The 57671-nt window shown below is 40.0% G+C and carries 52 protein-coding genes and 1 riboswitch (1 of these 53 running past the window's edge); of the genes, 25 read left to right on the plus strand and 27 right to left on the minus strand.

All coding sequences use genetic code 11. The annotated features are described in order from the left end of the window. Window positions 1-571: 571 nt before the first annotated feature. Window positions 572-1582 (plus strand): aspartate carbamoyltransferase, encoded by a 1011-nt coding sequence (locus ESZ39_RS09030; RefSeq protein ID WP_223270310.1) that lies wholly within the window; start codon window positions 572-574, stop codon window positions 1580-1582. Window positions 1583-1627: 45 nt separating this feature from the next. Beyond that, window positions 1628-2911, plus strand: coding sequence for a glutamate-1-semialdehyde 2,1-aminomutase (gene hemL, locus ESZ39_RS09035; RefSeq protein WP_146879589.1), 1284 nt, complete (start codon window positions 1628-1630; stop codon window positions 2909-2911). Between the two features lie 81 nt (window positions 2912-2992). Here the strand turns inward: hemL and ESZ39_RS09040 are convergent, their stop codons facing one another. The 9 genes from ESZ39_RS09040 to zapE form a co-directional block, all read right to left on the minus strand. Then, window positions 2993-3484 carry a ClpXP protease specificity-enhancing factor gene (locus ESZ39_RS09040; protein ID WP_223270311.1) on the minus strand — a complete coding sequence of 164 codons (492 nt, stop codon included), beginning with the start codon at window positions 3482-3484 and terminating at the stop codon, window positions 2993-2995. Between the two features lie 11 nt (window positions 3485-3495). Next, the gene (sspA, locus tag ESZ39_RS09045; protein WP_146879590.1) at window positions 3496-4137 is read right to left on the minus strand and encodes a stringent starvation protein SspA; all 642 of its coding nucleotides are present in this window, start codon (window positions 4135-4137) and stop codon (window positions 3496-3498) included. A gap of 96 nt (window positions 4138-4233) precedes the next feature. Next, window positions 4234-4932, minus strand: coding sequence for a cytochrome c1 (locus tag ESZ39_RS09050; protein WP_146879591.1), 699 nt, complete (start codon window positions 4930-4932; stop codon window positions 4234-4236). Next, entirely contained in the window at window positions 4929-6197 is a 1269-nt protein-coding gene (locus ESZ39_RS09055; RefSeq protein WP_146879592.1) for a cytochrome b, read from the minus strand. Before ESZ39_RS09055 ends, ESZ39_RS09050 begins: the two co-directional genes overlap by 4 nt. After that, complete coding sequence (petA, locus tag ESZ39_RS09060) at window positions 6197-6787, minus strand: ubiquinol-cytochrome c reductase iron-sulfur subunit (RefSeq protein WP_146879593.1); 591 nt, start codon at window positions 6785-6787, stop codon at window positions 6197-6199. The genes ESZ39_RS09055 and petA overlap by 1 nt, the downstream gene beginning before the upstream one ends. 1343 nt (window positions 6788-8130) lie before the next feature. Next, window positions 8131-8523: a 30S ribosomal protein S9 gene (rpsI, locus tag ESZ39_RS09065; protein WP_146879594.1), complete on the minus strand. Its 393-nt coding sequence runs from the start codon at window positions 8521-8523 to the stop codon at window positions 8131-8133. A 3-nt stretch (window positions 8524-8526) separates the two neighbouring features. After that, window positions 8527-8955, minus strand: a complete 429-nt coding sequence (gene rplM, locus ESZ39_RS09070; protein WP_146879595.1) for a 50S ribosomal protein L13 — start codon at window positions 8953-8955, stop codon at window positions 8527-8529. A gap of 232 nt (window positions 8956-9187) precedes the next feature. Next, window positions 9188-10159 carry a hypothetical protein gene (locus ESZ39_RS09075; protein ID WP_146879596.1) on the minus strand — a complete coding sequence of 324 codons (972 nt, stop codon included), beginning with the start codon at window positions 10157-10159 and terminating at the stop codon, window positions 9188-9190. 95 nt (window positions 10160-10254) lie between these two features. Beyond that, on the minus strand, window positions 10255-11370 hold the full coding sequence (gene zapE, locus ESZ39_RS09080; protein ID WP_146879597.1) for a cell division protein ZapE: 1116 nt from the start codon (window positions 11368-11370) through the stop codon (window positions 10255-10257). 178 nt (window positions 11371-11548) lie between these two features. On the opposite strand from zapE, the gene ESZ39_RS09085 reads away from it, so the two are divergent. The 3 genes from ESZ39_RS09085 to ESZ39_RS09095 all read left to right on the plus strand — a co-directional run bounded on the left by ESZ39_RS09085 (window position 11549) and on the right by ESZ39_RS09095 (window position 14595). Further along, window positions 11549-12013 carry a YhcB family protein gene (locus ESZ39_RS09085; RefSeq protein ID WP_146879598.1) on the plus strand — a complete coding sequence of 155 codons (465 nt, stop codon included), beginning with the start codon at window positions 11549-11551 and terminating at the stop codon, window positions 12011-12013. 118 nt (window positions 12014-12131) lie between these two features. After that, window positions 12132-13493 (plus strand): Do family serine endopeptidase, encoded by a 1362-nt coding sequence (locus ESZ39_RS09090; protein WP_146879599.1) that lies wholly within the window; start codon window positions 12132-12134, stop codon window positions 13491-13493. A gap of 412 nt (window positions 13494-13905) precedes the next feature. Further along, window positions 13906-14595, plus strand: coding sequence for a glucosaminidase domain-containing protein (locus tag ESZ39_RS09095; protein ID WP_146879600.1), 690 nt, complete (start codon window positions 13906-13908; stop codon window positions 14593-14595). 141 nt (window positions 14596-14736) lie between these two features. Here the strand turns inward: ESZ39_RS09095 and ESZ39_RS09100 are convergent, their stop codons facing one another. After that, window positions 14737-17403 carry an EAL domain-containing protein gene (locus tag ESZ39_RS09100; protein ID WP_146879601.1) on the minus strand — a complete coding sequence of 889 codons (2667 nt, stop codon included), beginning with the start codon at window positions 17401-17403 and terminating at the stop codon, window positions 14737-14739. 184 nt (window positions 17404-17587) lie between these two features. Next, window positions 17588-18310 carry a CHASE domain-containing protein gene (locus ESZ39_RS09105; protein WP_191321740.1) on the minus strand — a complete coding sequence of 241 codons (723 nt, stop codon included), beginning with the start codon at window positions 18308-18310 and terminating at the stop codon, window positions 17588-17590. Between the two features lie 947 nt (window positions 18311-19257). On the opposite strand from ESZ39_RS09105, the gene ESZ39_RS09110 reads away from it, so the two are divergent. Continuing rightward, complete coding sequence (locus tag ESZ39_RS09110; protein ID WP_223270312.1) at window positions 19258-20316, plus strand: trypsin-like peptidase domain-containing protein; 1059 nt, start codon at window positions 19258-19260, stop codon at window positions 20314-20316. An 83-nt stretch (window positions 20317-20399) separates the two neighbouring features. Here ESZ39_RS09110 and murA read toward each other — a convergent pair whose 3' ends face one another. The 7 genes from murA to mlaF all read right to left on the minus strand — a co-directional run bounded on the left by murA (window position 20400) and on the right by mlaF (window position 25088). Next, window positions 20400-21662: a UDP-N-acetylglucosamine 1-carboxyvinyltransferase gene (gene murA / locus ESZ39_RS09115; RefSeq protein ID WP_146879603.1), complete on the minus strand. Its 1263-nt coding sequence runs from the start codon at window positions 21660-21662 to the stop codon at window positions 20400-20402. A 27-nt stretch (window positions 21663-21689) separates the two neighbouring features. Then, window positions 21690-21947 (minus strand): BolA family protein, encoded by a 258-nt coding sequence (locus ESZ39_RS09120; protein ID WP_146879604.1) that lies wholly within the window; start codon window positions 21945-21947, stop codon window positions 21690-21692. A gap of 24 nt (window positions 21948-21971) precedes the next feature. Further along, window positions 21972-22268 carry a lipid asymmetry maintenance protein MlaB gene (locus tag ESZ39_RS09125; protein WP_146879605.1) on the minus strand — a complete coding sequence of 99 codons (297 nt, stop codon included), beginning with the start codon at window positions 22266-22268 and terminating at the stop codon, window positions 21972-21974. Window positions 22269-22330: 62 nt separating this feature from the next. Then, window positions 22331-22975 carry an ABC transporter substrate-binding protein gene (locus ESZ39_RS09130; protein WP_223270313.1) on the minus strand — a complete coding sequence of 215 codons (645 nt, stop codon included), beginning with the start codon at window positions 22973-22975 and terminating at the stop codon, window positions 22331-22333. Continuing rightward, window positions 22975-23445 (minus strand): outer membrane lipid asymmetry maintenance protein MlaD, encoded by a 471-nt coding sequence (gene mlaD / locus ESZ39_RS09135; RefSeq protein WP_146879606.1) that lies wholly within the window; start codon window positions 23443-23445, stop codon window positions 22975-22977. The genes ESZ39_RS09130 and mlaD overlap by 1 nt, the downstream gene beginning before the upstream one ends. 60 nt (window positions 23446-23505) lie before the next feature. Next, complete coding sequence (mlaE, locus tag ESZ39_RS09140) at window positions 23506-24282, minus strand: lipid asymmetry maintenance ABC transporter permease subunit MlaE (RefSeq protein WP_146879607.1); 777 nt, start codon at window positions 24280-24282, stop codon at window positions 23506-23508. Beyond that, complete coding sequence (gene mlaF, locus ESZ39_RS09145) at window positions 24279-25088, minus strand: phospholipid ABC transporter ATP-binding protein MlaF (RefSeq protein WP_146879638.1); 810 nt, start codon at window positions 25086-25088, stop codon at window positions 24279-24281. The genes mlaE and mlaF overlap by 4 nt, the downstream gene beginning before the upstream one ends. 366 nt (window positions 25089-25454) lie before the next feature. On the opposite strand from mlaF, the gene ESZ39_RS09150 reads away from it, so the two are divergent. The 12 genes from ESZ39_RS09150 to mgtE all read left to right on the plus strand — a co-directional run bounded on the left by ESZ39_RS09150 (window position 25455) and on the right by mgtE (window position 35161). Then, entirely contained in the window at window positions 25455-26435 is a 981-nt protein-coding gene (locus ESZ39_RS09150) for a calcium/sodium antiporter (protein ID WP_146879608.1), read from the plus strand. A gap of 16 nt (window positions 26436-26451) precedes the next feature. Next, window positions 26452-27417, plus strand: coding sequence for a KpsF/GutQ family sugar-phosphate isomerase (locus ESZ39_RS09155; protein WP_146879609.1), 966 nt, complete (start codon window positions 26452-26454; stop codon window positions 27415-27417). Next, the gene (gene kdsC / locus ESZ39_RS09160; RefSeq protein WP_411266870.1) at window positions 27414-27965 is read left to right on the plus strand and encodes a 3-deoxy-manno-octulosonate-8-phosphatase KdsC; all 552 of its coding nucleotides are present in this window, start codon (window positions 27414-27416) and stop codon (window positions 27963-27965) included. Before ESZ39_RS09155 ends, kdsC begins: the two co-directional genes overlap by 4 nt. Then, on the plus strand, window positions 27962-28528 hold the full coding sequence (gene lptC / locus ESZ39_RS09165; RefSeq protein ID WP_146879611.1) for an LPS export ABC transporter periplasmic protein LptC: 567 nt from the start codon (window positions 27962-27964) through the stop codon (window positions 28526-28528). The genes kdsC and lptC overlap by 4 nt, the downstream gene beginning before the upstream one ends. Before the next feature lie 31 nt (window positions 28529-28559). After that, window positions 28560-29039 (plus strand): lipopolysaccharide transport periplasmic protein LptA, encoded by a 480-nt coding sequence (gene lptA / locus ESZ39_RS09170; protein WP_191321741.1) that lies wholly within the window; start codon window positions 28560-28562, stop codon window positions 29037-29039. After that, the gene (gene lptB / locus ESZ39_RS09175; RefSeq protein WP_146879613.1) at window positions 29040-29771 is read left to right on the plus strand and encodes an LPS export ABC transporter ATP-binding protein; all 732 of its coding nucleotides are present in this window, start codon (window positions 29040-29042) and stop codon (window positions 29769-29771) included. 51 nt (window positions 29772-29822) lie between these two features. Then, window positions 29823-31331, plus strand: a complete 1509-nt coding sequence (locus ESZ39_RS09180; protein ID WP_146879614.1) for an RNA polymerase factor sigma-54 — start codon at window positions 29823-29825, stop codon at window positions 31329-31331. A 36-nt stretch (window positions 31332-31367) separates the two neighbouring features. Next, entirely contained in the window at window positions 31368-31655 is a 288-nt protein-coding gene (gene hpf, locus ESZ39_RS09185) for a ribosome hibernation promoting factor (RefSeq protein ID WP_146879615.1), read from the plus strand. Window positions 31656-31684: 29 nt separating this feature from the next. After that, window positions 31685-32143 carry a PTS IIA-like nitrogen regulatory protein PtsN gene (gene ptsN, locus ESZ39_RS09190; protein WP_146879616.1) on the plus strand — a complete coding sequence of 153 codons (459 nt, stop codon included), beginning with the start codon at window positions 31685-31687 and terminating at the stop codon, window positions 32141-32143. 6 nt (window positions 32144-32149) lie between these two features. After that, the gene (gene rapZ, locus ESZ39_RS09195; RefSeq protein WP_146879617.1) at window positions 32150-33004 is read left to right on the plus strand and encodes an RNase adapter RapZ; all 855 of its coding nucleotides are present in this window, start codon (window positions 32150-32152) and stop codon (window positions 33002-33004) included. A 5-nt stretch (window positions 33005-33009) separates the two neighbouring features. Further along, entirely contained in the window at window positions 33010-33288 is a 279-nt protein-coding gene (locus ESZ39_RS09200) for an HPr family phosphocarrier protein (RefSeq protein ID WP_146879618.1), read from the plus strand. A gap of 514 nt (window positions 33289-33802) precedes the next feature. Further along, window positions 33803-35161: a magnesium transporter gene (gene mgtE / locus ESZ39_RS09205; RefSeq protein WP_146879619.1), complete on the plus strand. Its 1359-nt coding sequence runs from the start codon at window positions 33803-33805 to the stop codon at window positions 35159-35161. Window positions 35162-35408: 247 nt separating this feature from the next. Here mgtE and pmbA read toward each other — a convergent pair whose 3' ends face one another. After that, window positions 35409-36764: a metalloprotease PmbA gene (gene pmbA, locus ESZ39_RS09210; RefSeq protein WP_146879620.1), complete on the minus strand. Its 1356-nt coding sequence runs from the start codon at window positions 36762-36764 to the stop codon at window positions 35409-35411. Between the two features lie 105 nt (window positions 36765-36869). Between pmbA and yjgA the strand changes: the two genes are divergently transcribed. Next, window positions 36870-37388 carry a ribosome biogenesis factor YjgA gene (yjgA, locus tag ESZ39_RS09215; RefSeq protein WP_146879621.1) on the plus strand — a complete coding sequence of 173 codons (519 nt, stop codon included), beginning with the start codon at window positions 36870-36872 and terminating at the stop codon, window positions 37386-37388. A gap of 95 nt (window positions 37389-37483) precedes the next feature. Here yjgA and ESZ39_RS09220 read toward each other — a convergent pair whose 3' ends face one another. Genes ESZ39_RS09220 through dapA form a run of 4 tightly spaced genes read right to left on the minus strand, consistent with a single transcriptional unit; the run spans window position 37484 to window position 41700 of the window. After that, a complete protein-coding gene (locus tag ESZ39_RS09220) occupies window positions 37484-38632 on the minus strand; it encodes a succinylglutamate desuccinylase/aspartoacylase family protein (protein ID WP_146879622.1) in 1149 nt (382 codons plus the stop codon). A gap of 39 nt (window positions 38633-38671) precedes the next feature. Continuing rightward, on the minus strand, window positions 38672-39934 hold the full coding sequence (locus tag ESZ39_RS09225) for a PLP-dependent decarboxylase (protein WP_223270314.1): 1263 nt from the start codon (window positions 39932-39934) through the stop codon (window positions 38672-38674). A gap of 9 nt (window positions 39935-39943) precedes the next feature. Then, entirely contained in the window at window positions 39944-40693 is a 750-nt protein-coding gene (locus tag ESZ39_RS09230) for a 2,3,4,5-tetrahydropyridine-2,6-dicarboxylate N-succinyltransferase (RefSeq protein ID WP_146879623.1), read from the minus strand. After that, the gene (dapA, locus tag ESZ39_RS09235; RefSeq protein WP_146879624.1) at window positions 40690-41700 is read right to left on the minus strand and encodes a 4-hydroxy-tetrahydrodipicolinate synthase; all 1011 of its coding nucleotides are present in this window, start codon (window positions 41698-41700) and stop codon (window positions 40690-40692) included. Before dapA ends, ESZ39_RS09230 begins: the two co-directional genes overlap by 4 nt. Window positions 41701-41780: 80 nt before the next feature. Further along, window positions 41781-42016, minus strand: a riboswitch (Lysine riboswitch). A gap of 675 nt (window positions 42017-42691) precedes the next feature. On the opposite strand from dapA, the gene ESZ39_RS09240 reads away from it, so the two are divergent. The 3 genes from ESZ39_RS09240 (at window position 42692) to arcA (ending at window position 46486) form a co-directional block, all read left to right on the plus strand. Continuing rightward, window positions 42692-43741, plus strand: coding sequence for a methyltransferase (locus ESZ39_RS09240; protein WP_146879625.1), 1050 nt, complete (start codon window positions 42692-42694; stop codon window positions 43739-43741). A 79-nt stretch (window positions 43742-43820) separates the two neighbouring features. Next, a complete protein-coding gene (locus ESZ39_RS09245; protein WP_146879626.1) occupies window positions 43821-45437 on the plus strand; it encodes a sensor histidine kinase in 1617 nt (538 codons plus the stop codon). 347 nt (window positions 45438-45784) lie between these two features. Next, window positions 45785-46486 (plus strand): two-component system response regulator ArcA, encoded by a 702-nt coding sequence (gene arcA, locus ESZ39_RS09250; RefSeq protein WP_146879627.1) that lies wholly within the window; start codon window positions 45785-45787, stop codon window positions 46484-46486. Between the two features lie 53 nt (window positions 46487-46539). Here arcA and ESZ39_RS09255 read toward each other — a convergent pair whose 3' ends face one another. Next, window positions 46540-46887: an Hpt domain-containing protein gene (locus ESZ39_RS09255; protein ID WP_146879628.1), complete on the minus strand. Its 348-nt coding sequence runs from the start codon at window positions 46885-46887 to the stop codon at window positions 46540-46542. A gap of 628 nt (window positions 46888-47515) precedes the next feature. On the opposite strand from ESZ39_RS09255, the gene folE2 reads away from it, so the two are divergent. Then, a complete protein-coding gene (folE2, locus tag ESZ39_RS09260) occupies window positions 47516-48442 on the plus strand; it encodes a GTP cyclohydrolase FolE2 (RefSeq protein ID WP_146879629.1) in 927 nt (308 codons plus the stop codon). A 264-nt stretch (window positions 48443-48706) separates the two neighbouring features. Here the strand turns inward: folE2 and ESZ39_RS09265 are convergent, their stop codons facing one another. Together ESZ39_RS09265 and ESZ39_RS09270 are read right to left on the minus strand one after the other, a co-directional pair. Continuing rightward, window positions 48707-50929 (minus strand): diguanylate cyclase, encoded by a 2223-nt coding sequence (locus ESZ39_RS09265; RefSeq protein WP_146879630.1) that lies wholly within the window; start codon window positions 50927-50929, stop codon window positions 48707-48709. 247 nt (window positions 50930-51176) lie between these two features. Beyond that, window positions 51177-53072 carry a beta-ketoacyl synthase gene (locus ESZ39_RS09270; protein WP_146879631.1) on the minus strand — a complete coding sequence of 632 codons (1896 nt, stop codon included), beginning with the start codon at window positions 53070-53072 and terminating at the stop codon, window positions 51177-51179. A 136-nt stretch (window positions 53073-53208) separates the two neighbouring features. On the opposite strand from ESZ39_RS09270, the gene ESZ39_RS09275 reads away from it, so the two are divergent. Next, window positions 53209-54228 (plus strand): GlxA family transcriptional regulator, encoded by a 1020-nt coding sequence (locus ESZ39_RS09275; RefSeq protein ID WP_146879632.1) that lies wholly within the window; start codon window positions 53209-53211, stop codon window positions 54226-54228. Between the two features lie 746 nt (window positions 54229-54974). Here ESZ39_RS09275 and ESZ39_RS09280 read toward each other — a convergent pair. Further along, window positions 54975-55286 (minus strand): ArsR/SmtB family transcription factor, encoded by a 312-nt coding sequence (locus tag ESZ39_RS09280; protein WP_191321742.1) that lies wholly within the window; start codon window positions 55284-55286, stop codon window positions 54975-54977. Between the two features lie 147 nt (window positions 55287-55433). On the opposite strand from ESZ39_RS09280, the gene ESZ39_RS09285 reads away from it, so the two are divergent. Beyond that, window positions 55434-57671, plus strand: partial view of an efflux RND transporter permease subunit gene (locus tag ESZ39_RS09285; RefSeq protein ID WP_223270315.1) — the 5' portion only. The gene runs 351 nt beyond the window's last position; 2238 of the gene's 2589 nt are visible here — the first part of the coding sequence; it begins with the start codon at window positions 55434-55436; its stop codon lies beyond the right edge, outside the window.

Here is a 57671-nt window from a genome sequence, read left to right on the forward strand (position 1 = left end):
GATCTTGTTGTGCGCAGGAAAAATAACTCAAGGTAAGGCGCTCGATTGAGCAATAGCTGGCTATTGGGATTGAGAGCAACACAGCCTTGAGCTATTTTAACTAGTACAAGTGAGCAATAACTTAATGTAATTGGTATTATACTTGCTGAAGCAGCAGGTGTTAATTAAGCCTTACTTTACGCTGTTAATTTAACAGTAAAAGTAAGGCTTACCCACAATACCAAGTCGCCATACCAGCGGTAATAACAAGTCATAATAACAAGCCATAAAACTTATTTACTCATTAAGCGTGGCCATTTGATGTTAGCGAGCAATAGCACCTCACCTTGTCACTACCGAGCTTGAATTACCGGCGCTGTGATCTTGTTTAATCACCTCAATACTTTAGCTAAACTACAGCCACTTTCTTAATTCAAATCTTGATAATACATTCTCAGCATGCAACTTTTATGCTATATTTCGCAACAATTTTTAGTTGTTGGCTCAACAGCAACGATCCACTATATGATGAAATTATCAAATCAGCTAGCCCAGTGCCTTGCTAAAGATTTCGATAATACAGGTATTATCCATGATGAAATTTGAAGGAAACCATATCTTATCTGTATCGCAGTTCGACAGAGAGAGTATTTCCCGTATTTTAGAGATTTCAACCTTGATGGCGCCCTATGCCATGCGAAAAAAGCGCTGCCATGTGCTTGAAGGGGCAATATTAAGTAATTTATTTTTTGAGCCCAGTACCCGCACTCGTGTTAGCTTTGGTACTGCCTTTAATTTGTTAGGTGGTTTTGTTAGAGAGACAGTTGGACAAGAGAACTCTTCGCTCTCAAAAGGCGAGTCATTATTTGACACTGCACGTGTTATTAGTGGTTACTCTGACGTTATTGCCATGCGCCATCCCACCATGCACTCGGTTGCTGATTTTGCTAAAGGCAGCAGTGTGCCAGTTATTAACGGTGGCGACGGTGCGAACGAACACCCAACACAAGCGCTGCTAGATTTATTTACCATTCAGTCAGAAATGGCGCGCTATGACATGGGCTTAGATGGCTTAAATATTGTCTTAATGGGCGACCTTAAACATGGTAGAACCGTACACTCCCTGTCTAAATTAATTAGCTTATATAACAATATCAAAATCACCATGATCGCCCCTAAAGCTTTGCAAATGCCGGATAGCATAGTGGCCACCTTGACTAATGCCGGACATCAAGTGGTGATTACTGATAAAATTGAAGGTAATTTGGCCTGCGATGTTATTTACCAAACCCGTATTCAACAAGAGCGCTTTGCCAGTACAGATGAAGCCGACTTGTATCGTGGTCACTTTAGTTTGAATCGAAAGATTTATCAGCAATATTGCCACGAACATACGGTAATTATGCACCCATTACCGCGCGACTCTCGCGCTGAAGCGAATGAACTCGACGTCGATTTAAATGACTTAGATAATTTAGCGATATTTCGCCAGGCTCAAAATGGTGTACTGGTACGTATGGCATTATTTGCCCTAAGCTTAGGGGTTGAAAACCAACTTAGCCATTATGAAAAGCCAGTAACCTGGCACACCAATAAATACTAATTTTAACCTCAATAGTTAGGTTACCTTAACAGCGAGTAGCATATTATGACCAAAAATTCTCAGCAATTATTTAATGAAGCCCAGGAAATTATCCCTGGTGGCGTAAATTCTCCAGTACGTGCTTTCAATGGCGTGGGCGGCACACCCTTGTTTATAAAAAAAGCCCAAGGTGCCTACATCTTTGATGTTGATGGTAAACAGTATGTCGATTATGTTGGTTCATGGGGACCGATGATTTTAGGCCATAATCACCCAGCAATTCTTGCCGCTGTGATTGAAACTGCCCAGAACGGACTGAGCTTTGGTGCGCCAACAGAACTTGAAATAACCATGGCTGAAAAAGTGCGTGAAATTGTTCCTTCAATGGAAAAGTTACGTATGGTCAGTTCAGGCACTGAAGCCACCATGAGCTCTATACGATTAGCGCGTGGCTTTACTGGCCGTGACAAAATATTAAAGTTTGAAGGTTGTTATCACGGCCATGCCGACTCTTTATTGGTCAAAGCTGGCTCAGGTATGCTAACCATGGGCGTACCAAGCTCACCTGGCATTCCTGAAGATGTTGCTAAGCACACGTTAACTGTTAGCTTTAATAACCTTGATGAAGTAAAAGAAATTTTCGCAGAAATGGGCGATGAAATTGCTTGTATCATTGTTGAACCCGTTGCTGGCAATATGAACTGTGTTCCGCCGGTCGAAGGTTTCTTGGAAGGATTACGCGCCATATGTGATCAATATAAAAGCCTGTTGATTTTTGACGAAGTCATGACTGGCTTTCGCATTGCTTTAGGTGGAGCCCAAGCGCACTACAATATTGTGCCTGATTTAACCACTTTAGGTAAAGTTATCGGTGGTGGTATGCCAGTAGGTGCTTTTGGTGGTAAAAAAGAAATCATGGATTACATTGCCCCTATTGGTCCTGTTTATCAAGCGGGCACATTATCAGGCAATCCTATTGCCATGGCAGCCGGTTTAGCGTCGTTAAACGAGCTTTCTAAAGGCGGTAAGCACGAACAACTAAGTGCTACAACAGAAAAGCTAGCAATGGGTTTAAAAGCCGCTGCAGAACGCAATGGTGTATCATTAGCCGTTAATTATGTTGGCGGTATGTTTGGCTTCTTTTTTACTGAGGAAGAAAATGTGACTTGCTTTGCTCATGCAACCGCATGTGATGGTGAAAGGTTTAAACGTTTCTTTCATCTAATGTTGGAAGAAGGTGTTTATCTTGCCCCTTCTTCATTTGAAGCTGGTTTCGTATCAACAGCCCATGGTGAAGCAGAAATTGAATTTACCTTAGCCGCGGCTGATCGTTGTTTCGCTCAACTGTAAGCAATTTCTTTAGTCACAGACAATAAAAAAGGTAAGCACTATGCTTACCTTTTTTAATGGTTAACGAAAAATCTATGCTGCTTAATCTTGCTTATTTTTAACTACAGACAGGCTAGGTTTTTTCGCTTTTGATACTGGAGTACTTTGCTGCTTAGCTGCCGCTTTGGGCGCTACTTTGCTATCGACTGCTTTTACAGACGATATTTTCACCGGTGATGGTGCGGGTGCTTCAGCACTATCATCTGGCTCAGGGTGCTCAATATCTAGCGATGTGCCAGCACCATTTTCTTTTGCATAAATAGCCGCAACAGCGCCATAAGGTATACTCATGTTTTCAAGCTTGCCACCAAAGCGTGCACTTAGCTCGATAGTTTCATCACCCAAGGCAATACTACCCACTGCTGATGGTGAAACATTTAACACGATTTGACCGTCATTAACATAAGACATCGGCACCATAACACCATAAACATTGACATCAACAACAATGTAAGGTGTTAAACCATTATCAAAAATCCAGTCATAAAAAGCCTTAACAATATAAGGCTTATTTGAGGTCATTTCACTTGTCATAACTTAGGTCTTTATACTGGTGCGCCAAAGCGTAGTTCACGCTCAGACTCAGTTAATGACGCTTGAAATGATTCACGTTCAAACACTCTTAACATATAAGTTTTTAATTCTTTTGAACCTTGACCATCAAGCTCAATACCCATAACAGGTAAGCGCCATAATAGCGGGGCCAAGTAACAATCAACCAAACTGAATTCTTCACTCATAAAGTAAGGCGCTTCATTCAAGATAGGCGCAACACTTAGCAAGCTTTCTTTCAATTCTTGACGAGCTTTTGCAGCTGCATCAGCAGGTCCACTGTAAATAACTTTAGCTAGACTGTACCAGTCTTGCTCAATACGGTGCATCATTAAACGGCTACGACCACGAGATACTGGGTAAACCGGCATAAGAGGTGGATGTGGGAAACGTTCATCCAAATATTCAATAATGATTGACGCTTCATAAAGTGCTAATTCACGATCAATTAACGTAGGCACTGTGCCATAAGGATTTAAATCCAGTAAATCCTCAGGTAAATCGGCTAAGTCAACTAAGTTAATGTCAACTCCGACACCTTTCTCTGCCAATACGATGCGGGTTTGATGACTATACATGTCATCTGCATGCGAATATAAAGTCATAACAGAGCGTTTGTTTGCGGCGATGGCCATAATGCCTCCAAAAAATTCTTATTTAAAAAACTAACAAAGGGGGCCAAAGCCCCCAGTAATATCTAAAGTTTACACTGTTTTACAAAACATTTGTAATTAGTGTACATCTCTCCAGTATTCTTTCTTCAGTAAATAGGCAAAGAACAACAAGATAAATAGGAAACCAATAACCCAATAACCTATACCTTGACGCTCAAGTTTATTTGGTTCACCGACATATTCCAAGAAGTTGGTTAAATCACGAATAAAGTTATCGTATTCTACTACTGTCATTGAACCGCCAGTGGCCTCAGAGAGGTTACCGTTCTCATCTATTGTACTAATACCCTGAAGGTTTTGTAGTACATGCGGCATACCAACCTCTTTAAAAACTTTATTGTTCACACCAAACGGGCGACTTTCATCAACATAAAAAGATCGCAAGTAGGTGTAAATCCAATCAGGGCTTCTATATCGTGCTTCAAGTGTTAAATCTGGTGGCGCACCACCAAACCACTTAGCCGCATCTTTAGCGGGCATAGTATTGGTAATATGATCACCCACTTTTTCACCAGTATACATATAATTTGCTAGGCCATCTTCATCAGAAATACCTAGATCAGCGAACGTACGGTTATAACGCTGATATTGCAACTGGTGACAAGCTAAACAATTATTAATAAAAGCTTCAAAACCACGTTTTAACGAAGCTTTATCACGTAAGTCATTATTAGCTTCATCTAATGGTATGCTAGGTCCAGCCGCCGTAGCGAGCATAGGTAGCATAACTAATACTGCTAAAATAAATTTCTTCATTCTCCTGTCACCCTATCCGGAACTGGCTTAGTTTTTTCATTTTTACTATAAATCCAGATAGCAACGAAAAAGCCAAAGTAACCAAAACTCGCCACAACACCAATCATATTATAAAGTGGTGACGCAGGTAAAGTACCCAAAACACCTAAGATGATAAAACAAATAGCGAACTGTACTAAGTTTACTGTATGAGCAGTACAACGGTAACGTATTGATTTAACCACGCCACGGTCACACCAAGGCAACATGAATAAGGCGATAATCGCACCAAACATACCCACAGCACCTAAAAGCTTATCAGGAATAATACGTAAAATGGTATAAAAAGGACCAAAGTACCATACAGGTGCTATATGTTCTGGCGTTTTCAGGCCATTAGCAGGCTGAAAGTTTGGCGCTTCTATAAAGTAACCACCACCTTCTGGCGCAAAGAACATAACCCCACAAAATATAATTAAGAAGATCACAATAGCGACCAAATCTTTTACGGTGTAATAGGGATGAAAAGGTATCGCATCAACGATGTCATACTTTTTAGTATACTGTTCATGAAAGGTAAATTGACTTAACTCTTCAGGAGCCACGCTGCCTTTAGGTTTTTTAATATTAGTGCCGTCAGGATTGTTTGAACCCACTTCATGTAGCGCTAAAATATGTAAGAAAACTAACACCACTAATACTAATGGTAAAGCAATAACGTGTAAGGCAAAGAAACGGTTTAGTGTTGCCCCGGATATCACGTAATCACCACGTATCCACAGCGTTAAATCATCACCGATGATCGGAATAGCACCAAAGATAGAGATAATAACTTGTGCGCCCCAGTACGACATATTACCCCAAGGTAATAAGTAGCCCATAAAAGCTTCAGCCATTAACACTAAGAAAATTAGCATACCAAACAACCACAATAATTCGCGAGGTTTTTGATAAGAGCCATACATCATGCCACGGAACATATGCATATAAATAACGACAAAAAATGCTGATGCACCCGTTGAGTGCATATAACGTAATAGCCAACCATAGTCGACATCACGCATAATATATTCTACAGAAGCAAAGGCACCGTCACCTGATGGTTCGTAGCTCATTGTTAACCATACGCCGGTTAACAACTGGTTAACTAAAACAACACTCGCTAAAATACCAAATACATACCAAAAGTTAAAATTCTTTGGTGCTGGGTATTGTGTAACGTGTTTGTTCATTGCGTTCATTACAGGTAAACGCTGTTCGATCCAATCCATTAGCTTAAAAGACATTATGCTTCTCCTCCAGACACACCAATTAACAGGATGTCTTCGGTAGGGAATGAATGTTCTGGCACCATTAAGTTAGTTGGCGCTGGTACACTTTGGAATACACGACCAGCCATATCAAACTTAGAACCATGACAAGGGCAGAAAAAACCATTTTTAACGCCAGCAACATGTTGTTCAAAATCACCTTTATGGTGCGTAGGAGCACAACCTAGATGCGTACATACACCCAGTGCCACCAAAATATCAGGCTTAATTGAGCGATATGCGTTGGTAGCATAAGCAGGTTGTTGTGGTACTTCTGATTGTGGATCTTTTAATTGGTCATTATGCGTACTTAAACCAGAAAGAATTTCTTCTGTTCTTCGCACAACATACACTGGTTTACCGCGCCATTCAGCACGAATTAATTGACCAGGCTCTATTTTACTTACATTGACTTCTACTGGCGCACCTGCAGCTTTCGCACGAGCGCTAGGGTTCCAAGAACCAATGAAAGGCACAGCCACACCGACAACACCAATACCACCGACTACCGAAGTAGCCGCAGTTAAAAAGCGTCGACGACCGTTGTTAACAGGCGCATTGCTCATTCAAACTCTCCAATTATTATCTAGCTAATACAACGACACTTAACTAAGAAGATTACCCAGTTATGGTGCAGATTGTTGATCGACTAAATCAACGATAAAAAAATTGCTCTGATAATAAAGAAAACCCTGGTTTTTTACAAGCCAATTAACCCTTTCAAGGTAGGTTTATGCAAATAAAAGGCAATTATTTTAACCACACACCCAATGAATAAAAACTATTCGTATTTATTCATTTATTACCTTGCAAGTTGCAATAAAATAACGCTCGGCTTTAAGTGATCAGCTCTTTGTTAAAAAGAAAAAATACCTCCCTGTTAGTTGAAGGTTTACTGAGAAATTGGGTGGAACGATCTTCATATTGATGGCATAAAGCTCAGCTAAAGGTGACTTTGTATTTTTAAACTGATTTGTTAATTAAAGTACCCCGCTACATTATGCCAATTAAGGAAAATTCAGTGAGGAAAATAGGAATAGATAGTCAAATACACAGTTTTATGGTTTGAGACTAAACATAAGTACCTACATCCCTGCAGCTAATGCGCTTAATTGAAGCTAGGTGGCTGTAAATCGTTAAAACAATGCCGCAGCATATTATCAAGCAATCGCTTGTATCTGTGCTTGATTGAGGCTTATATGGCTTTAGCCGTTAAAACGACGCAGTATCATATTATTAAGCAATTACCCGCGTATATAGATGCTCATAACAAATGGGCTAATTATGTCGAGCATTAGCATAGTGAACAGTTAATTTATTGCTTGGGTAGAGAGCTCGTAATGTGTAACAGCAAGAAAATTTTTGCCATTACCACTCTTTCATAACGACGTACGTGGCTGTACTCGTGCGCTAAAGTCATGCCCTTACAAGGATGTAATACCAATCCCATTAAGTTATTGCTCACTTGTACTAGTTAAATAGCTCAAGGCTGTGTTGCTCTCAATCCCAATAGCCAGCTATTGCTCAATCGAGCGCCTTACCTTGAGTTATTTTTCCTGCGCACAACAAGATCACAAACTTAATGGAACTGGTATAATACCAAGTTGATTAATTACCTGCTCATTTTTAATGGTTAAAATGAATAACTACAGCGTTATAAAATTTATAAGTAGAATAACTACTGACTAAATTTTATGCCTTGTATTTATCCATTTTTCCTCATGAAAAAGTAGATCACTTAATTAATCAAATTGGCATAATACCAAGTTGATTAATTACCTGCTCATTGTTAATGGTTAAAGTGAAAAAATACGGCAGTATAAAACAGCCATATGATTTTCGCATATCCTAAATGCTGTACATAAAAAAACCGGCAGAAGCCGGCTTTTGAAATAACATAACGTAAATATTAACGTTTTGAAAATTGTGGCTTTTTACGAGCCTTGTGTAGACCAACTTTCTTACGTTCAACTTTACGAGCATCACGAGTAACAAAACCAGCAGTACGTAGAGCACCACGTAAAGTTTCATCAAACTCCATTAATGCACGAGTAATACCGTGACGAATTGCGCCAGCTTGACCAGAAATACCACCACCTGTAACCGTGATGTTAAAGTCAAATTTTTCTAACATTTCAACTAATTCTAATGGTTGACGAACAACCATACGAGCCGTTTCACGGCCAAAGTATACAGAAATGTCACGTTTGTTAATTGTGATTGCACCGTTACCAGCTTTCATGAACACACGAGCAGTTGAGCTCTTGCGACGACCAGTACCGTAATATTGATTATCAGCCATGACTTACAGCTCCAAAAGTTGTGGTTGTTGTGCAGTATGTTTATGTTCAGTACCCGCGTAAACTTTAAGCTTACGGAACATTTCACGACCTAAAGGACCTTTAGGTAACATACCCTTAACTGCGAATTCAATAACGCGCTCTGGAGCTTTTTCGATTAGCTTTTCAAAGCTAATTTGCTTAAGACCACCAACAAATTCTGTATGCGAGTAGTAAATTTTACCCTTCGCTTTATTACCAGTTACTTTTACTTTCTCAGCATTGATAACAACGATGTAATCGCCAGTATCTACATGAGGAGTAAATTCTGCTTTATGCTTACCGCGCAAACGGCTTGCAATTTCAGTAGCGATACGGCCTAAAGTTTTATTTTCGGCGTCCACTAAGAACCATTCGCGTTGTACGCTCTCTGGTTTAGCTACAAAAGTTTTCATTAAAAAACCCAATTATATAAATGTTACTTAAATAATAACCTAAGAAAACCTCAAGTTATCCGTTAAAGACTACGCCATTGCCCCTTCGAGCATCGAGTCCGTTGCCGGTCCTCTGGAAAAAGAACAGGCTTTGTAACGTAGGGAGGCCGGATTATACAGAACAATACGTAAAAGATCACGCCTAATCTGTGATCTTTCTCTACAAGACAAACGAAATTAACAAAAATCGCTACTAGCGCCTGTTAAACACTTTATCTAGCTGTAATTTACTGGCTGGTAAATTACTCAGTTGCAATTTGATATAACGACTAGCGTGAGTTTCAATACCTTGATATAGCTCGGGATAAAGCGCTTTAATTTGCGTAAGTGCTGACATAGTTGCCAGCTTGTAGGCATGGTTTGCCAATAAACTGGCTGCTTGTGCATAACTTGCTCGCCAAAGCTTATCAGGTAATTTTTTACCCTTTACTTGCCTGTAAGCTTGAGTTATTTCTTTCATTAATAAATGCTTATATTGATAGCTAGCGCTAATATCAGCAAATGCACTGATGGCCTTTTTATCTTGTTGCATCATGGCATAAATTTCTGCGTCCATAATGTGAGCAAAAGATTTTTGTCGGTTAATAAAGGCCGTAACAAAATGCCAATTAACCACACGCATTGAAAATAAATCTGCTTGCCATGCTTTAAACCCAGTTTGATGCGTTATTTGCCAAGGTAATATGGGCAGATTATCAGGCGGATATTGTTGTGAAATTTTCTCAGCATGCGCACATAAATCTGCACTAACTTCAGGGTGATATTGCTGAATTATTCGCAGTCGCTTTGTATAAGCATAGGCATATACTCGGCTAAAAATGCGATAATACAACTTATTACTATCTTGCAATATCAGTTTAGCGTTTTTGTCAATTAACTCATGGTTTATGATCGCTTGATCAATAATGACTTGATTCACTAATGAAAAACTCGCATTAATTGCGTGTTTGACCGCTTGAGTATTGCCCCCACACGCTGCGTTAAATAACTGAGCCCGCCAAATCAAATGTTCACTCTGCCACATAGTAACAATGGCTTTTGGGATATATTTTGCGGTTATTTTAACAGAAGCTCTAAACGGATTGGCCGATATTTCAGCCAGTGCATTTAGCGAAAGTAAGGTCATAAAGACTACGCTTAAGCTAATAATATGCTTTTTAATCATTTTTGATGAACTCCATTTCAATTTAAAAACAACTTATTACCATTTGATGAATTAATCAAATGGTATAAGTATATGTTATTAGTAAAACATATTTATTACGGCAAATGCTCACTGGCTAAATAACTATGCGACTGCATTTCTTGCAGGCGACTCAAACAACGCTTAAATTCAAAGCTTAAACGACCGTTAACATATAAGCACTCTAATGCGACTTCTGCCGATATTATTAATTTAACATTACGCTCATAAAATTCATCTATCAAGGCAATAAAGCGCCGAGTGCTGTCATCGTTGTCAACACCCATTTGCGTAACATTAGCTAATAACACCGTGTGATATAAACGGCTTATTTCCATATAATCACTTTGACTACGGGCAGATTCACATAAGGTTGAAAACTCAAAGTGCACTACGCCATCTGATTCTTGAACCGTTGGTAATGGGCGATTATTAATTTCAATAAGCTGGTCTTTTTTACCTGCTTCAAGTGATAAGCTTTGAAAGTAGTGCTTTAAATTTTCATCGGCTTGTTGGTCCAAAGGAAAATGAAAGATTTCTGCTTGCTCCAAAGTTCGAAGACGATAATCAACACCACTGTCGACGTTGATAATATCGCAACATTGGTTAATGAGTTTTATTGCCGGCAGGAAACGTTCACGCTGTAAGCCATTGCGATATAAGTCATCTGGAATAATATTTGATGTCGCGACCAGCGTGACATTGTGGGCAAATAACTCTTCAAATAAAGTGCCTAAAATCATTGCATCGGTAATGTCTGAAACAAAAAACTCATCAAAGCAAATAATACAGGTTTCATCGGCAAAGCGTTTAGCAATAATTTTTAGTGGGTCAGACTGCCCTTGCAGTAACTTTAATTCTTCATGTACACGATGCATAAAGCGGTGAAAATGCACCCGCATTTTATTGCTGAACGGTAAACCATCATAAAAGGTGTCAACGAGATAGGTTTTACCACGGCCAACACCACCCCAAAAATAAATCCCCCTTATCAGTTTAACCTCTGGCTTTTTTACCACACGCTTCCAGCGATTAAACACCTTTTTAAAGCCTGTTACCGGTAAAGGTTGTGTAATCAAATCGTCATACAGACGTTGTAAATTTTTAACTGCATTTTCTTGTGCCGCGTCAAAAAGAAAGTCATCGCGGGTTAAATCTTGTCTATACTTTCCAATTGGAGATAATTTAATCATTTAACTGCCATTTAATTAATGCTGACTTTATTTTTATAACGTTTAGACCCATTACACTTGAAATATTATTTTTTACAAATATATTCATTAGGTAAGTAGCGTGAAGCACGTTATATTGAATTGAATTGAAGCTTATTTTCTCTAATTTTTTCCATTAATACAATGAAGGTAAAGAAATATGAATGTTGTTTTAGGGCTCGGGCTATTTATCGTTGGCGCAATTGTCGGTTTTTTTGCTAACAGAACGCTTTTTTCATCGGCACAAGAAACACAAAAACTTGCGACTAAAGCCAGCCAAAGTGAAGCAGAATTAGCACGCTATAAACTTGACGTAGCAGATCACCTTGCAAACTCAGCCAAGTTGCTAGAGCAAATGAACAGTACATGCCAAGTCGCTATGGCTCAAATGGCTCAAAGCACCCAGCTGTTGCAACAAGTAACCCCTGATAATATTGAAAACATGCCGTTTTTCTCTAAAGAAACTCAAGAGCAATTAGCGCAGACAGTGAACTTACGACACGACAAAAATCTCCGTAAAAATGACGAAACTGCATCAGAGCCTCCGCTAGATTATTCCGGCGCACCCAGTGGCTTATTTGATGATAAAAAATATAATGCTACAAATACTGAAAAAAATAATTAGGAACTAATCTTTTTATTACAGGTCTTTAATTGAGTGACCGCAGCAGGCTTGTTTAACTGATTTATTTAAAAAACAATCCTGTTGCTTTTAAGTACTTTAATTAGGAGTTTTCTGTTTCATGAAGAATTTATCAGCTTTAATCAATATTGTCTTACTTTCCTTAACAATTGCCATGGTAAGTCTACCTGCGCAGGCTAAATTACCTCCATCGTTCAATGGGCAAAATATGCCTAGTCTTGCACCTATGTTAGAACAAGTAACACCAGGGGTTGTACTCATTTCAGTACGTGGCACCCATGAAGTTGAACAGCGTGTGCCAGAAGCCTTCAAGTTTTTTTTTGGTAACCCACGACAGGGCCAAGGCCAACAAAAAGAGCGACAATTTCGTGGTTTAGGTTCAGGTGTCATTCTTGACGCTGACAAAGGCTATATTGTGACCAACAGCCATGTGGTTAATGATGCTGACGAAATCCAAATCACTTTAAAAGACGGCCGCCAACTTGATGCTAAAAAAATTGGTGGTGATGAGGCCAGTGATATCGCTTTATTGCAGATAGTAGCCGATGACCTTGTTGCAGTAAAAATAGCCGACTCTGACAACATACGAGTTGGCGATTTTGCTGTTGCTATAGGTAGCCCATTTGGCTTAGGTCAAACCGTTACCTCTGGTATTGTCAGCGCCTTAGGTCGCAGTGGTCTAAACGTTGAAAACTATGAAGATTTCATTCAAACCGATGCCGCGATCAATAGCGGTAACTCAGGTGGCGCTTTAATCAATTTACGTGGTGAACTTATCGGTATCAACACCGCTATTTTAGGCCCTAATGGTGGCAATGTTGGTATTGGTTTTGCCATTCCAAGTAACATGGTAGAAAACTTGGTTAACCAAATCATTGAGTTTGGCGAAGTACGACGCGGCGTTTTAGGTGTTGCCGGCCGTAGTGTCACCAGTGAAATTGCCAAAGCGATGGAACTTGATACTAACCAGGGTGGCTTTGTCGAACAAGTAATGCCAGATTCAGCCGCTGATGAAGCCGGTATTCGTGCCGGTGATGTTATTATTAAAATTAATGGCAAAATGATTAAAACCTTTAACGCACTTAGGGGTAAAATTGGCTCCATTGGCGCTGGGCAAACCATAAAAATTACCGTTATCAGAAAAGACGGTAAAGAGAGAACCTATGACGTTACTTTGAAAAAAGCTGACATGGCTAATATCGAAGCGGCGAGTTTACACCCTATGCTCGATGGTGCTGAACTAGAAAACAACAGTCAAAGTAATGCTATCAGTGTTGCTGAAGTTGCTGAAAACAGTCCTGCTGCTGCAGTAGGCTTGCGCAAAGGCGATGTTATTAATGGTATTAATCGCCAACGCATTAATAACATTGGTGAACTACGTAGTTACTTAAGTGATCATAAGGGCGTTTTTGCACTCAATGTGCAGCGGAACAATGCGTCATTATTCTTGATGATTCGCTAATACTTTTATCTTAGGGATTTTCATTATTTTCTGATAGCCGTTTATTAAATCCTAAGAACCAGCTTAAAAACTAAGCCTAAGCCTGTCAAACGACAGGCTTTTTTATAGTACTTATACCAGTTCCATTAAGTTTGTGATCTTGTTGTACGCAGGAAAAATAACTCAAGGTAAGGCGCTCGATTGAGCAATAGCTGGCTATTGGGATTGAGAGCAACACAGCCTTGAACTATTTTAACTAGTACAAGTGAGCAATAACTTAATGGGATTGGTATTATACCAAGTTGATTAATTAAGTGATCAACTTGATATTAACCACTAGCTTTGACGCTCAGCTAAATGAGCGATTTTTCGACAGGGCAAGTTATGTGTTATTATAGTTCACTTCTTTTTTATACTTCAACTAAGGCTTTTTATGAAATTAACTTCTTTCCAGTCAAAGGTATTGGCCGCACTTATTGCCATATTTGTATTATCCACTGTCATTTATTTCTACTCGTCAAAAGATAGCACGCTGCCAAAAATGACAGTACAAGAGAAAAAAGCCAGATTTAAAGCACTCATTATTCCAGCAGTAAACGATGTCTATGCTGATCTTATGCTGCGATATAACGAGGTTTCAACATCACTGGAATCAGGTAGTCATAGCGAAGAAATAGCCAAGCTGAAAGTAGAATATAAAGCAAAAAGCGATGCTGAACTTTTAATGGCACTGAAACCGCACCCTAAAAGTATTGCAATTGCACAAGCAGCGATGGAAAGCTCTTGGGCAACGTCTCGCTTCTTTAGAGAAGCTTATAATATCTTTGGTGTTTGGTCGTTTGATGAAGATGAACCCAGAATTGCTGCCCTTCAAAAACGGGGTGATAAAACTATTTGGGTCAAAGAATACTCATCAATAAAAGCCTCTGTTAGCGACTATTATCGAACCATTGCACGTGGTCGTGCCTTTAAAGAGTTTAGAAAATTAAAAATGAAAACTGATGACCCATTTGCTTTAGTTAAAAAATTAGACCGTTATTCTGAAAAAGGTGCAGAATATGGACATGAATTAACCTCAATTATTAAGTTTAATAAATTTCATCAACTGGATGCGATTAACTAAAGCACCGCTTAATTCAACTAATACTTAATGCAACTAATGCTTAATTCAAGTATTGTCGACCAAATTTTAGCGCGAAAATAAATATAAGTGCTATAACAACCATTGATGATGCTGTTATAGCTCACGCGCTAATATTTTGAGTTATTCGCGCAGCGGTTGCGGTTTTCCAACCGCATATCCCTGAACATAATTTACTCCCAAGGTCTTCAATACAGCTAGCGTCTGCTCATCTTCAACCCACTCAGCGATGGTTTGCATATCCATAACGTGGCCAACATCATTAACTGATTTTACCATCGCTAAATCGACGGGGTCTCGAGCACAGTCTTTGACAAAACTACCATCGATTTTTAAGTAATCCACCGGCAAGTTTTTCAAGTAACCAAAAGAAGACATACCTGAACCAAAATCATCTAGGGCAAAACGGCACCCCAAGGCTTTAAGGGTACTGATAAAGCGCTTAGCTTGTTGTATATTTCTTATCGCTGAGGTTTCTGTAATCTCAAAACAGAGTTTATCACACCATTGAGGATAAGCTTCTAAGCTACTTTTTAGAAACACTAAAAACGCCTCATCACTCAAAGATTGGGCAGAAATATTGATACTACAAAGCAATAACTCATTGAGTTCATCAGGGAATTGCTGGAAAAATTTAAGCGCGGAATTAAATACCCAACGATCGATCTGGATCATCATATTATAGCGCTCAGCCGCAGGTAAAAATGCCCCCGGGCCAACCAGTGTGCCATCATCAGCTTGCAAACGTAGTAATAGCTCGTAGTGCGTGCCAGCTTGAATTTCCCCCAGTGGCAGTATGGTTTGACGATAGAGTACAAAACTGTCGTTTTCCAATGCCGCAGTAATGCGAGCTACCCAGTGCATTTCGCCATGGCGCCTTGATGTTTCTTCATCATCTTCGGTATACACATGTACACGATTGCGACCGCCATCTTTAGCCATATAACAAGCCACATCTGCGGTACTTAAGCTCTGGCTGTGGTTTTCTGTATTTTTATCGATAACAACTAAACCAATACTGAGCCCTAAAGAAAAACTTTTGTCATGCCATATAAAGCGAAATTCATCCACTTGTTGGCGTAATATTTCAGCCGTATTTTCAGCCTGTGGTAAAGCACAATTCATCAATAGCACACCAAACTCGTCGCCGCCTAATCGAGCTAAGGTGTCACTGGCTCTTATGTGTGCTTGCAAGAGTGAAGTCAATTGCACTAACAACTCATCACCCGCTAAATGCCCACAAGTATCATTAACTATTTTAAATTGGTCTAAATCAATGTACAGCAAGCTGTGTTGGCAATCATCCGTACTAGCAACGGAGACAGCATGTTCAAGCCGTTCTTCAAATTCCATGCGATTGACTAAGCCAGTTAGCGAGTCATGTTTAGCTCTATGCTCTAACTTTTGCGTAATTAAATGCATCTCTGTGATGTCATGCAAAATCAGCACACAACCGATGGCCTGACCTAGTTTATTTTTAATCGACGTCACAGTGCATCGTAAACTATACTTTTGTGCACTTTTTAATAAACCCATGGTTGAAGAGCTGTCGCCAGACATCGCCTCGTCAATGCAATTTAATAAGCTTTCTTCCATCGAGTGTTGATTAGTCATATCCAATAAAGGCATCACCTGATATAGCAATTGCCCTTCAGCCTCTTGTGATGACCATTGGGTAATAGTTTCAGCAACTGGATTGAGATTATTGATCTTACCGTTTATGTCCATAGTGATCACGCCCTCACCAATCGATAATAAGGTAACCTGAGACAACTCTTTCTCGCGAAATAAAGCGCCCTGTGCTTCACTGAGTTGTTGATAGCGCTGTTGCAACTCGGTACGAGCCCGCAATAATATAAACATGATCCAAAAAACGCCAATAGCTAAACTAAAGGCTAGTAACGACAACACGATCATATCCCAACGCCACAACTGACTTTGATAACGTTCAAGTCGCAGGGCAATATTATAGCCCGGTGGCGACAATGCTACGGTTTGGCTAAAACGTATGTCCTCATTATCTTTTAATAAACTCCGATCAACCACCTGACCATCATTAGTGATCATGCTAACGCCAAATTGATGTAAAAATTCATGATTAACCACAGTTTTAAGTAAATTGGGTACTGAATAAACCCCAGCAAATAAGCCCATAAATTCATTGCCACGATAAACTGGCACCCAAACCTCAAAAGATGCAGGCCCCTGAATAGCAACAAATGGCTGAGTGTATATCGGCAAGCGTAACTCTTTCGCTAAGCGAGATGCACGGCGAGGTTCTTTAAGATCAATTTTAAGACCAATAATTTGTTCGTTTCCTGCTAGGGGAGCTACGTTACCAATGATAAATTGCGCATCAATCCAAGTAATATTGATCAACTCTGGATGGGTACTGACATAGTGACTCGCTCGCTGTTGAAATTCCTCACGGGTTAAGTTATCTGATGTACGTGCCATAGTTAATAGCCCAATATAATTAAGACTACCTTTTAAGCGTTTACGAATATCGACCCGAATAATTTCTGCTTTTTCGAGTAATTGCTGACGTTGCTCATTATTGATTGAATAGTAGCTTAGGCCTATGATGACAGCGCAAAGTAAAATAAAACTTCCAGCCAGTGCTGCTGGGCCAGTCCAGGTTAACTTATAAAGCATTTGTCTAAAAAAATAGATCAACAATACCATCGCCATGCAGGCTAAAATTACAATATTTGATATTAGCGTTAACGGTTTAGTGTCTTGTTTTATCACCAACTGCCAAACACTATTGGGTAAGTCAATATCAACCATTAAGGCTGTTTTTTCTGCCTCAGCAAACAAGTCATTATTGCCCCAAAATGCTGGCTGCCATATGTTATACCAGTTCCATTAAGTTTGTGATCTTGTTGTGCGCAGGAAAAATAACTCAAGGTAAGGCGCTCGATTGAGCAATAGCTGGCTATTGGGATTGAGAGCAACACAGCATTGAGCTATTTTAACTAGTACAAGTGAGCAATAACTTAATGGGATTGGTATTACCTACTTGTTTACGTAATGCGAGACTTTGCTCACCTGCCAAACTCAATAGATCGGTCTCTTGCAATAACTCATCCCAATCTAAGAGCAAGATGCTTAAGCCCCAGCTTTGTGTGCTCTGATTAGCATTATTTTTTATATTAACCGGTTGACGAACCACTAAAGCGAGCCCGCCCTGTCGCAAATTTAAGGGGCCTGAAATAGTGGCGGCATTACTCTGATAAGCCAATAATACGTCCGCTTTTCGATTTTCATCGGCCAGCAGATCATGCCCCAAAGCCGCTTTATTATTGGTCAAAGGATAAATATGTGATAAGACACTATTACGCGCCAATTGCAGGCTACGCAAACTTGGGTCGCGTTCAAACATAGTATGTGCAAACACTTCAAAATCAGACTGATCAAGTTCCGGTGATACCTGCACATAAGACTCAAGCTCATCGAGCATAAATAGCCGTGATTCAATACTGTCTTCAATCTTGTCAGCCATCAACGCAAGTTTTTGCTTAAGTATACTATTGCGCTCATCAGCCACGTTGGAGATGTAAATATTGCTAAGTAAAAATAGCAAACCAATAATTAAGGTGAGAAAAAATAAAAATTTACCTGACACACCAAAACGAGAAGGCTTTGATGGATGAATATCTTTCTGCGGTGATTCTTGCTGATCAAATGGTTTCAACAGCGGCTCCATTAGGCATGAAAATTACAAATAGCACTTTGAATTTCATCAATTTTTTACCTTATATTCAGCCACAATAGCATAAGTTTGCTTTACTGTATTAGCTAATAATGGTGATTAAAATTTTTGTTACCATTATTAACTGAAAAAATGAGTTGCCTGATTTAGCTCGATGCAGAATAGATATAGCGCTGAAGTGGCCCTTAATCAAATTGGTATAATACCAATTTGATTAATTAGGTGGCCTACTTTATATGCAGAGAAAACAACCCAATATAAGGCATTTATTTTAATAACTCACTGTTCAAGACAATAGGGCCTGCATTGTTTAATAAACGGCATCCATGCCGCGATAATGAGTAAATAAATAACGCCGTAGTGGCTTATTTTAACCAGGTGCAATGATCGGATAATTAGTGAGATTGGTATAAGGTATGGGCAAGCATATTATACCAGTTCCATTAAGTTTGTGATCTTGTTGTGCGCAGGAAAAATAACTCAAGGTAAGGCGCTCGATTGAGCAATAGCTGGCTATTAGGAGTGAGAGCAACACAGCATTGAGCTATTTTAACTAGTACAAGTGAGCAATAACTTAATGGGACTGGTATTATACCCACACTTTTAACGGTTCAAGTACAGCATAGGTATTTATCTTTTTATCGTAAAGTTTGTCTTGTGTTGTTTTGTCAGTGACGCTTGTTATGTAGCGAAGCAAGAATTTTCTCAAGGTTAGCGTGATAAAATCATGGCTTGATAATGCCTGCAAATGCTCTCTGACATCAAAATTTTCAGCTATTTAGCTAAAATTTAGTATTTCGGCTATTTAAACCAGACGAACCTCTCACTTATACTCAAAGTCAGCTTAGCGATTACCTAAGACAAAAACTTTATAACAACGAAGGGTTTATGTTAATCTATAAAAAATTAGACCAATAAAAATAATCCTGTTGAAAATTATCAATGCCCTAAAGTTTTTCCTTCGTTCAGCTAGCTACGGTGTCATGTTTGCGTTGGTTTTGTTGGTATTAATACCTGAGCTGCGTGAAAAAAACATACTACCTTGGCAGTTATTTACCAGCGTCGAGAAAACACAAGCTCCTTTGTCTTATGCAAAAGCGGTGCGTTTGGCCGGCCCTGCTGTAGTGAATATCTACTCTGAAGAAATTCAAGTAAACCCAACTTATGGCCGCCAACCGCGCAAAGTCACCCGCTTAGGCAGTGGCGTTATTATGCATAGTCAGGGTTATATTTTAACTAATTACCATGTGGTACAAAGCGCTGATTTAACCGTAGTGGTTTTACAACGAGGACAAGAGCTTCATGCCGAACTCATTGGTTATGATGTTTTGACCGATCTTGCGGTGTTAAAAGTACAGGCGAGTAATTTACCGGTTATCCCTCAAATTAGCACCTTAATATCGCAAGTTGGTGATGTGGTATTAGCCATTGGTAATCCGCTAAATTTAGGCCAAACCGTTACTCAAGGTATTGTTAGCGCAACCGGACAAAGTGGCCTAAGCACGAGCTATTTACAATTTTTACAAATGGATGCTGCCATTAATGAAGGTAATTCTGGTGGTGCTCTAATAAATTCTAATGGTGAGTTGGTCGGTATTAATTCAAGAAAATTTACCCAAGCGAATCCTAATCTCAATATTCAGGGCATATTTTTTGCGGTGCCTTATCAATTAGCACGCACGATCATGTTAAAAATAATTGAGCATGGTCGCGTGGTACGTGGCTGGCTTGGTGTTGAGGCTAACGATTCTGTTACCAACCTTAAAGGCTTTATTATTGGCGCAGTAACGCCGGAAAGTCCCGCCATGAAAGCCGGATTACAATCAGGTGATGTCGTCTATCAAATTGACGATATACGATTACAAAATGCAAAACAGGGCTTAGATGTTGTCGCTGAAGCGTCGCCAGGTTCAGTATTAAACTTTATGGTTTCTCGCGATAATCAACAGTTAACATTACCTGTCACTATTGTTGAAGTACCAAAGTAAACCCTGCGCGCCATTCATCAAACAAATAAAAATCCCAGCCAATTAGCTGGGATTTTTATCACTCACTGAACAGTTAATTAAGCTTATTTAACTGTAACGCGGGTGATGTTTGCGCCGAGTGCTTGCAGCTTATCTTCAATTTTTTGATAGCCACGATCAATATGGTAAATACGATCGACTTGTGTTTCAGTGTTCGCTACAAGCCCAGCAATCACTAAGCTTGCAGAGGCACGTAAATCAGTGGCCATCACTTGCGCACCATTTAGCTGCTCAACACCCGTGCTTGTTGCTACGTTGCCTTCTAGACTGATATTTGCTCCCATACGCTGTAATTCAGGCACATGCATAAAACGATTTTCAAAAATAGTTTCTGTTGTCGTTGCCGTGCCATCAGCTATAGCATTAAGTGCGACAAACTGCGCTTGCATATCGGTTGGAAATGCCGGATGAGGCGCGGTGCAGATATCAACCGCTTTTGGCCTTGAGGTCATTTCTAGCTCTATCCAATCATCACCGCTGGTGATAACTGCGCCAGCTTCTTTTAGCTTAGCCAATACTGCATCTAAGGCTTTAGGATCGGTGTTTAAACATTTCACTTTACCTTGAGTGACAGCCGCTGCAACTAAAAATGTACCGGTTTCTATTCTATCGGGCATCACTGAATAACTTTCACCACGGAGTTTTTCAACACCGCTGATCGTTAGGGTATCAGTGCCTGCACCTGAAACTTTAGCACCCATACTATTTAAACAGTGGGCTAAATCGACAATTTCAGGCTCACGCGCTGCATTTTCGATAATAGTGCTGCCATCAGCCAGGGCCGCAGCCATCATTAGATTTTCAGTTCCGGTCACACTAACTATGTCCATAGGGATAGTCGCGCCTTTGAGGCGGCCAGTGTTACGCGCAATGATGTAACCATTTTCAACTGCTATATCAGCGCCCATCAACTTTAAACCATCGATATGCAAATTGACCGGTCGCGCGCCAATGGCACAGCCGCCGGGTAAGGACACTTCAGCATGACCAAAGCGGGCAAGTAAAGGCCCTAAAACCAAAATAGAAGCGCGCATAGTTTTCACTAATTCATATGACGCACGGCAATGCTCAATGCTACTAGCATCAATCATCAAGCTACTTTCACTAAGCCACTGGCATTTAGCACCTAATTGTGACAAAAGTTTAATCGTCGTTTCTATATCATTAAGTTTCGGAACATTGGCAAAAGTAACCGGTGTTTCTGAGAGCAATGCCGACATTAGAATAGGTAATGCCGCATTTTTTGCACCTGAAATAGTCACTTCGCCATGTAGTGGTTGCCCACCAATAATTTTAAATGCGTCCAAGAGTATATTCTTTTAGGTCGGTGTGAATTAAAGGGGTAGGTTAAACATTTTTTCACGGCGCCAGTCAGACGTTGTGAAGGTTTTAATCGATACCGCGTGAATGACACCTTCATTAATAATTTTCGCTAAAGGTGCATAAATTGTTTGTTGTTTTTTCACTCGGCTTAAGTCACCTAAAAAGTCAGCAACGGCAATTACTTTACATTGTGAACCATCAAATGCGACATGAATTTCGTCTAATTCAACGGCATCGGTAATTAGCTTTTCTATATCTTTTACTTCCACTTTTTGCTCCAAATAGCGTGTAGATTAAGGGGTTTCTATCGGCAGTAATGTATCAACTGCACTTAACTTTGCCAACTGTAATAAATCTTCGGGTAAATTAACCAAACTGATATGACAAGCTTTACTGGCCGCTAGTTCAATTAATAATAAAAGCCATGCCAAGCCTGCGGTGTCAATTTGACTCACCTTGGCCAAATCAATAATGATTCGTTCATTATTAACTAATTTACGGTATTTTTTATCAAATACAGGCGTTATTGTAGCACGGGTTAACGCACCACTAAAAATCGCTGTTTGCTCTGCTTGTTGGACTTCTATCATTTTAATCTACTAACAACCTTATAATACGCTATTTTATTGCTATGCTTTGCAAAAGTTAAGTTTTACGACTTAAAAACAATGCTCCTTGCACTTTTTTCTTTCAGCATTTCGGTGACATGCGTTAAGCCTTTTTGACGGATCAGACTACTTAACTCCGCTTGTTTGCTGTCAAGTAAGCTGACACCTTCGGCTACCATATCATAAGCTTTCCAGTCGCCGGTTTTTTTATGTTTACGTACCCGGAAAGAGATATTAATTGGACCACGACCTGGCTCTATCACACGCGTATCGACAGACACTACACGATTTTTAGCAAAGTCTTCTGCCGGTGCAAATTCGACCTCTTGGTTATTGTATAGGGTAAAAACCTGCGCATAAGCGGTAATAAGGTACTCTCGAAATGCCGGTACAAACTCAGCTCGGTCCGCTTTATTAGTTTTTTTGAAGTTGCTACCAATAACTTTATAAGCGGCATATTGATAATTTATATACGGCATTAATTCTTCGCGAACGATGGTTTTCAATAAATTAGGCTCGGCACGTATCGCCAGTTGTTCGTTAGCAAAACGCTTAAAAGTGATCTCAGCAACCGTTTTAATCATTTTATAAGGGTCTTTTTTATCAACATTTCCTGTGGCGCTGACCGATATCGACAAAGCTAAAAGTGCTAAACAAAAAAAGCATTTTTTCATCATATTATTCATCATTAATCACCACTGCCCTGGCTGAATAAAAATTGACCGATCAGTTCTTCTAATATCAATGCCGGCTTGGTATCTTCAATATAATCACCGGGTTGCAATATCTCAACTGAACTATGAATAAAGCCAGGTAACAAACCAATGTACTGTTCACCTAATAAACCTGCCGTTAAGATTGACACTGAAGTTGCTTCTGAGAAATTCTTATACTGGGCAAAAATTTCTAAAGTCACTAGCGGCGTATAATCTTCACTATCTAATGAAATGGCACTAACGCGACCCACTACCACACCACCAACTTTTATTGGCGAGCGAACTTTTAAGCCGCCAATGTTGTCAAATTTTGCATATAACTGATAAGTGTTGCCATTACCTGTAATACCGCTGTCAGCTACTTTTAGTGCTAGCATTAACAATGCCGCAATACCAATTGCAGCAAATAGTCCAACCAATAATTCTATTTTTTTCGACACCATGTCTTCCACCAAATTCAAATAATATTTAACTAAATAACCGCTATAACCTTTTTACCAAGATTAACTTGTAAACATAATCGCGGTTAAGACAAAATCTAATCCTAAAACAAGCAGCGACGATTGCACTACGGTTGAAGTTGTTGCTCGGCTGATACCTTCAGAGGTTGGCTCACAAGCATAACCTTTATAAACCGCAATCCAAGTCACTACAAAAGCAAAGACTAAACTTTTGATAATGCCATTTAAAATGTCTTTTTCAAATGAAACTTGCGACTGCATTACCGACCAAAAAGTACCACTATCAACACCTAACCAATCAACACCAACCAAATGTGCCCCTAAAATACCCACTGCAGAAAATATGGCCGCTAACAGTGGCAAACTGATAAAACCAGCCCAAAAGCGCGGTGCAATGATACGACGCAAAGGGTCTACCGCCATCATTTCAAGACTAGAGAGTTGCTCTGTTGCTTTCATTAAACCTATTTCAGCGGTCAGCGCAGAGCCTGCTCGACCAGCAAACAGTAAGGCAGCAACCACTGGGCCTAATTCACGTAATAACGACAAGGCTACCATAGGTCCTAAGCTAGCTTCAGCGCCAAAATCAACCAGAATAGTATAGCCCTGTAAAGCCAGTACCATGCCGATAAACAAACCCGAAACAACAATAATAACTAAAGATAATACGCCAACTGAATACAATTGGTTCAACAGCAAAGGAAAACCTTTGCGTGGGTTTGGTATATGACAGAGTGCGGATGCTAGCATCAACAAAGCTCTACCTAAGCCTGATATTTGTTCGATAATGCTACGACCCAAAATTTGCAGCTGATTCACTTCTCGACACCTCGACCAATTAATTCTTCACTATATGACGCCGCAGGATAATGAAATGGCACTGGGCCATCGGCTTCACCTTTAACAAATTGCTGAACTAACGGTGACGTATGCGCGTAAATTTCTTCCGGCGTACCTTGACCAATAATTTTTTGCTCGGCAATAATATAAATATAATCAGCAATGCTCATCGCTTCTGGCACATCATGAGAAACCACCACAGAGGTTAATCCCAAAGCATCACCTAGTTGATGAATGAGCCGGACAATCACGCCCATAGAAATAGGGTCTTGGCCAGCAAAGGGCTCATCGTAAAGAATGAGTTCAGGGTCAAGCGCAATTGAGCGAGCTAATGCTGCTCGACGCGCCATACCACCAGAGAGCTCACTTGGGCGTAAATTTCTTGCACCCCGTAAACCCACCGCTTCTAATTTCATTAGCACCATTTTTTCAATAATGTCTTCTGATAACTGGGTATGCTCGCGTATAGGAAAGGCAATATTGTCGTAAACACTCATATCAGTAAACAACGCACCACTTTGAAATAGCATACTCATACGTTTACGTATTTCATATAAAGCACTACGAGACAGTTTAGGAATGTCGTGGCCATCGAAAAGGATCTGCCCAGACTCTGGTTTAATTTGACCACCAATTAGACGCAATAACGTTGTTTTACCAATACCACTTGGGCCCATTATTGCAGTAACTTTACCTTTAGGAATAGACAAACTGATGCCATCATAAATAACACGTTCGTTACGCTTAAAGGTCATGTTTTTGATATCAACTAAAATTTCAGACATATCGCTTGGAATAACATCACTGTTAATTATTGTTTTATGTAGCAGAATTCTACCGCAGCGCAACACCTCAGTCATTACAAATTCACAACTATTTAGCGTTAAAAGAGTAACCAAAAGTATATAAATGTAACGCAAGTGTAAAATTAGCATTATGCATAAGCCTTTTTCTTGGCTTAGTTATTTTATTGTGAATCCACGTGCCAATAATATCAGAAAAAGTTTATAATGCTTCTCGCTCAGGTTATGTTAGAAAAATGAATATTAATTAATTGTCATCGTTTACTATCAGTGGTTTATAATTCCTCTTTATCTTTCATCAATTAGCACAAACATTATTTATTTGCCTTAGCCAAACAGGAGTTTTGAATGTTGACCCAAATTTTGATCTTATTACTTTCACTAATCACCTTAGTGTGGAGTGCAGACAAATTTGTATTTGGTGCCTCAGCATTAGCAAAAAATCTGGGTGTTTCTCCGATGATAATTGGCTTAACCATTGTTGCCATCGGCTCTTCAGCACCTGAAATTATGATAGCGGTCACCGCTTCTTTACAAGGTAATGTCAATACTGCCGTCGGTAATGCTATTGGCTCAAATATTACCAACATTGCATTAGTCTTAGGCTTAACCGCACTATTTCATCCTTTATCGGTTTCCTCAACGACCATCAAACGTGAAATCCCTCTTATGCTCATCATCACGGCTATCGCTACTTATATGTTAGCCGACAGTAACTTTAGTTTTAATGAAGGTTTGATGCTGATTGTCAGCTTTGTACTTTATCTCGCTACCTTGCTTGTCGTCACGTTAAGGCGTGCAAAAAAAAAATCTATCAACGATAAAATGGTTTTAGCAGCAGAACAAGCAGTGCCTGATGGGATCAGCACTAAACACTCGGTGATCTGGTTAGTTGTCGGTATAATATTACTGCCACTCAGTGCTAGCTTTCTGGTCGATTCATCGATATTTATTGCTAAAGCTTTTGGTATTAGTGATTTGGTCATCGGCTTAACAGTTATTGCTATTGGCACTAGCCTGCCTGAGTTAGCCGCTAGTATTATGAGTATCATCAAAAAAGAAGATGATTTAGCGCTTGGTAATATTATTGGCTCCAATATCTTTAATATACTTGCTGTTTTATCATTAGCTGGCTTAATTGCCCCCGGTGATATCGATCATGCCGCCGCGGTGCGTGACGCGCCATTTATGCTGGCAACAACCTTCTTATTATTCGTCCTTTGTTTTGGTCGAGGTGGAAAGTTTCGCATCACACGAGCGAAAGGGTTACTATTATTAGCTGTATTTATTGGCTATCAAATATTACTTTTTAGTCAAATTAACACGTAACAAATGGTTTGTAGCAATGAAAAACTTTAAACAATTAGCACTAAATGTCATCAACATTGAACAGCAAGCTATCGCACAATTGTCACAATTTATTGACGACGACTTTGCTCAAGCCTGCGAATTAATGTTTAATTGTCGGGGCCGTGTTATCGTAATCGGTATGGGGAAGTCAGGGCATATTGGTGGCAAAATTGCCGCTACCTTAGCAAGTACCGGCACACCGGCATTTTTTGTTCACCCAGGTGAAGCAAGCCACGGCGATCTCGGCATGGTGACTGCAGCTGATGTGGTACTGACCATTTCTAATTCTGGCGAAACCGGCGAAGTATTAGCTATTATTCCAGTCCTAAAGCGTATCGGGACAAAACTTATCGCTATGACAGGCAACCCTGGGTCTACGCTCGCTAAGCTTGCCGATAGCCATGTTTGTGTAAAAGTGTCACAAGAAGCTTGCCCTTTAGGGTTAGCGCCAACCTCTAGCACCACAGCAACCTTAGTTATGGGCGATGCCCTAGCGGTTGCTCTATTGAATGCGCGTGGTTTTACCGCAGATGATTTTGCCTTGTCTCACCCTGGTGGTAGCTTAGGTAAAAGGCTATTATTACGCTTGACAGATATCATGCACAAAGACGATCGCCTACCAAGGGTAAGTCATAACGCTAAAATAAAAGATGCCTTAGTTGAAATGTCACTTAAAGGCTTAGGTATGACCGCTGTTGTTGACGCAAATAATAGTTTAATAGGCCTGTTTACCGATGGTGATTTACGGCGTATTTTAGACGAAGAAATTAATATTCACCAAGACAGTATTACTAGCGTAATGACTAAAAACCCTTTGGTGGCTCAGCAAGATATGTTGGCGGCTGAAGCACTAAAAATCATGGAAGACAAAAAAATTAATGGCTTAATTATTGTTGACGAGAATAACCAACCCATTGGTGCTATGAACATGCATGACTTATTAAAATCTGGAGTGTTATAAAGTTGAACAGTTTATACGGAAAAGTAGCGCTAGATGTTTGGCAAAAAGCGCAAAACATTAAACTCTTTGTTTGTGATATAGACGGCGTTTTCTCAGATGGTCGTATTTATTTAGGCAATAATGGTGAAGAATTAAAAGCCTTTCATACCAAAGATGGTTATGGCGTTAAAGCTTTAGGTGCAAGCGGCGTTGATGTAGCGGTGATCACTGGCAGAAAATCTACTATCGTGCAAACCCGTATGACAGCATTAAATGTTAAGCACATAGTTCAAGGCGAAGAAAATAAGCTGCCCGCATTAAAAGCCATGATCGCTTCATTAAAGTTAACAGCTGACCAAGTGGCTTACATTGGCGATGATATGCCAGATTTCGACTGCCTTCACTATGTCGGTTTGAGTATTGCGGTTAATGACGCGCACCCTGCAATATTAAAGCTGTGTGACTATATAACTTATACGCGTGGTGGTTTTGGCGCTGTGCGCGAAACTTGCGATCTTATTATGCAGAGCCAAAACACCTTAGCTGATGCTACGGGCGCTAGCCTATGAATCGCATATACTTAGTCAGTATAAGCTTATTTTTATTGGCTTTAACTACCTATGGCTTACTTGAATGGTATGGCGCAAAAGAAGAAACCAGCAATATTCTCGATACCGCTAATAACCCTGAATTTATTGCTGAAAACCTTAACAGTGATGTCTATAAAGCCTCTGGGGCATTATCTTATAATGTTGAAGCAAAACGCATGGAACATTATGCTGAATTAGGGGTCACACACTTCGATTACCCACGCTATACCTTATACCCAAGGAACAACAAACCTACTTGGCAAATAACAGCTAATGAAGGCACCTTGTATAACAACAATCGTGTGAAATTAGCAAATCGCGTACGTTTAATCGCCACTGATAAAGAAAGTTTGATACAAGAAGTGCATGGGAAAAATTTAGAAATGGACTTAAAAACTAATATTATCAGCTCAGAGCAAACTATCTTAATATTAGGTAAAGGATTTACTATGTATGGCTCAGGATTAATTGTAGACTTAAACACAACACAGATGACGTTGACCGAACATGTACAAACTATTTATAAAAAAATTAAAAAATAACTTATTGTGCCTCACCACATTAGCATTATTAGTGCCTGTCGCAAGTGCAGAAAAATTTGACGTAGAACAAGAGATTAAAATATCTTCTTCACGCCAAGCTGCCGATCTGAAAAATAAAATATTCAGTTATATTGATAATGTCATTATTTCTCAAGGCACACTAACAATACATGCTGAATTAGTACAGGTGATCACCCAAGAAAAAAGTGACAGCAAAATTTATATTGCCAAAGGCTCACCGGCGACCTTTGAACAAACGCTTCAAGATGGCAGCCCAATCAATTTACAAGCCAATGAAATCCGTTATGAACCTAGTATGAATACCGTGGTTATTTCCGGCAATGCCTTACTTAGCCAAGAAGGCAGTAAAGTCAGTGGCAGCAAAATCACCTATAATTTTGCCACTGAATATGTCAATGCCGAAAGCCTAGAAAATGCTAAAGTTGAAACGGTATTACAGCCAAAGAACAAAAATGAATTACCTATAAAATCAAAGGATAAGCAAGAGTAAATGTCAACTTCAACATTATCAGCAAACGGCCTTGCCAAGTCTTATAAAGGTAGAAAAGTTGTTAAAAACGTCAGTATGCACGTCTCAGCTGGACAAATTGTTGGCTTATTAGGGCCAAATGGCGCAGGTAAAACCACCTCCTTTTATATGATTGTTGGCTTAGTGAATAACGACAGTGGCTCAATTGTCTTAAATGATGAAGATATCACCTTACTGCCCATGCACGAACGCGCCAGAAAAGGTATCGGTTATTTACCACAAGAAGCGTCTATTTTTCGCAAGTTGTCTGTTAATGACAACATCATGGCCATTTTACAAACACGTAAATCACTCAGTGACGTTGACCGGCAAGAAAAGCTTGAACATTTATTAGAAGAGTTCAACATAGGCCATATCAAAGATAACTTAGGCATGAGTTTATCTGGCGGTGAACGCCGACGAGTTGAGATAGCACGGGCATTAGCCGCAGATCCTAAATTTATCCTATTGGATGAACCCTTTGCCGGTGTTGATCCTATTTCGGTAGGTGATATAAAAAAAATTATCCTACACTTAAAAGAGCGGGGCATCGGTATTTTGATCACCGACCACAATGTACGAGAAACACTCGATGTTTGTGAGCATGCTTATATCGTTAGTCATGGTGAACTAATCGCCGAAGGTAATTCAAAGCAAATTCTTGCAAATCAACATGTAAGAGATGTATACCTTGGTGAACAATTCACGCTATAGTGCATAACACTTATTGAATTAATGAATTTGAACAGGGAAAAGAAAACGTAAATGCGTCCTACTCTGCAACTCCGTATCGGACAACAGTTAACGATGACCCCGCAATTGCAGCAGGCGATCAAACTGTTGCAATTATCAACTTTGGATCTTCAACTAGAAATTCAAGAAGCGCTTGAAAGTAATCCTTTGCTTGAAGTTGACGAAACGCACGATAACAATTCAGAAAGTACCCCTGATCATTTAGAAGAAGCTTATTCCGTAGGTGTAGGCGAAAGCTCAAAAATAACGTCCTCCGATGGCAGCGAAGATTCTACGCCCTCGATAGATGAAATTAGCTCCTCAGAAGGTTTAGCAAAAACTGACATCCCCGAAGAGCTAAACAGCGATAGTACATGGGATGATAATTTTAGTGCCGGTGTTGCTAGTGGTGGTGTTGGCCATGCATCAGAAGACTACACTTATCAAGGCGAAACAAAAGACTCATTACAAGATCACCTGATTTGGCAGATGGAACTAACACCCTTTAGTGACACTGACAGAACCATTGCCATTGCCATTATTGAAGCGATAGATGAAGCTGGGTACTTAACGGTTTCAGCCGAAGAGATATTAGAAAGTGTCGGTATTGACGGTGTAGAGCTTGATGAAATTGAAGTGGTGTTAAAGCGTATTAACGTGTTTGATCCCGTTGGTGTTGCCGCCCGTTCAATTCCTGAATGTTTACGTATTCAGCTCAATCAATTTGCTCAAGATACCCCTTGGTTAGCGGAAAGCAAATTAGCTGTTAGCGAGTATATTGACTTGCTCGGCAATCGCGATTATCGACAACTAATGCGTAAATTACGCTTGAAAGAAGAGCAATTACGCGAAGTTATCCGCCTAATACAAAGTTTAGATCCCCGCCCGGGTGATAGTGTTATTAAAAGTGAAGAGCAATATGTTATCCCAGATGTGTCTGTTGAAAAGAAAAACGGCCGCTGGACGGTAGAACTCAATCCTGACACTGCACCTAAACTATCAGTTAATCAGCAGTACGCCGCGATGTCTCGGTCAATGAAGTCGTCGACTGACAATCAATTTATTCGCTCTAACTTGCAAGAAGCCAAGTGGTTTATTAAAAGTTTAGAAAGTCGCAACGATACGCTATTAAAGGTTTCAAATTGCATTGTGCAACGCCAACAAGGCTTTTTTGAACATGGACCTGAATCCATGCGCCCTATGGTGTTGAACGATATTGCCGAAGCGGTAGATATGCATGAATCAACCATTTCTCGTGTTACCACACAAAAATATATGCACACGCCTCGAGGAATTTTTGAGCTTAAATACTTTTTTTCTAGCCACGTAAGTACCGAAAACGGCGGCGAATGTTCATCAACAGCTATTCGAGAATTAATTAAAAAGCTTGTGGCTGCCGAAGTACCTGCAAAGCCACTAAGCGACAGTAAAATGGCCGATATTTTAGCAGAACAAGGTATACAAGTGGCAAGGCGTACCATTGCAAAGTATCGAGAATCGCTTGCTATACCGCCATCAAACCAACGTAAAAGCCTATTGTAGGCAGTTTTATTTAGCCAATAAAGAGGATTGAAATCTATGCAAATTAATCTTACTGGACACCATGTCGATGTTACCGATTCATTACGTGATTATGTCAATGGCAAGTTTGAAAAACTAGAGCGTCATTTTGATCATATCAATAATGTCCATGTCGTATTAACCGTAGAAAAACAGAATCAGATTGCCGAATCAACAGTGCACCTAAGTGGCACAGAAGTTCATGCTAAGGCACAACATAGCGACATGTATGCATCGATTGATGCATTAATTGATAAGCTAGATCGCCAAATCTTGAAATATAAAGGCAAAATCAACAAACATTAGCGCCATATCGCTATAGGTCTTAGAAGTTTATGAAGTTGCAAGACATCTTAACCCTGGACTGCACTATATGTGCAGCACCAGGTGCCAGTAAAAAACGTATATTAGAATATTTAAGTCGCTTGGCTGCCGATAAACTCGACAGCCATGATACTTTTCAGCTCCTAGAAAGCTTAGTTAAGCGCGAGAGAATGGGCTCAACAGGTATAGGTAATGGTATTGCCATACCTCATGGCCGTCTCAACAATGCGACACCGACGAAACCTATTGCCGTGGTTATTACCACAGAACAGGCGATTAATTTTGACGCTATTGATCATCGTCCCGTCGATATTTTCATTGCCTTATTTGTTCCTGAAGAACAATGTCAGAGCCACTTGAGTACGCTGCAAAGTATCGCAAAAATCTTTCGTGAAAAACAATTTTGCAAGCAAGTGCGTAAATGCAAAAGCAATCAAGAACTGTTTCAGTTAATCCAACAAGCGAGTTAAACACGGATGAAATTAATTATTGTAAGTGGCCGTTCAGGATCAGGAAAAAGTGTGGTACTGCGTGTACTAGAGGATTTAGGTTATTATTGTGTCGATAATATCCCCGTTAACTTGTTACCCGCCCTTACCCATACGGTTATTAATGATTATGAAAATGTTGCGGTAAGTCTCGATGTTCGTAACCTGCCAGCCGATCCTAACGACGTACCCGAAATTATTGAATACCTGCCCAATGCAGTAGAATTAAGCATACTCTATTTAGATGCTGATGATAGTGACCTTATTCGCCGGTTCAGTGAAACTCGACGCTTACATCCGTTGATCAAGCAAAATATTGCCCTAGATCAAGCCATTGCCTTGGAGAAAAAGTTACTTGAGCCCATCGCTACCCGAGCAGACTTATACATCAATACCAGTCAACTAACGCCACACCAACTAGCTGATTTAGTCAGAGAACGAATTCTTGGTAAAACCTCTGGCTCGATGGTGGTTGTATTTGAATCTTTTGGCTTTAAACATGGTGTGCCACAAGATGCTGATTATGTTTTTGATGCGCGCTTTTTACCTAACCCGTTTTGGGATAAAGAACTAAAAGGCTACACAGGTTTAGACAAACCAGTACAAGACTTTCTTGCTAGTCAGCCGATTGTAACTAAATTTGTTTGGCAAATTAACAGTTTTATGATGACCTGGTTACCCCATTTGGAACGTAATAATCGCAGTTATATCACTATTGCCATTGGTTGCACGGGTGGTAAGCATCGTTCAGTTTATATTGCTGAATTATTAGCAAATAATATGCGTAAAGAACGTAAAGACGTGCAATCTCGTCACCGTGACTTAACCGTTAATAGTACGTAAAAGCGATGAGCATACAGGCAACCCGTAACGTACTTATCATCAATAAACTTGGGCTACATGCCCGAGCGGCTTCAAAGCTGGCCCAATTAAGCCAAAAATTTAGCGCTAAAGTCATTATTGAATTAGACGAAAATCGCGCAGATGCCAATAGTATTATGGGACTAATGCTGTTGGCCGGCGCCCAAGGTAAAACCGTCAAGGTTATTGCCTCTGGCCAAGATGCTGAACAAGCCCTAGCAGAAATTTGCCAACTCTTTAGTAACAAGTTTAATGAAGCCGAATAGTAACTAAAAAATTTATCTTCGTTTAGCCCGCGCTTAAGTCAATAAAAAAGCTGCTAAAACTGCTAAATTACGGTAAACTCTACGCGGATAATTATTAACGCACAATAGCCATTAAAATAATGTATTAGCCAACTTAGCGCTACATTAAAGCCTTTAGCACAAGCGAAATAACTCAAGCATAACCGTTTTCAACTTTGTCTCCTGAGTCGCACTACCGTCCAAATCTATTGGTTCTTATGTTTATTTATTTATTTGCTATAACATAACCTTAATAGTTATCTCTCATAATAGGATCTGTTGAACTTTCTGGGTTAACATTAAGGCCATTTACAGTGGCTTTAATTAAAGTCAAAAGTAAGGCTAGTTTACAATGGCTATGGCGTGCTCACACGTCGATATAGCTAGCGACACTATATGTGTTTGCTAAGCTTACAGACTAAACAAACTGCGCTAATAAGTTCAATAATCCCTGATATTTTTCAGTTTTCGTTTTGCAACGGCAAAAGGTGAATATATGCCGGAAGTTTCTGAACAAGAATACAGTCATCAGCGCCTTCAGCAGGTTAATGATGCCCTCGATAGTGGTATGTTCGTTCATGTCCGCAAACTATTGCAAGACATGCCCGCTTACGATCTCGCTTTATTATTAGAGTCATCCCCAACCAAAAGCCGTGTTGCACTTTGGCAACTTATCGATGCCGATCATCACGGAGATGTGCTTGAAGAGTTAAACGAAGAAGTTCGAAAAGGCATTCTGAAAAACATTCATCCAGAGAAGCTAGCTGCTGTTGCAGAAGGTATGGATGTTGATGATTTGGCAGAAGTTTTCAGAACACTACCTGATACAGTTTATCAGGAAGTGCTGAATGCCATGGACTGGCAAGATCGCAGTCGTGTTGAAGCCGCGCTTTCATTCGAGGAAGACACCGCCGGCGGTATCATGAATACCGATACCATCTCTATTCGTCCTGATGTCACCGTGGATGTGGTTTTACGTTACTTACGCCTACGGGGTGAATTGCCTGAAGCAACCGATTCTTTTTATGTGGTCGACAGAGCCGATCATTTCCTTGGTTCAGTTTCTTTGTCTGCCATTGTTACTGCCAAGGCAGAAACAATTATTTCGGACCTAATCCACAAAGATATTCAAGCCATTACCGCCGATATGAATGAAAAAGATGTCGCGCAGCTATTTGAGCGCTACGATTGGTTTTCTGCCCCCGTTGTCGATCACGAAAAGCGACTATTGGGTCGTATTACCATCGATGATGTTATTGATATTATTCGTGAGGAAGCCGAGCATTCCATGATGAGTATGGCCGGTTTAGATGATGAGGCTGATACCTTCGCTCCGGTCTTAAAAAGTACTCAACGCCGTTCTATCTGGTTAGGCGTAAACTTAATCACCGCACTGATGGCTGTTGCGGTATCGAGTATGTTTGAAGGCATTTTAAATCAACTGGCTATTTTAGCGGTGTTAAACTCTCTGGTGCCTAGCATGGGCGGCGTAGCAGGTAACCAAACCTTAACCTTAGTTATTCGTGCGATGGCCTTAGGCCATGTTGGTGAAAGTAACTCGCGAATTTTACTCTATAAAGAATTGGCTATTGGTTTTTTTAATGGTCTAATTTGGGCGGTATTAATTGCTTCGGTCGTTGCGATTTGGCAGCAAAACTTAATGCTGGGTGCCATCATTGCCTTTGCCATGTTAATGAATATGACAGCAGCTGGCATTGCCGGTGTTACCGTGCCCCTAATGTTGAAAAAAATGAATATAGACCCAGCATTAGCTGGCAGTGTTATCTTAACAACCGTTACTGATGTCGTTGGTATATTTGCGTTTTTAGGCACAGCAACCTTAATGTTGGGGTAAAAATATGGTTATAGGATCTGGTTATAAGTTTTGAGCTGTCAGCTATCAGTCAAAATAAGTCAACACACCGCGGTTAGTGGCACCTTGTTGGCTTTTAACTGATAGCTTTGAACCGATAGCTTTAAATTGACAGCTTCAAGTTTTGGGCTGTCAGCTATCAGTCAAAATAAGTCAACACACCGCGGTTAATTGCGCCTTGTTGGCTTTGAACTGATAGCTTTAAACTGACAGCTTCAAACTTTAACGTCTAGCTGCCCGCTACTTGCATCTGGTTAACAATGATAGAGCCGGTGCGAATACTGCCTCGCATATCGGTATCGTTACCAATGGCGACAATACCGGCAAACATATCCTGTAATTTTCCCGCAATGGTAATTTCATCAACGGGATAAGCTATTTCACCGTTTTCAACCCAAAAGCCCGCTGCACCACGCGAATAGTCACCGGTCACTACATTAACGCCTTGTCCCATTAGCTCGGTTACTAACAAACCGGTACCTAAGGTTTTTAACATCGCATCAAAATCGCCCCCTTGGCCTGCGTCTTTCATGCCGAGTTGCCAATTGTGAATACCACCGGCATGACCAGTTGTTTTCAGCCCCAACTTACGCGCTGAATAGCTAGTTAATAGGTAAGTGGCTAAACTGCCATCGGTAATAATTTCACGATCTACTGTGGCGACACCTTCGGCATCAAAAGCACTACTTGCTAAGGCTTTTTTCAAATGAGGACGTTCACTAATACTTAAAAATTCAGGAAAAACTTGTTGGCCAATCGCGTCCATTAAAAAAGAAGATTGTCGATACAAATTACCGCCACTAATCGCAGCAATAAAATGGCCAAATAGACTATTCGCCACATCAGCACGAAACATCACCGGCACTTTAGTGGTCGGTAACTTACGCGCACCTAAGCGTGATAATGTTTCTTTAGCCGCTTGTTGCCCTACCGTAGCGGCACTTTGCATAGCATCAAATTCACGACTCACGGTATAAGCATAATCGCGCTGCATGTCATCACCTTCTTTGGCGATCATCACACAACTTAAATTATGGCGAGTACTTGGGTAGCCCACTAGTTGACCCTGACTGTTGCCGTAAACTTTAAAACCTTCAAAGCTCTCTAATGTTGCACCATCTGAATTAGTAATGCGTTTATCGTAGCCAAGCGCGGTGTCTTCACAGGCTTTCGCTAAACTAATCGCTTGCTCTGTAGTTAACGCTTTAGGGTGATATAAATCTAAATCTTCAGGCGTCATCGCCAATAAATCTTTATCGGCCATACCTGAGCATTCATCAACTGAGGTATATTTAGCAATATTTACCGCAGCTTCTATTGCTTGTTTTAAAGCTTTTTCAGATAAATCAGCCGTAGAGGCACTGCCTTTACGACCGTCTTTGTAAACAGTAATGCCAAGTCCACCATCGCTGGTAAATTCAACGTTTTCAACCTCGCCTAAACGGGTACTCACGCTAAGACCTTGTTGACGACTCATCGCAACTTCAGCACCATCGGCTCCGAGTGATTTAGCCATTGTCATGGCGTCATTAACACGTTTTTTCACATGTTCTATTTGCATTTGAATATTATCTGAATCGCTCATAGGTAAATTATTTCTCACATTTTATCGATACATGCAACAGGAATGTTTTTGCTGATACTGCTTTGTTGTATACTGTAGGTAATTATCATTTTAGTGCTTAACATTATGCCCCACTCTGCCAACGATATCGATGAATTAGAAGAAGAATTACTGAGTAAATCAGAAATAAAACGAGAAATGCATCGACTGCAAGACTTTGGACTTATCATAATCAAAATGTCCAAGCATCAACGCAGTAAGTTGCCGCTGACTGATGAACTGAAAGCCGCTATGCTGCTGGCAGATAAAATCACCAATAAGCATGAGGCCTTACGTCGCCATGTCCGTCATGTTGCGAAAATACTCTCTGAAATGGATCTTGAACCGATTAAACACGCTATGGATGTTATGGCCAATAAACATCAACAAGAGTCGGTCAAGTTTGAAAAGCTTGAAAAAATGCGTGATGACCTTATCACCGAAAGTAATGACACCATTGAAGCCTTGTTAGCCGAATGCGAAAGCATGGAAAGACAAAAGCTTAGACAATTAGTGCGTCAGGCAAAAAAAGAGCACGGTACTGAAAAAGTTGGCAAACATTACCGTGATCTGTTTGCTTACCTAAAAGAGCATGTGGTTTTTTAGATACTGAGGGTGTTAAAAAATGACACCTCTGATCACGCTATAAAAATGCCTTGATTTAATGCTAAATCAAGGCATTTTTTCGTTATAACTCGTACTTATAAAATACTAAACTTACTAAATACTTTATAAAGTTCAGTACCTTGATTGACACTCGCCGAAGCAAAATGCAGAATGGGTATTACACTGTGATCTAAGCTTATATAGTGTAATGGATCACCGTCACCATAATTATCCATACGTAAAATACGCGCTAACGGCGCTCCTGCTGCTAAGGGCTGACCAAATTCTGCCAAGTAGTCCACCATGCCACCCATGGGAGAATATAGCGCCTTGTAATCTGCTAACATGCAGCTATAACGGGTCATGGTTTTCGGTTGGTAATCTTGGCTATTGATCACCCCTTGATACTGCAGGTAGCTTAAAATACCTAAGGCGTCTGCACGGGCAACCTCTAAATCAATCTGCTCTTGCGAGCCCAGCTCAACGGTAAAACTTTCTTTAATAACAGCATCTGGGCCTTGATTATCCTCGGTTTTAGTAATCAAAAAGTCACGACCAAGTACAGCAAATGCTAGTTGTAACTGCCACCAAGGACAAAAGGTGGCTTCATCTAATGCACCATCAAAGTCATTAGGGATCAATATAGTATGTGGAATATCAAAGTACTTTGCACTGGCTATAGCATATTCAGGACAATATAAGTGCTTACTAGAAATAGGTCCGGTGTGCAGATCTAACACAATATCAGCTTGATGTGCTAAACGCTGTAGTTGAAAGGCAATACGTTGCCCTGTGGTCAGACCATAAATATTATGATTTAATTTTTCGGTTATTTGCTGCAACATTAAGGCTTTAAACGCCTGTTCGATTTCAACGTTAGTATCGGTTAAATGTGCTTGTGCAAAAGGCGCAATAATATCAGCATCGAAGTGAAACATCCGGTTCCAATTAATGCCAGTAATAGGATCAAATCGCCCTAAGGTATATTCGCCATTTTTGTGATTACAAGCGACAGGGTTAGCATAAGGTACGAGGGTAATGCTGCCATTTAATTCAAGGGTTTTTAATTGCTCTAACAGCTGAAAAATAACCGCATTACCTTGCACTTCTGCGCCATGCATATTGGCCTGTAGGTAAACATCAGGTCCCTGCTGTTTACCCTTAAGACGATAAACCGGCACAGTAAGCGCAGCACCACTGGCCATTTCCCCTACATGCATCACTTCTTTACTGATTAAATTCATAAATAATCTCTTACCAATCGAACGACTTTATTGACTAAGTTAACGTAAATACCAAGCTGCAGGCTCTGCTGCACGTACTTGCTCAATTTTACCTTGCTGTAAAACATATTCAGCCGCAATTTGATGACAAAGAAAAAACGGCATACTTTCAGTAAAGCCATAAGCACCGGCTAAACCAAAAATTAATTGGTCACCCACATCAACATCATTAGCTATTGCCAAGGTACCCAATTTATCTAAACTGGTACAAAGCGGGCCATGCAGATCAAAATAACTAGGACTTGCTGCTGACTCTCTCAGCATGGCGACGGGAAAGGGCTGTTTAGTAATTGCCGGGCGTATTAAATGATTAATACCGCCTGCGAGCACTAATTGTTGATGCTGAAAGTTTTGTTTTCGATCAACAACCGAAGTTACATAATAGCCCATTTCAGCAACCGCAAAACGACCTAGCTCTAGCCAAAGTTCGCTAACACCTGCCTGTGCTTTTATTTTGGCTAAGTCGGCAACAATTTGTTCCCAGCTTAGGCCTTGCCCTGTTTGCAGATAATCAACCCCTAAGCCGCCACCTAAATCTAAGACCTCTAAGCTCATCTCTAATTGGTCTGCTAGCGCTAACAATGGCGCAACCATTTGCGACCAAAGCTCAAACATCCGCTTGTTACTGAGCATATTTCCCCATTGAAAAATATGCAAACCATTAATATTTAGCGCAGGAAAGTGGCTAACTTTTATCGTCTGCCACTCTTGGCAAGATAAGCCAAAAGGTGTTACTTCATTACCCCCTAATGGATTTTTCTCGCCTTCTTGCCACTGTAACTGCACTCTTAATAATACTTGCGGTTGGCAAACTAGTTCGGTTGCTGCTTCATTAAGCCATTGTAACTGGTTCAAACTCTCCACCACAAAAGTACACACCCCTTGGCTTAAAAAAGCACTCATTTGCCGCTTTGATTTGGCAGGACCAGTATTTAGAACGCGATCAGCTTGCACATTTTGTGCTAATACTTGCGTTAATTCGCCCTGACTCGCAACATCAAAATTAAAACCTTGTTGCGCCAACGTTGATATCACCCGCGACAAGGGATTAGCCTTAACGGCAAACCAAAGTTTAATCACCTCTTGTTGCATCAACACTGACAAATGTTGCTCAAGGTAGTCTAAATCATAGAGAAAAAAACCGTCTTGATCTTGCTCAGCTTCCGCACTTTTTTTCAGTGCTGCACTACGCTGTGCTAGTGGTGCAAGTACACCAGGCCTAAGCCAGTTTGGCTTAGCTATCGAATTTAACATAGCAGTCATTTTTTGATCCTAACGCAATACAGATTCAAGTTCTAAAGCGGCATTACTTTTTTCATCTCGGTATTTAACAATTAATGCACAAGCCATGTTAAGTCCTTGCTGCTGAGCCCAAGTACCGGCGACCGGTCGTGTACCTGGCACAACAACTGCATTTTCAGGAATGTCGGCACCCTTTTCCAGTATGACATTATTGACACAATCATAAACCGCTACCGAGGCCGACAATGAAACACCTGGGGCTAAAACCGCACCTTTTTTCACTACAATGCCTTCGACAATAATTACGCCAGCACTTAAAAAAGCGTTGTCTTCAACAATTACTGGACTAGCGCCAATCGGCTCAAGCACACCACCAATTTGTACCGCGGCAGAAACGTGAACATTTTTGCCTATTTGTGCGCATGAACCGATCAAGGCATGGCTGTCAATCATGGTACCGCTATCAACAAAAGCGCCAACATTGATATAGGCCGGTGGCATAATAATCACGCCTGGCGCAACATAAGCACCACAACGAACCGATGAGCCACCCGGCACCATTCTAACTTTATCGGCAACCGTGAACTCACGCGCAGGTAAATTATGCTTATCAACAAAGCCGCGATAAATACCAGCAAACTCAGTATTTTCTCCAGCTTTAAATGCCGCTAATATCGCTTGTTTTACTGCGGTATTAACTTGCCAAGTACCATCACTATTTTGTGCTGCTGCCCGAACTTTACCGGTTTCTAAGTCTGTTAATGTTTGTTGCCAAGTCATGAGTTTACTTCTTGTAAGTTAGTTAAGTCTAAAGGATGAGGTGTTTGTGCACTTAAAGTGCTATCGGTGGTGTAATGCTGAGCTAGAGAGTTACTGCTGTTACTGCCTAACCATTGCTGAATTTGTTGATGGATGTTGAGTAAGCCGTGTTGCGCTGAAAGTTCTGCTTGGCATAAGGGTAGACGAAGTTTTGCTGAGCTAATGGTGTTCAGCTCAGCCATTAACACTTTTACCGGTATCGGACTAGACACTTGAAATAATGCTGATGTCGCTTTATGCCAGAGTGGAAAAAGTCCGTCATGTTGATGAGCTAAAGTCATAGCGACATATTGCCGAGTGGCTTCTGGCCAGACATTAGCGCAAACCGACACCAAACCTTTAACATTGGCACTAGCAAGATATGGCATCATGGCATCTTCACCACTATACAAGTCAAGGTTAGAACAATGCTCTCTATAGGCCAACAATTTGTTAAGATCGCCACTGGCTTCTTTCAGTGCCCAACAATTTTTATGGTCTTGTAATTGCTGTAAAGCCGAGAAGGCAATTTCAACACTGCTGCGTGAAGGTACGTTATAAAGCATGCAAGGCAAGTTTGCCGCATCGAGCAGGCTTTTAAACCAAGCCGTTTGCCCTACGGGGCCCGGTTTGGCATAAATAGGGCTAGCGAGTAAATAAGCACTTATTGGCAATTCATTGCATTTTGCTATCCAGGCCAGTTGCTCGTTGAGATTATAGCCGCCAACAGCAACCATTATCGGCACTTGTAAAGTCATCGCACAGACGTATTGCACTATGCTTAAATGCTCTTGCGTAGTTAACGCTAAGCCTTCGCCCGTGCTACCCAGTAACAAAATGCCATTGTGGGCCGAATTTTGTTGTAACACTAGCTTACGTAAACTGACATAGTCAATGCCGTCATCATCAAATAATGGCGTGATCAGTGCGGTCCAAACCAAAGGCCGGTCTGTTGTTAGGTGATTTTCTATCGACTTTTTTTGATTCATTGCTCTCGAACTCTTGTCGTTCGGAGAACTTTTAGGCGCTTGTACAGACAAAATTTCTAGGATGAAATTTGGCCTTTACAAAGGCCAGAAGCTCTCCACCTAGTTAGGTGACAGTTGCAAGGATTCAACCTAGTAGCTATCGAACGTATCCGATGGCTATAAAACTTAATAGTTATTTATTAACAACTCAGTTTTAACAACCGGCAATGGCCTTATCAACAAGGCAATTACCTCGGCGTTAAACCCCCTCATTATTGCTCACTAGAGTTTGATCTCTTCACAATAACTACCTGGTTAACGCTCCTCTTCTGGCCCTTTATTAGCGGTAATTAATTTTTTACAATTAATCTCACTGGAATAAGGGACAACAATATTAAAGCATTTAAATATAAGCACAGTCAATAGACGGCTAAACGCATACCACCATTTAAATCTAATCAATTGATTTTAATGTTTTTATTTCTTTTTCTAATAAGTGGATACGATCTTATCCCCAATAACCAGATTCTTAATAACTAAAACAAGGTACGCCCCATAAATTGAGTTTGGTCAAAATAGCTTACTGCCTGTGGACTAAAGATGGCGAGATAATTAAATTCGCGTAGAATACCCAGCACTATGACATATGCACCACAGCGGTATTAATAAATACTCGCTAAGTTCACCCTGTCATTATTATACCAATTTCATTAATTAGCTGGTCTACTTTATAGGCAGGAAAAACGACCAAATATAAGGCATTTATTTTAATCACTCGTTGTTCAGGACAATAGGCGCCTGCATTGTCTAATAAACGGCATCCATACCGCGATAATGAGTAAATAACGCCGTTGTGGCTTGTTTTAACCAGGTGAAATGATCAGATCATTAGTGAGATTGGTATTATAAGTTTTATTTAAAGTAACGCCGGTATTTCTACCTAACTCGACAAATAAATATCGCCAATAAAATAGCCCCATAAATAATAATTAGCTTAATCACAGGTATCTTCATGGCAATAAGTAACATTAACCAATTATTAAACCGCAATATTGAAGCACTAGCCGCAACGAGACCTCTGTTAGTTAATATCGCAGACGACGGTTTTATTAGCCATTACTTAAGTCAGCATAACGCTGCTCATATTGATAGTTACCACACTAATTATGCTGAATATAAAACCTGTCAGCAATTGAAAAATAGCCGTGTACACGCACATTTTTGCGTCGAGTATTGCGCCAAAACTAAACATGATATGGCTATTATTCATTTTCCAAAAAGTAAGGCTGAATTTAGTTTTACCTTAGCCATGCTCGCTGAGTCGATGACAGAAGATGCGGCCATCGTCATTGTTGGAGAAAATAAAGCGGGTGTAAAGTCAGCCGAAAAACTTGGCATTGATTACCTAGAATATTGCCAAAATGTTGACGCTGCGCGCCATTGCTTAATGTACATTGGTAAATTAAAACCCTCACTGCCTCGCTTTGATCTGCAAAAATTCTATAAATATTATCCAATACAGGTACAAGATAAAGTACTAAAAATTGCGGCTTTGCCAGGCGTGTTTAGCCAAAATTCGCTAGATACGGGTACCGAAGTTTTACTGGCGAACTTACCTGATGTTATTGCAGGTAAAGTTTTAGATTTTGGTTGTGGTGCCGGAGGTATTGCCGCTTATATCGGCACAGTTCACCCAGAAACAACATTAACTTTGGTTGATGTTAGTGCTTTAGCATTGCACTCAGCGCAAACCACATTGTCTTTAAATCACTTAACCGGGCAATATATTGCCTCAGATGGCTTGTCTAATGTTCAAGAGCGCTATGATTTTGTTATTTCTAACCCGCCATTTCATCAAGGCGTAAAAACCCATTATGGGGCTACCGAGCAATTTTTAGCTGAAATAAAGCAAAATTTAACCAGTAAAGCTTGTCTTACCATTGTTGCCAATAGTTTTTTAAAATACTTACCCATCATGGAAAAAGCCATCGGCAAGACAAAGACTGTAGCGATTAAAAAAGGTTTTGCCGTTTATCAGTGTTATATTAATGGTAAGAAGTAACGAAGAAAGCGTTATTGTTCAAAGCCATAAGATTTTCTAAAAACGCTTTATCGTCATAATTAATTGAGTTTAGTACTGTATGTCAACAATCAAACCTATTTGGTCTCTTCGTCGTGTCTGCTTGATCTGTATCATCAGTGCTATCACGTTATTATCACTACTAAGTCTCTCAGTAATCACCCAGCAATTTAACAGTAGTTATCAGACCAGCGCCACCAGTCAAATAAAGCACTGGGCCAATGTTTTGGCCAAGGAGAGTTCACCCTATTTAGTTAACTCACAACGACTAGCGCTAAAGGATAACTTTTCACTACCCAAGCACATTCCTAATTTAAATTATTTACACCTTTATAAACTCAATAGTGATACTGAAAAACTGACCTTATTTTATAGTTACAAGCGCAATGAACAGCGCGCCAGCATTGCACAAAAATCGCATGAGATTAGCCACTTATTGATCCCAAGGTTCCAAGAAAATCACCTTGAGTATATGCAGCCAATTAAAGTTAAAGAAAAAATTATAGCTTATATTTATCTGCAGAGCAGCAGTGAGTACATTACACAAATGATGGATAAATTATTAATCATCAGCATAATAATTACTTTTATGGTATTTATTATTGCCATTTTTATCGCGCTCAAACTTGAACGCTATATCAGTGCACCATTCTCTGCTTTGATTAACACCGTACAAATTGCCGCTCAACAAAAAAACTTTCAGCAACAGTGCGAAACTATGCCATATCGTGAAGCGGATATTTTAGCGCGTAATATTAATATCTTATTTACTCGTATAGATAAGCACATCAAACAGTTAGACGCTGCTGAGCAGCAAAATCTTGAGCACTCACAAGCATTAGAAAATAAAATTAATAAACGTACCGATGCCCTTAAAGAATCTAATCAAGAGTTACTCTCTACTTTAGAGAAACTCCATCAATTTCAAAGCCAATTGGTTGAAAGCGAAAAAATGGCCTCTCTAGGAGATATGGTTGCCGGTGTTGCACATGAAGTCAACACACCAATAGGCTTAGGAGTAACAGCCTCAACATTATTAGCCGATAGATTAGATGAAATTAAACATGCTTTTGATAATAAAACCCTAAAATCTAGCCAATTAAAAAAGTTTTTGTATGACAGTGTCGAAAATGTCGCCATTATCTATCGTAATCTAAATCGTGCAGCTGGCCTGATATCCAGCTTTAAGAAAGTCGCCGTAGACCAATCAAGTGAAGACCTACGTATCTTCGATGTTAAGCAGCTTTTAAACGAAGTGTTACTCACCCTCAAACCGCAACTCAATGTTTTACCGTACGTTATTGATATTGATTGCCCTAATGAGTTAACCATTAACAGTAAACCAGGGCCGATTAATCAAATTCTTATTAATTTAATTATGAACTCCATCATTCACGGTTTTGAAGGTAAAGATAAAGGCCACATTTCAATCAGCGTTATGTTGCTGAGCAATCAACTTAATATCCTCTATAAAGATGATGGTCTGGGGGTTGCTGAATCAATAAAGCATAAGGTCTTTGAACCGTTTACCACGACAAAACGTGGTGAAGGAGGCAGCGGTTTAGGTTTACATTTAGTTTATAATTTAGTTACTCAAGCACTTGGTGGCTCGATAGTATTAAACAGTGAATTAGATCATGGTGTGAGCATTGAAATTAACTTCCCTATTAATAAATAGCCAATTAACTCGCTATTGGTTAAATTTCGATATAGTTTATAGGTAATAGTTTCAATATAGTTTAGAGCTAATAGATTAAATTGTTAACAACTTAAGGCTTCACGAGCCTTAAGTGCACAATTATCTACTAGTACTTAGCGTAATTTTGACTCGCCATTATTTAAATCGCGATAAAAAGCAGTAATTAGCGTGCTATTGATTGTTTTTTAACGGTAGCTTCTATACCATGTGCCGATTATTTATTAGCCATCAAATAGTCTATAATTGCATCGTTACGAAAAATACTAATTGATGCCAATCAAATTAACAATTATAAAAATTAAACCTCACAGAACTGGATAATGCACATGCAAAAACCTCATATATTGATCGTAGAAGACGAAGACGTCACACGCTTTAATCTAAAAAATTTATTTGAAGCTGAAGGCTATCAGGTCTCCGAAGCAATAGATGGCGACAGCATGGAACGCGCACTAACAGACAACGTAATAAATTTAATTATTATGGATATTAATTTACCAGGTAAAAATGGGCTCTTACTCGCACGAGAATTAACCCGCCAGAACGACTTAGGCTTAATTTTTCTGACCGGTCGCGACAGTGATATTGACAAAATTCTTGGGCTAGAAATTGGCGCTGATGATTATCTCACTAAACCGTTCAATCCACGTGAACTTACTATTCGTGCTCGCAACATACTCAGTCGCATGTTACCTAGCCATGTAGAAAAAAACGATGCACTTATTAGCTTTAATCAGTGGTCTCTTGATGGTAACGCACGAAAAATGACCACGCCAGATAAGAGAGAAATATCAATTCCTCGTGGTGAATACCGCGCGCTACGCTTACTTATCACTAATGCCGGGCAAATTGTTACCCGTCAACAATTGATCAAAGAAATGACCGGGCGAGACTTACGCACCAATGACCGAACAGTTGATGTTACCATTCGTCGCTTACGTAAACATTTTGAATCAGTAGAAAGTTCGCCTGAGTTGATCAACACTATTCATGGTGAGGGTTACCGATTCATTGGCCAACTAGATTAACTGTGTCATTAGCAGGGTAAAATATTTAACCTGCTAATAAGTAACCTGTCAGGCTATTGTTCAGCAAACCACTGTTGAAAAGCAGCAATAGCTTGTTGGTTTAACAAGCTCAATGCTTGCAAGTGCTGAGCTTTTGTTTCAGCATCTTCATGTGATTTCTCTATCAAGAGCAGCTTCTGGTGCACTTGGCTTAAACCGGTACTGGCTGCTGCCCCTTTCATTTTATGGCATTGCTCTTGCCAGGCTTTTTCATCCATATTAACAACAGCACGATTAATCGCCGTTAAATACAATGCAGACTGCTCAATATATAAATCTAACATTTGTTCAATCACAGCTAGGTCTAATGCTTCTAAATAGCCATTAATCAAGATTAAATCTATGTGTTGGGTTGTTGCCATGAAGTCTCCTTAGTGACGCCAGCTTGCACTACGTCGAATTAAAATTTTAATGTTATTTATATGATAGCTAACAATATTTCAGCCTGAAGTTACTGCTGATACCTACGCTGTTTATAACAGATATTAAATACAACTACCATATATACCCGCTCCACTTCAAGGTGCAGGTTTCAGCAAGTCGAGAAAGGGTTAGGTACCAGGCATGGATTGAAGAGAATAGTTGTTCTATTGTCGAAATCCATAACGCCGGAGATGACCCTTTATCGGCTTGCCCGTAGGGAGCTAAGCTAGAAAACCAGTCCAGCGTTGCACTACTTGATAAGGGAATAACCATTATCTTCGTATCGCGCCTTGATCTGATTTCCTAGCTTAACTCTGAAACTGCATCTTGAAGTGGAACGGGTATACTAGAACAATATCAACATCGCTATGACAAACATTGCTATTAGGGGGTATTTCGTTCAAAATAGTCGCCTTTTCCCGGACCAATGCATTATATGCCACTTTGTTAACTACTGGTGGAGATTGTCGTTATTTTTACGACAGTAATGCTCATTATAATTTTACTAGCTACTGAAGTTACCATAGATAACCCTTTACCTAGTGCACAGCGAACAGCGGAGTCAAAATGCCAACATTAATGCCTGATATAGCAAATCACACCACAGCACAAACTGAGGGGACTTTGGATTGGGTCGGCATGAGTAATATAGAAATGCCTATCATGGTTGCCTCAAAAGGCCAATCAGAACGTATGGTTTCAGCTTACGTAGATGCGTTTGTTAACCTTAAAGAGCCAAAAGCGAAAGGCATACATATGTCGCGCCTATATTTGCTCCTTGATGAACTATCAAACTCAAATGTTTTAAACCATCAAAGTTTAGTGACCTTATTAGACGGCTTTATCAGTAGCCACCAAGATCTAAGCGATAATGCTCAAGTTAAGTTTAGCTTTGACTATCATCTGCGCCGCAAATCACTGATTAGTGGCAAACAAGGCTGGAAAGCCTATCCTGTCACCATTACTGGGCAATTAAATCAAGGTAAGTTGGATATCGAGCTTTCTATTGATGTGCGTTACTCTTCAACTTGCCCTTGCTCTGCAGCCTTGGCTCGTCAACTTATTCAACAAGCCTTTAAAGAAAAGTTTATTGGCCAAGCAGATGTTGATTTAACCGACGTGCATGAATGGCTTGGCACTACCGAAGGTATTATGGCCACGCCACATAGTCAACGTTCTGTTGCTGAACTTAAAGTTAAATTAAATAACTCAACCACTGAATTTCCTATTACAGATCTGGTCGATTTAATTGAAAATTCGCTGAAGACACCGGTACAAGCGGCAGTAAAACGTGAAGATGAACAAGAGTTTGCTCGTTTAAATGGTCAGAACTTAATGTTTTGTGAAGATGCGGCTCGTCGTTTACAACACACCATGAATGCATCTGAGCAATTTGATGATTTTTGGTTGCGTATTAACCATTTAGAATCGTTACATGCCCATGACGCTGTCAGTGTGACCACTAAAGGTCTTGTCGATGGCTATAAATCTTAGCTAAGCTAAGCAATCTAAGCTTAGTGCAATAAGCTACGCTCAAAGTCAATCATCCCTAGTTGTTTTAAAATAGCTGGGGATTTTTCTTTCTGCGAGCATAAAATTAGCAACTGCTGTCTCATTGAGCACTAAAAATAACGATAGAAAAATTGAAATGTAGCTACATATAACCATCAATTATTATCATGCCAATAGGCAGAAGCCACTCAAATAGACATTAAAAAAGCATTATTGCCTCGAAAAATAATAACCATGGCGCTGAGCTTATTTCTGAGCGATATGAGCTAACTGATTTATTGATAATTGATCACGGCCATTGTCTTTTGCTTGATAGAGTTGTTCATCAGCAAGCGTGATCCAATCAGTAATTTTTTCAGAATATGCCGCATTAGCCATCATCACGCCAATGGATATAGTTACAGCTATAAAATCTCCACTATCATGCTCAAAGTGATGCTGAGCTATTTCTTGACGTAACTCTTCGAGCTTTTCTAGCATAATGCCTTGTTCATCATGTTGCGCAACAATGATAAATTCTTCACCACCAAAGCGTGCAACAATATCGCTGCGACGAAGAAACTTATTCTTCATTACTTCAGCAACATATTTTAAGCAGTGATCACCCATTAAATGACCATATTTATCATTAAGCTTTTTAAAGTGATCAAGGTCCAGCATAGCCACCAACATATCGGCATTATTTCGCGCCAATATCGCTTGTAACTCACTAAACTTGTTTTTCAAATAACGACGATTATATAAACCCGTTAAACTGTCTTTATTAGCTAATTTTTTTAGGGCTGTATTCGCTTGATTTAATTCTTCAGTACGTTTCTCTACTGTTTCTTCTAAAATAGATTTCTGCTTAAGTAAGTACTCTTTCGACTGCTGTAACTCATCATACAAGGTTAAAAATTCAGTAGGTGCCACATAAGGGATAGCTCTATAACCGCTTGCTCCACCACCGTGGGCAAGCTCTTTTAAAGCGAATGCTAGTGGTCTATTTAAGGTACTGGCAAATCGGTTTGCTAATAAAATCACCAAAACGAAAATGACAAATAACGAGATAAAAATGGTCAAATATTGTTGTTCAATTAACGCTAAAATTTGACTATGCTCAATTAAAACAAATATTTTCCAGCCATTATTGAGTTCGGATTGACGGTATAAATAACGCTGTTTATTGGCACCATAAGTGTCAATCGTCAATAATTGATGTTTGGCATTAACTTGATCCGAAGAAAAATTAAATTTTGACAATGTAGCTAGCGCTAAGCTAGCTTCAGCATAAATAACATTGTCATTTTCATCAGTCAATACCAAATCAATTTCTCGATCATTGGCGGCATAATGATTAACCTGTTCAAACAAGTTAAGATTTAACGAACCTTCAACAATACCAATGGGTTTATCATTCTTGCTATCATTCTTGTTAGCATAAATTGGCGCACTAATAGCAATGATCGGATCGGCACCGAAACCTCGCCCCAGAAAAACTGAAGACACATAAAGTGATTGCTGAAAAAAGGCTTGGGAAAAATATGAGCGGTCAGCCACGCTAAAGCTACTTTTAGGTAGGTTTGCCATTAAAGAGCTCGGTGAAGAAGTCGCTAAACTCCCGTCCTGTTTGGCAATTAGCATAGTCAGAAAGCCTGGATAAATTTTATGAACTTCAAGCAAAGCATCGTCATAATTACTGGGCTCAATAGCAGATAACTTATACGCTACTTGGGCAATCGCTTTCTTATGTTCATCAACGTATTTTTCAATAATACGGCCAACATATTGACTGCTAATATCAAGCTTACCTTTAAATTGTTGTTCCTGTATATTAGTTAAACTTCGACTTAAAAACAAACAAACCCCAACAACAAAAAAAGCCGACATCACCCATAAAATATACTGCAAGTATTGTTTGAGATTTTTCACTAGCGGTGGTTGTTGTGACTTTATCCAACCACTTAATTTTTCACCAAATACAAAAATCAAGATAACCGCTAAAGCCGTATAAAAAATTGCATTAATACTTTGTTTAAACAAAGAGAATATTAAATATTCTGTTGCACTGGTCGTAGTAAATTTAATTAGCACCGCAGTCAATGGCATACCAATAAGCAACCAATACAAAAAATCTGCTGTTGGTAAATACCAACCACGACCACGCAAATAGGAGACAAAGAGTGCTTCGCAGCCAAAAGTTAAAAAGCCAAAGGGATGACCCCAAATAATTAACAACGGCGCGACACAAAGCAAAGCACATAATAAGGTCAATGCGGGGCGAAGATAAGCAGCGGCAATAATAAAAGCCAAATTACCAACGACTAAAAAAATACTATAAGCGAGCTCTATCGGGTAACTATTGAGCAATGCGCCGACTAAGCCTAAAGCTAAGGCTAATAAGATAGGACGGGTTTGACTAGGTTTAGCCTTAACAATGTCATGATCGTTGTCAAGCTTTAAAGCAATCTTAATAGGCGCTATAGCCATATATAATGTGCCATTTTAAGGGTTATTAAATTATTATAATGTTAACTGTATAGTTACGAAAATCTGCGAAAAGTGATTAAAAGTTACGAAAAATCCCCTCAAGGCACAATATTGTTTATCAACCATAGAATATTAGCAATTTCATGCACAATATTCGTATGGCTACTATTTATAGTGCATTAAATACAAAAGCCCTGTCAATATAATTGCAGGGCTTTTAGGCAAACTTTCTGGCTTTTGGTTAAGATTAAACCATATCGGCAAATGGATTCTTTGCCGGTAGCACTATTTTATTAGTAAAACCGGAAACGCTGATATCTTCATCGGTAATACTAAGGTCATCATCCATTAAAGTGCCATCGCCAAAGCGGTAAATAATTTGAAAATCACCACTGTCCGCTTGTGCTTGATATTTGACTCTTGCTTGTTCTACCACCGTGGTTTTATCACGGTAAGTTTGCATCGCAACAGCACCGTGGCGTTTTTCCATCATCGCCAAGGTTACCGCTGGAGAAAACAAGGTTGCTGTGGCGTTGTTACCGCCAAAACCTTTCGAGTTAATAAAGGCAACATCCATATTCTGACAATGCCAATGCTCAGTGGCAATATTTAACCGCTCGTTATGAACGTCATCGGCGACTTTATCAATGGTGGTAATACCTGGCATAATATTGTGAGCAAATATGCCTAGCGCCATAGCCACTTGATCACCACTTGCTGGGCCAATGGTATGGCCGACAAAGGCTTTAGGCGCGGCTACAGGCCAATTATTAATATCAAAACTCTTGGCAATACGATCATAAATTAACGATTCAGTAACACGGTTTTGCGGGGTACTCGAGCCATGCGCTAAAATAAAGCTACGTTGCTGAACCGACTCTGCACCCATAATCGACTTAGCCAATGAAACTGACTTAGCCATGGTAATATAATTACCTGGGCCTGGCGCTGTAATCGACTTTTTAAAACCATCAGCATTAGTAAAAACATCTGCCACTGAACCCAAAACATTCATGCCAAGCTCTAGCGCTAAGGCGTCATCCACTAAAACAATAAACTGCGCGGCTTCACCAATGGTAAAACCACAGTTTTCACCAAACGGGCGACTAGTTCGGCGATGATCAGCAACACCATTACCATCAATTTTTTTCAAACCTTCTTCATTGGCCAAAGCACTCATATTGCCAAAGCCTTCGACCACTTCAGGGGTAATGGCACAATCATTACTACCAACAATTGCCAAGCGAATACGCCCGGCTTGAATATCTTGTACTGCCGCTTTTAAGTTATATAAAAAAGTGGCACAAGCGCCGGTAGAGGTAAAGGTTGTTCCGACACTGCCGGTAACATAGGCATTGATAAAGTCAGTCGACATGGTATTTAAACCAAGGGCTAAGTTTTTTGTTGATACTCGCTCGCCTTTTTGGCGATTTTGCATCATGCCACCCAGACCTTCAGCCTGAGTTTGACCAAATACTGATGCTGAGTAAGTACCAATTTCATCTGGACAAATTTTATCAACAATTTCATTCCAACTATAACCGGTAGAATGAATAGCATCGGCGGCGCCAAAAACAGTGGCTTGCAAACCACGTGGCTGATAACGGCTGTTATATAAACTGGCGGGTTTAAAGCCGGTGGGAAATTGTCCAGCGGCTTTAATCGGGTTATCACGAGTTGAGTCATGTTTGACTTCAATTTCACCGGCAATATCCACACGAACGCGTTTATCTGCTAGTTCAGTGATTTGCCATGTGCGCGGTAATGGTTTGGGTAAATCACGGGCACGGGTTTCAAAACTAATACCGTTTTCACCAGTATCCATAGTCAATTTTTGCTGCCATGGTGTCGCATCAGGGTCAAAGTGATCATGTTCAATTTTGCGGATTAAAGTGCCGGCTAAAATTGCTGCACCAAAGTGTTTTTCAACCTCAGATTTATCAACAACCTTACCTTGGTCATCAACCAGTTTGCCATCTTGGCTGGTTAATAAATTCATTAAGGTCGCTAAACCAACAAAAGTTTCTTGGCGAGCTTCAGCATTTAATTTATCGATAACAATGCGGCGAAAGCCTTGATGAAACGATGTTCTACCCGCGGCATTAATGCCGCCCATGCCAACTATAATCGGTAACGCAGTCATGAAAAAATCTCTTTAAATTCAAAGCTTAATATTTATGTTTTTCAGTGTAAGAGTTACCACAAATAAATAACATTCATTTATAGCCATAAAATATGTCAAAATAGCCAAACAAGTAGAATATAGAGTAATAAGCTTAATGAAGACAAAATTTAAACGCAATAAAGACAATACCATCAACATTGCCTTGTTACTCTATGATCACATGCTAGCAACCAGTGTCAGCCTGCCAGTTGAAATGTTACGTGCTGGTGAAGCCGTGGCTTTGCAAGCAAATCGTCAGGCCCCACGTTTATCTATTCAAATGGTTGCTGAGAGCATTAAACCGATATCAACTCGCGCTTTAATTAGACTGCTACCTGATACTGACATTGACCATGCTCAGCAACCTGATTTTGCCTTTATCCCAAGCTTGTGGCGCAATCCTAGGCCGACTATTGCCAAACAACCGAAAATGTTGCAATGGTTAAGTGATGTCTGGAGCAAAGGTTCAACATTAATTGGCGGTGGTACCGGCGTTTGCTTAATGGCTGAAGCGGGTATTCTAGACTACCACCCAGCAACCACTCATTGGCACTATGTTGAGCAATTTAAACGTGATTATCCAAAAGTAGATTTAAAGCCAGATTTTTTTATCACCCAATCGGAACGAAGCTATTGTGCTGCCAGTGTCAATGCCTTAGCTGATATTGTGGTGCATATTATTTTTCAAATTTATGGTCAAAATGCCGCGCAACAAGTAGAGCGAAATTTTTCCCATGAAATTAGAAAACCTTACGAAGAACAGCGCTATTTAGAAGGTGCGGTAGATCGCCACGCTGACGAATTAATCAGCCAAATTCAATTTTGGTTACAAAGCAACTTAAACACTGAGTTAACCTTAAATAACATCGCCCAGCAGTTCGGCATCAGTCAACGCTCATTTACCCGTAGATTTAAATTCGCCACTGGTATTAATGCCACACAATATTGGCAAAAATTAAAAATACAGACCGCAAAGGAATTATTAGCGGCGAGTAATTTATCCATTCAAGAAGTGGCTTTTCAAGTCGGTTATCAAGACCAAGCAAACTTTACTCGTCTGTTTAAACACAGATTAAATATAACGCCAAAAGCTTATCGGGCGATGGTAAGAAGAAAATTATTTAGTAACGACTAAGTGGCTAATCTAAGGACATTTTTTATTGTCCTATCTTAATGTTTGGCTTTAATACTTGCGCCTTAGTACTTGCGTTTTAATGCTTAAGCTTTCGCGTGTGAGTTATACCAGTTCCATTAAGTTTGTGATCTTGTTGTGCGCAGGAAAAATAACTCAAGGTAAGGCGCTAGATTGAGCAATAGCTGGCTATTGGGAGTGAGAGCAACACAGCCTTGCGCTATTTTAACTAGTACAAGTGAGCAATAACTTAATGGGATTGGTATTATATACCCGCTCCACTTCAAGGTGCAGGTTTGTGCAAGTCGAGAAAGGGTTAGGTACCAGGCATGGATTGAAGAGAATAGTTATTCTTGGCAACTGCTCCTGCGTTGCTCTAATAACCCACATCCCTGTGGGAATATTGTCGAAATCCATAACGCCACAGATGACCCTTTATCGGCTTGCCCGTAGGGAGCTAAGCTAGAAAACCAGTCCAGCGTTGCATACATGGATGTATGTACTTAGGTTTTGTCTGGAACAAAAAACCTGTGCACTACTTGATAAGGTTCCTACATGGCCGTTCTTAGCCATCCATGGCTCCACGGCATTAGTACTTCCATGCACGTCGATGTAGGACATTAGGGTAACGCAGGAGCAGTTACCGAGAATAACCATTATCTTCGTATCGCGCCTTGATCTGATTTCCTAGCTTAACGCTGAAACTGCATCTTGAAGTGGAACGGGTATAGCACTGGGCTTATTAAAACCTATGCGCAAAATTCACTATGTAAAAAGCTAATCAGCTTCACTACTGAAGGGTTGGCGATACTGTAAAATATGGTTTGTGATTCACGTCGTGTTTTAACTAAATTATCTTGGCGTAATCGGGCTAAATGTTGCGATAAACTTGATTGGCTCAAATCAACAAAGTTATTCAGTTCATTGACTGACATTTCTTTTTCGCCTAAATGACATAATATCAACAGTCGATGCTCATTACTCATCGCTTTCAATAAGTCGGCAGCCTGCGAAGCATTTTTACGCATTTCATTTATATCAATTGCTGCTAACTCAGCCATTTGTTACTCGCTATTTATTATCGCAAAAAAATCATTTTATCGCGTAAAGTTATTTATGGTTGGATATTACATTAGATACTGCTAATATAAAAGTACATTACATTTTTCTAATATACCTTAATATTATAATGTAGAAGAGGAAGTATTTTGAACTACCAACGCGTATTAAACTTTGCCATCACAAAGCCGAAAGTCATCTATAGCTTACTATGGCTAATCACATTACTGAGTGTGGCGATGCTGCCCCAAATAGCTATTGATACCGACCCTGAAAATATGCTCAGCCAAGATGCGCCAGCACGGGTATTTCACAATCAGATAAAAACTGACTTTCTGATGCGCGATATGATTGTCGTTGGTTTAGTCAGTAAAGATACTATCTTTACGCCTAAAATTTTAAGCATTGTTGAGCAATTAACTAATGAAATTCTTCAACTTGATGGCGTTATTAAACAAGACTTAATGTCGCTAAATGTTGTCGATAATATTAGTCAATTAACTGACGAGCAAGGTGTTAGCCAAGGCGTTTTATTTGAATACCTGATGAAACAAGCGCCGACGACACTTAAAGCAAGCCAGAAAATTCGGCAAGCGGTGAAACGCTTACCTATGCTTAACAACACCTTAGTCTCTGGCGACGACAAAGCAGTCGCGATTTATGTACCTATTGTTGCTAAAGATCAAAGTTATATTATTGCTGAACGAATTCGTGCTTTAGCCGCTAATATAACGACAGTTGAACAAGATAACTTAGCCTTTCACATTACCGGTTTACCGGTAGCTGAAGACCAATTTGGCCACGAAATGTTTGTCCAGATGGGCGTGGCCGCGCCATTAGCCGGCTTAGCGATATTTTTATTACTCTGGCTTTTCTTTAGAAATTTTGCCTTAATTATTGCCCCTATGGTGGTCGCCATGGCAACGGTATTGATCATCATGGGGTGCTTAATAGGCTTAGGCTTTACCGTTCATATTATGTCTTCGATGATCGCGATATTTCTGATGCCCATTGCCGTGGTTGACTCAGTGCACATTTTATCGGAATTTGCCGATCGTTTTAAAGCCGGTGATGACGCGTCAAAAACCATTAAAAAAGTCATGGCGCACTTATATAAACCCATGCTATTTACTTCAATCACTTCTGCCGTTGGCTTTTATTCCTTGATGTTAACCCCTATTCCGCCGGTAAAAGTTTTTGGCGGCTTTATCGGAACCGGTATTTTATTAGCCTTTGTTTTAACCATTACTTTTATTCCCGCTTACATTGCCCGCATGAAGCCTGAAACCTTAGCCAAACTACAACGCGCTATCGCGCTGATGGAACAAAAAGGTAAATTAGCCACAAGCCTAGAAAAATTGGGCGCTTTTTCGATTAAACGTACCAAGCTTATTTTGATCGCTTTTATCGCTTTATTTGCTGTCAGCCTGGTCGGTGTTAATCGTATTATCATTAATGACAACCCGGTGAATTGGTTTAAAGCTGATCATGAAATTCGTGTGGCGGATAAAGCGCTTAATCAACACTTTGCCGGTACTTATAATGCATGGATAGTGTTTAGCAATAACAAGCCTCAACAGCAAACTGCCCTTGATAGTTTTAGCGAAATACTCAACACGGCGAATGATGGAAAAACAAAAGCAGCTATTTCAAAAATCTATCATCAATGGCTAAAAGATGAGTCCAGTGAAAAAAACACTTTCTTTACACAAGAGCTATTAATACAGCTTGATGATTTTAGCTTTAGCGCAAACGCGCTCGAACAACCTTGGCTTGAGCAACTTTATAAGGTCAGCGAGCAAGCGAACAATGCACAAAAAATATTTACCGACCCTGACATGCTTAATTGGCTGGCCAAATTGCAAACCGCTATGGTTAACAAAGGCGATGTCGGTAAGGTCAATAGTTTGACCGATATCATTAGCACCGTTAACCGCGAACTAAATTCAGGTGATGACAAAGACTTTGCTATTCCTAAAAGCAGTAATGGTGTTGCACAAACTTTATTGCAGTTTCAATCTTCTCATCGCCCACAAGATTTATGGCACTTTGTTAGCAAAGATTATCAACGTACACTTTTATGGCTACAAATGAGCAGTGGCGACAATCAACATATGGCTAACGTGGTGAGTTGGTTAGACGACTATATAGATAAAAACCCACCCCCTATCAAGGTTCAGCATCAATGGGCCGGTAAGTCATACCTTAATGTTGTTTGGCAAGACGCCATGGTCAGCGGCATGATCGACAGCCTAATATCATCATTTATCGCGGTATTTTTAATCATGGTGCTACTGTTTAGATCGATAAAATATGGCATATTGGCCATGCTGCCCCTGACCTTTACCATCACCATGATCTACGGACTGGTGGGCTGGTTTGGCAAA

Source organism: Colwellia sp. C1TZA3, from assembly GCF_007954265.1.
Taxonomy (GTDB): domain Bacteria; phylum Pseudomonadota; class Gammaproteobacteria; order Enterobacterales; family Alteromonadaceae; genus Cognaticolwellia.

What these genes read in the sequence shown, in the direction of transcription:
- petA (WP_146879593.1), bottom strand. Translation starts at nt 6,787, where the DNA reads ATGAGCAATGCGCCTGTTAACAACGGTCGTCGACGCTTTTTAACTGCG.
- ESZ39_RS09050 (WP_146879591.1), bottom strand. Translation starts at nt 4,932, where the DNA reads ATGAAGAAATTTATTTTAGCAGTATTAGTTATGCTACCTATGCTCGCT.
- ESZ39_RS09095 (WP_146879600.1), top strand. Translation starts at nt 13,906, where the DNA reads ATGAAATTAACTTCTTTCCAGTCAAAGGTATTGGCCGCACTTATTGCC.
- rplM (WP_146879595.1), bottom strand. Translation starts at nt 8,955, where the DNA reads ATGAAAACTTTTGTAGCTAAACCAGAGAGCGTACAACGCGAATGGTTC.
- hpf (WP_146879615.1), top strand. Translation starts at nt 31,368, where the DNA reads ATGCAAATTAATCTTACTGGACACCATGTCGATGTTACCGATTCATTA.
- ESZ39_RS09180 (WP_146879614.1), top strand. Translation starts at nt 29,823, where the DNA reads ATGCGTCCTACTCTGCAACTCCGTATCGGACAACAGTTAACGATGACC.
- ESZ39_RS09155 (WP_146879609.1), top strand. Translation starts at nt 26,452, where the DNA reads ATGAAAAACTTTAAACAATTAGCACTAAATGTCATCAACATTGAACAG.
- pmbA (WP_146879620.1), bottom strand. Translation starts at nt 36,764, where the DNA reads ATGAGCGATTCAGATAATATTCAAATGCAAATAGAACATGTGAAAAAA.
- arcA (WP_146879627.1), top strand. Translation starts at nt 45,785, where the DNA reads ATGCAAAAACCTCATATATTGATCGTAGAAGACGAAGACGTCACACGC.
- ESZ39_RS09075 (WP_146879596.1), bottom strand. Translation starts at nt 10,159, where the DNA reads ATGATTAAAAAGCATATTATTAGCTTAAGCGTAGTCTTTATGACCTTA.
- lptB (WP_146879613.1), top strand. Translation starts at nt 29,040, where the DNA reads ATGTCAACTTCAACATTATCAGCAAACGGCCTTGCCAAGTCTTATAAA.
- zapE (WP_146879597.1), bottom strand. Translation starts at nt 11,370, where the DNA reads ATGATTAAATTATCTCCAATTGGAAAGTATAGACAAGATTTAACCCGC.
- ESZ39_RS09225 (WP_223270314.1), bottom strand. Translation starts at nt 39,934, where the DNA reads ATGACTGCTATGTTAAATTCGATAGCTAAGCCAAACTGGCTTAGGCCT.
- rpsI (WP_146879594.1), bottom strand. Translation starts at nt 8,523, where the DNA reads ATGGCTGATAATCAATATTACGGTACTGGTCGTCGCAAGAGCTCAACT.
- ESZ39_RS09220 (WP_146879622.1), bottom strand. Translation starts at nt 38,632, where the DNA reads ATGAATTTAATCAGTAAAGAAGTGATGCATGTAGGGGAAATGGCCAGT.
- mlaD (WP_146879606.1), bottom strand. Translation starts at nt 23,445, where the DNA reads ATGGTGTCGAAAAAAATAGAATTATTGGTTGGACTATTTGCTGCAATT.
- lptC (WP_146879611.1), top strand. Translation starts at nt 27,962, where the DNA reads ATGAATCGCATATACTTAGTCAGTATAAGCTTATTTTTATTGGCTTTA.
- folE2 (WP_146879629.1), top strand. Translation starts at nt 47,516, where the DNA reads ATGCCAACATTAATGCCTGATATAGCAAATCACACCACAGCACAAACT.
- ESZ39_RS09030 (WP_223270310.1), top strand. Translation starts at nt 572, where the DNA reads ATGATGAAATTTGAAGGAAACCATATCTTATCTGTATCGCAGTTCGAC.
- ESZ39_RS09130 (WP_223270313.1), bottom strand. Translation starts at nt 22,975, where the DNA reads ATGATGAATAATATGATGAAAAAATGCTTTTTTTGTTTAGCACTTTTA.
- ptsN (WP_146879616.1), top strand. Translation starts at nt 31,685, where the DNA reads ATGAAGTTGCAAGACATCTTAACCCTGGACTGCACTATATGTGCAGCA.
- hemL (WP_146879589.1), top strand. Translation starts at nt 1,628, where the DNA reads ATGACCAAAAATTCTCAGCAATTATTTAATGAAGCCCAGGAAATTATC.
- ESZ39_RS09200 (WP_146879618.1), top strand. Translation starts at nt 33,010, where the DNA reads ATGAGCATACAGGCAACCCGTAACGTACTTATCATCAATAAACTTGGG.
- rapZ (WP_146879617.1), top strand. Translation starts at nt 32,150, where the DNA reads ATGAAATTAATTATTGTAAGTGGCCGTTCAGGATCAGGAAAAAGTGTG.
- ESZ39_RS09265 (WP_146879630.1), bottom strand. Translation starts at nt 50,929, where the DNA reads ATGGCTATAGCGCCTATTAAGATTGCTTTAAAGCTTGACAACGATCAT.
- sspA (WP_146879590.1), bottom strand. Translation starts at nt 4,137, where the DNA reads ATGGCCATCGCCGCAAACAAACGCTCTGTTATGACTTTATATTCGCAT.
- ESZ39_RS09280 (WP_191321742.1), bottom strand. Translation starts at nt 55,286, where the DNA reads ATGGCTGAGTTAGCAGCAATTGATATAAATGAAATGCGTAAAAATGCT.
- mgtE (WP_146879619.1), top strand. Translation starts at nt 33,803, where the DNA reads ATGCCGGAAGTTTCTGAACAAGAATACAGTCATCAGCGCCTTCAGCAG.
- ESZ39_RS09090 (WP_146879599.1), top strand. Translation starts at nt 12,132, where the DNA reads ATGAAGAATTTATCAGCTTTAATCAATATTGTCTTACTTTCCTTAACA.
- yjgA (WP_146879621.1), top strand. Translation starts at nt 36,870, where the DNA reads ATGCCCCACTCTGCCAACGATATCGATGAATTAGAAGAAGAATTACTG.
- ESZ39_RS09270 (WP_146879631.1), bottom strand. Translation starts at nt 53,072, where the DNA reads ATGACTGCGTTACCGATTATAGTTGGCATGGGCGGCATTAATGCCGCG.
- ESZ39_RS09125 (WP_146879605.1), bottom strand. Translation starts at nt 22,268, where the DNA reads ATGATAGAAGTCCAACAAGCAGAGCAAACAGCGATTTTTAGTGGTGCG.
- ESZ39_RS09245 (WP_146879626.1), top strand. Translation starts at nt 43,821, where the DNA reads ATGTCAACAATCAAACCTATTTGGTCTCTTCGTCGTGTCTGCTTGATC.
- ESZ39_RS09040 (WP_223270311.1), bottom strand. Translation starts at nt 3,484, where the DNA reads ATGACAAGTGAAATGACCTCAAATAAGCCTTATATTGTTAAGGCTTTT.
- ESZ39_RS09150 (WP_146879608.1), top strand. Translation starts at nt 25,455, where the DNA reads ATGTTGACCCAAATTTTGATCTTATTACTTTCACTAATCACCTTAGTG.
- dapA (WP_146879624.1), bottom strand. Translation starts at nt 41,700, where the DNA reads ATGAATCAAAAAAAGTCGATAGAAAATCACCTAACAACAGACCGGCCT.
- ESZ39_RS09275 (WP_146879632.1), top strand. Translation starts at nt 53,209, where the DNA reads ATGAAGACAAAATTTAAACGCAATAAAGACAATACCATCAACATTGCC.
- ESZ39_RS09085 (WP_146879598.1), top strand. Translation starts at nt 11,549, where the DNA reads ATGAATGTTGTTTTAGGGCTCGGGCTATTTATCGTTGGCGCAATTGTC.
- ESZ39_RS09240 (WP_146879625.1), top strand. Translation starts at nt 42,692, where the DNA reads ATGGCAATAAGTAACATTAACCAATTATTAAACCGCAATATTGAAGCA.
- ESZ39_RS09100 (WP_146879601.1), bottom strand. Translation starts at nt 17,403, where the DNA reads ATGGTTGATATTGACTTACCCAATAGTGTTTGGCAGTTGGTGATAAAA.
- mlaF (WP_146879638.1), bottom strand. Translation starts at nt 25,088, where the DNA reads ATGTCTGAAATTTTAGTTGATATCAAAAACATGACCTTTAAGCGTAAC.
- ESZ39_RS09055 (WP_146879592.1), bottom strand. Translation starts at nt 6,197, where the DNA reads ATGTCTTTTAAGCTAATGGATTGGATCGAACAGCGTTTACCTGTAATG.
- ESZ39_RS09255 (WP_146879628.1), bottom strand. Translation starts at nt 46,887, where the DNA reads ATGGCAACAACCCAACACATAGATTTAATCTTGATTAATGGCTATTTA.
- ESZ39_RS09230 (WP_146879623.1), bottom strand. Translation starts at nt 40,693, where the DNA reads ATGACTTGGCAACAAACATTAACAGACTTAGAAACCGGTAAAGTTCGG.